A 57671-nucleotide genomic window follows, 5' to 3' on the forward strand; every position below is an offset into this window, starting at 1 on the left:
ACGGGCATGTTTTTAGTTTTATAATATTCACCACGGATTCCTATACCAATATTTTCATTTATATTCACTTTTGGGTATAATGCTACTCCCGAATAGCCACCTTCTCCTTTTCTGCTGTAGTCGGTCGCATTTGCACCTAATGAAAATAATGGAGAGAATGAATAATTTCCTACAAAATCGATCAAAGTTCCTGAGCTATAATTGCTGGCGCCGCCTTGTGAAGATCCTGTCAGAAAATTAAGGAAAAAGCTCGATTTGTCATTTGGTGCAACTGATAATTGTGATCCAAAGTGTGATACACCGTTTAAATCTTGGTAGACATTCCAATCATTAAAGATTCCGACCATAAGCCCTACTTTTTCAGAAAAAGCATATTGTGCTTTTAGTCCTGCATCCTGGAAAGGTCCTGCGCCAAAAAGATATGAGGTTGAGTAGTGGAAATTGAATGATGGACAGATGACTTCATAGCCTACAAAAGTCCCCATAAAACCGGCTGTTAAACTTAATTTTTCTGTCAGTGCATAGGAAATGTAGAGGTTTTGAATGTGGAAGCTATTTTTGTCGTCCCCATTTTGACCGTCTCCATTAATTATTGAGCGGTACTGTCCTCTCGGCCCAAATGATAATTCACCTACAAAAGATGCTTTTCCAGTTTTTTTCTTCAGAGCAAGATCAACCATTCCAATGGATACTGAATTATTGTCTTCAGTAAAATAGGTGTTTATATTCGGTTGTTTTTGGAAATCATATTTCCAATATGTATCCACTGATCCGGATAATTCTAGATCTAATAAATCATATTTTTTTGTTTGTGCATATATTTTGCTGCTTACTATTATTAAAATTAGTGTTGTTAAGATGATTTTTTTCATTTTTTCATGTTTTTAAATGTTTGTTTTTATTTTTTAGCATTCAAAATCACTTAAACATCTAGTTTTTTTTAAGATTTGATGTAAATATTATTTTTTTTACTCTTGTTTTGTTGTTTTATTAGCATTTAATCTAGTTGTTTTTGTGTTTTTAGGTTGATTTATTTAGGATCCTGATGTAAATATATGATTTTATTTAATATTTTATTGATTTTTTAATTAATTGAACTTATATTTGATCTAAATCAAATTTATAATAGTTATTTTTGATTGTTTTTCACTGATAAACACATTTTGTTATGAAATTATTAAACTTAAATCTGGAAATATTATGAAAAAATTCATTCCGCTTATTATTTTGGTTTGTTTAGCGATTATTGGCTTAGTTACACCCTCATTAGAAGTCAGTAATGTTGCAGGTGTGGAGATCGACACCGGAGATACGGCTTGGTTACTCGCTTCCTCGGCTTTGGTTTTGATTATGACTCCAGGTTTGGCATTCTTTTATGGTGGAATGGTGAGCAAGAAGAATGTTATCTCCACGATGATGCAAAGTTTCATCTGTATGTGTATTATTTCTGTCCTTTGGGTTATTTTCGGTTTTAGCTTAGCTTTTGGCGATGATATTGGGGGTATTATTGGAGATCCTCGCACGTTCTATATGATGAAGGGGATGTTGGGGAATGTGAGTTGGTCAGCTCTACCTACTATTCCACTGGTATTATTTGCTATGTTTCAGCTTAAATTTGCAATTATTACTCCTGCTCTTATAACAGGAGCTTTTGCAGAGCGTGTTCGCTTTAATTCATTTATGGTATTTATTATCTTGTTCAGTATTTTTATCTATATGCCACTGGCTCATGCCACTTGGCATCCTGAAGGTATCTTGGCCAAATTCGGTGTTTTAGATTTTGCAGGTGGTACAGTTGTTCATATGTCGGCAGGATGGGCTGCTTTGGCATCAGCTATCTATCTAAAAGGCCGTAAAAAGCCTACGCATTCTCCAGCTCGGATTAGTTACGTGATTTTAGGAACTGCTCTTTTATGGTTCGGATGGTTTGGATTTAATGCAGGTTCTGCAGGTGGGGCTAATAGTCTTGCCGCTTATGCTTTTGCAACCACAACTACTGCGTCAGCTGTAGCTTCAATTGCCTGGATATTTGTTGACCTGATCCGAGGTAAAAAACCATCTGCTATGGGAGCTTGTATCGGAGCTGTTGTTGGACTAGTTGCTATAACACCGGCAGCAGGATTTGTGACGATCTCACATTCGATCGTTATAGGGCTTGTAGCGGCTTTAGTTAGTAATTTAGTTGTATTCTTACGTAGTAAAACCAGTATTGACGATACGTTAGATGTATTTCCTTGTCACGGTGTAGGCGGTATGGTCGGTATGGTGCTTACTGGGGTTTTTGCAAATAGTAGTGTCAACAGTGTTGTTACGACGAATGGTTTATATTTTGGTGAGACAGGTCTATTTGTAGCACATATTGTTGCGTTGATTGCAGTTTCTGTTTTTGCATTCTTTGGATCTTTCCTTTTGATCAAATTAACGGATTTAATTACACCACTTCGTGTTCATGAGGTCGAGGAAGAGCTTGGTTTAGATATTACCCAACACGACGAGGAATTGTAGAATTGATATTTATACTACCAATATTAACCCTTGATAAGGTGTGGCTTTTGCCGCACCTTACTTGTTTTATGGTACTTTTTGCACTAGTTTTTATAAATATATAATTTGTAAAATCCAGTTTATTAGGGTACTTGTCCTCAACTTCTTTTATTGGTTATTTTGCTATTATTATCTCGATCTTCACGCTTTTTTGTACTTTGAATAAAGAGATTATTCTTTTATTCGGTTCAGTATGCATTTAGTCATATTCAGTTACAAAATATGATGGTTGGGACTGAATATCTTGTTTATAGTATTTCATAAAAACGATCTTTGTTAAAAGAAGAAAGAAATGGGCATCTTTGTAAGGACAAAGAGTTTTTTAAACTATGTGGTTTTTATTTTTTTATTCTTGAAGAAACTATTAATGAGTTTGATACCCGGATAGATAAAAAAAATCTATTTGATTACTATTTGTCATATTGCAAATTTATATCTGATAGAAAAAAGCTTGTTGAACTATATAAAGATGGCCAGAATCGTGATGGCAAATATTGAATTAGATTTTATTTAAAGATGGAAAAAATCAAATATATTTCTGATAAAACAAAGCGATTATTACCGACTCGTTTTAAACGAATGTTCTTGGTGATTTTTGCATTTGTTTTGCATTATTTGGTTTCATATATCTTAGATCCTTATTCTGAATTTTGGCAAGATTATTTTGGAAGGAGCTTTTCTGAACTTTTAACGGAATGGGGGATATCATTTTTATTTTGCTTTTTAATTTCTGAAGCAAGTATACTTATACATAGGAGGTTAAATCTGCGGGTTCCTTGGCCACAAAATAAGTCTAAAAGACTTTTTCTTGAGATTACGCTCAATTTTTCGGCGGTTATGATTCTTATTTTGATGAATATGGTCTGTTTCGCGATTTTAGATCCTCAATCTGCGAAGGTAGAATCCGTTCCATCTATTGAAGAAATAAAAGGTATGTTACAGTGGATTGTGGTTAGTTTGGTCATTTCTTTTATGATTATTTCTATCAATACCATGAGTTATCTGATTAATAATTGGATTGAAACAGCTACGGAAATGTCCGAACATAAGATAAAGGCAGCAGAATTGAGGCAAGCATCAGTAGAAGCAGAGCTAAATGCATTGAAGATGCAATTGGATCCTCATTTTATTTTTAATAATTTGAGTGTGCTTTCTGAGTTAATTCTTGAAGATCAGCAGCTTGGTTTTGAGTATTCTGAAAATTTTGCCAAGGTCTATCGTTTTTTATTGGTCAATAGTAAAAAAAATATGATCACGCTTGATAAGGAGATTAAATTTTTAAATGCTTATATATTTTTAATTGAGCACCGTGTTGGTAGCGGTGTTAATTTTACAATTAACATTAATGACCATAGTCGTGGTATGTATATCCCATCACTAACTTTGCAGTTGCTTATTGAAAATGCAATTAAACATAATACCACAAGAAAGAAGCGACCTTTAATGATTACTATTTCCAATGATGAAGTAGGTCGAGTTGTGATTGAAAATACGTTATCACCCATAGACAATCCTGAGATTGTATCGACGGGTATTGGGCTTAATAATATAATCAGTCGTTTTCAGCTCTTAGGAGAGAAGGTGCCTGAAGTTATAAAGGATCAGCATATTTTTAGGGTATGTATTCAATTAGTAGCATATGATAGAGAAAATAGTAATAGTTGAAGATGAAAAATTAAATGCCGATCGTCTTAAACGTTTAATTGGGGATATTTATCCAAATGCTCAGATCGTAGCTGTTTTGGATAGTGTTACTGATACGGTAGACTGGTTTCGAAATCAAGAAATTCCAGATGTAGTTTTAATGGATATCCGACTTTCTGATGGAATCAGTTTTGATATTTTTGAAAAAGTGACGATCGATTGTCCTATTATTTTCACTACGGCGTATGATGAATATGCTGTACAGGCATTTAAATATAATAGTGTCGACTATATCTTGAAACCGGTTGAAAAAGAGGAATTATCAACTGCATTGCGAAAGGTTGAGGGTTTAGGATCAATGATGAATAACCAAATATCTATTGATAAATTACTTCATTATGTAAAACCTAAAGATTATCGGTCCCGCTTCTTAGTTCCTTTTCGTGATGGTTATCAAACTATATTAGTTAATGAAGTGAATTGTATTTATGTCGATTTGAAATTGACAAAAGCACGCCTTAAGAGTGGAAAAGATGTTGTTCTTAATCAAAGTATGGATGATCTAGAGAAGCAATTAGATCCAAGAATTTTTTTTAGGGCAAATCGTCAGTTCATTATTCAGATTGATGCTGTAAGTCAATTGGTTCATTATTTCAATCGTAAATTGAAAGTTGTTCTTTTTAATTCTGAATTTGATATTATTGTCAGTAGAGAAAAATCGGTTTTATTAAAAGAATGGTTAGATTCTTGATTTTTTAGGCATGTTTGCATGATGTTAAATTATAAAGCATATCCTAACTTTTTTTGTTAAAGAAATATGTGTTGACCGTGATCAATACTTTTCATAACGGTCATCCTATATTAACTTTTATAGTTAATACAGGAGGCAAACTTAGTGGCATAAAAACCGAGTCGACGGCCTGATTTTATTTTTAAATGATTGGTTATTAGGTTTGTTTTGATGGCTCTGTCGTACAGTGTGTTAAAGCTAATAAATGTTGTTTATTTTATTTTTCGTACCTTTGTACCGTCATATGACACGGATGCATCGGTTTGTTCCGTTATTTTATAGCTCTTTTTTGAGCTATTTCTGAGTTGTTCGCGATATACTTGTTATAGTATTTTAGAGGTGTTTATTAATGTCTCGTCTTTTAAAAGATTCATTTCTTTTTCATGATTGCTCTTCATCGAACTAAGAGTAAAGTGTGTTAAATATCAAGTTGATTGAACAAGAAGGAGTTCTTCGGTCGAACTAACTCAACTTTAGAAATTGTTTTTTATGTTATTAAAAATAACATGAAGGTTTTTTCTATTGAATATACCATCTGTGCCATGACAATTCGTTTCATACCAAAAAATTAAAAATGGATAAAAACAGAAAAGTTAAAATAAAAGTCGAGGACTTAACGATTGTTTTCGGTAAACAAAAGAAATTGGCGCTTAAATTACTGAATGAAGGTTACCCAAAGAAAGAAATACTAGAAAAAACCGGCTGTACAATCGGTATCAATAAAGCTAATTTTGAAATTTACGAAGGAGAGTTTTTTGTCATTATGGGACTTTCTGGAAGTGGTAAATCTACTTTACTACGTTGCCTGAACCGATTGAATGAACCTACAATGGGTAAAGTCTTTATCAATAATGATGATATCACAAGTAAAAACAATAAAGAGCTTCTGGAAGTGCGTAGAACTGAAATGAGTATGGTGTTTCAGAAATTTGGATTATTACCACATCATACTGTTTTGACTAATGCCGCTTTTGGTTTAGAAATTAGAGGGGAGGACAAAGCATCTCGCGAGGCGAAAGCTCAAAAAGCGCTTGACATAGTTGGTCTTAATGGTTTTGAACAGCAGTTTCCAATTCAGCTGTCAGGGGGTATGCAGCAGCGAGTAGGGTTGGCGCGTGCTTTGGCCAATGATCCGGAAGTCATGTTGATGGATGAGGCTTTTTCAGCATTAGATCCCTTGATCAAAACCGAGATGCAGGATCAGCTATTGGAGCTTCAGGATACCTTGCAAAAAACGATTGTTTTCATTACTCATGATTTGGATGAAGCGATTAAGCTTGGAGATCGTATCGTGATTATGAAAGATGGAATTATTGAGCAGATTGGTACAGCCGAAGATATTCTAACGAATCCAGCGAGTGATTATGTAAAAGCTTTTGTGGATAAGGTGGATAGAAAATCGATTATCACAGCAGGATCATTGATGACCGAGAAACCGACATTGGTTAGGTTCAAAAAAGATGGTCCTGAAGGGGCACTTCGGAAAATGAGAACAACGGGACTTGAAATACTCCCTGTAGTGGATATTCATGATACCTTCTTAGGGTTTGTCAATATCAATGAAGTTATTCAGGCTGCCAAGCGGAAAGATCCTACTGTAGAATCTATTATTCATTTGAATGTTCCTTCGGTATCTAAGGATGTTACTGTTGAAGAAATGTTACCGTTGATTTCGGAAACAAGATCGCCAATTGCAGTGGTCAATGATCAAAATAGATTGTTAGGTATTGTGACGCAAACTTCACTTATTATCGAAGCAACAAAGTTTAACGAAGAGGAAATTAACGAATTAAAAGAAAAAGCAAATAATCAGTAACAATGAGTAAAATAATAGATATAGGTCAATACATTGAAGTTGCAATTAATTGGCTTACAGAAAATTTTAAGCCTTTATTTGATTTTATAAAACATACGGGTAATTCATCCATTATTGGATTAGAGTGGATATTTTTAGCAGTCCCTTTTTTTGTGGTGATCGGACTTTTTACAGGTCTGGCATGGTGGAAGTCAGGTAAAGGCGTTGCGCTAATAACCTTGTTAGGCTTGACACTTATTTACATGATGGGTTTTTGGAAGGAGACGATGGAGACTTTATCATTGGTTTTAGTTGCAACGGCGACAGCTTTGATACTTTCTGTCCCCTTGGGTATTTGGGCGGCAAAAAATAAACTAGCTGCGAAGATTATTCGCCCTATGTTAGACTTGATGCAGACGATGCCTGCTTTTGTTTATCTGATACCGGCAGTGTTGTTTTTTAGTATCGGTAAGGTTCCTGGCGCATTTGCGACTATTATTTTTGCGATGCCACCAGCTGTCCGTTTGACAACTCTGGGTATCGATGCAGTTCCAAAAGATATTGTAGAGGCTGCACGTGCCTTTGGAGCGACTAATCGACAGATTTTGTTTAAGGTTGAGCTACCACTAGCTATGAAAACTATTCTTGCGGGTATAAATCAGACCATATTATTGTCACTTTCTATGGTCGTGATTGCCGGAATGATTGCTGCGGGTGGTTTAGGAGAGAAAGTACTTGAAGGAATTAATAACCTAGATATAGGACTTGGATTTGAAAGTGGCTTATCTGTTGTGATCTTAGCTATTATCTTGGATAGGATAACGCAGGGTTTTGTACAGAATAAAAAATAATATGAAGAACATTAAAATAGCTTTAATCTGTTGCGTTATCATATTTCTTAGCGCTTGTCAACCAGATGGTAATAAAAAATATATCAATGTAGGTATGGTCGATGGTTGGGCCGAAGGGGTCGCTATGACCTATGTTGCTAAAGCAGTTTTGGAGGAGGAGGATTATCATCTGGTCATCCAACGTGCTACACCAGATATGATCTTAGCTTCTATGAATAATGGTGATACGGACCTCTATATGGATGTTTGGCTTCCTTTAACTCATGGTTCTAAAATAGCAAAATTTCCTAATCTTGTTGATATCGGTACGAGTTATGCGCACGCTAAAAATGGTTTAGTTGTACCCGATTATGTTCCAATTAATTCTATTGAAGAGTTAAAAGTGCACGAAGATCAATTTAAGCATCAGATTATGGGGATTGAAAAAGGAGCTGGTATAACAGCTGCGGTAGATCAAACGATAAAAGACTATGATTTAAATTATCGTCAGGTAAATTCGTCTACAGTGGCGATGATTACTGAATTGCAAAATGCGATTAAGGAAAAACGCTGGATCGTTGTCGCAGCTTGGCAACCACACTGGATGTTTGGTAAGATGAAATTAAAATTTCTGGAAGATCCTCGAGAATCTTTAGGAACTGCAGAGCAGATCAAGATTTTTACTCGAAAGGAATTTCCTGCTGACCAACCCGAATTGACCCGCTTCTTTTCTCAGATTCATTTTGATGTAGCCACCATGTCTAACTTGCTGATGAAAATGCAGGAAAGTAAGGATAAAGAAGCTACAGCGAAACAATGGATAGCAGATAATAGATCTTTAGTGGCTTCATGGTTGAAATAATTGGTTTTGCTTAATTTTCTGGATGCAGTTACAGGATCTGTTGTGACCAATTAAAAAAGGAAGAATCTATTTATAGATTCTTCCTTTTTTAATTTAAAAGTGGTAAGCAATACTACCTAAGATATTTCTCGGCATTTGCGGATTAACTGTTGTCCAACCTTTAAAGTAAGTCTGGTTAGTTAGATTATTTGCCTTAACAGCAAACTCCATATTTTTGTAACTGTAAGAAAGACTACCATTAAGTAAAGTATACGAAGGAAGTACAAAAGTTCCTGTCGGGATACTATTTGTAATGATATTTTCACTAGCATGATTGATTCCAAGACCAATACCTACACCTTTTAACGTTCCTTGTTGCAAAGTGTAATTTGCCCAGATATTGGCTAGGTGTTTTGGTCCAGCTTCGGTTGGGCGAAGGTTGTTTACATTAGCGGCCGCTTTTGTTGTTTTACTATCGTTGAAGCTATAGCTTAAGATCATATTTAATCCTTGAATAGGGGCTGCTGTTAAGTCGAAATCAAGACCACGGCTTAGGCGTGTACCATCCTGTACACTGATATTATAGCTTTTACCATCAATTTCTACTGTTTCAGGACGGATCATATTATCAACACTGATATCGTAGTAGCTGGCAGTAAGGCCAATTTTATCTTCAAGCAGATTGAATTTTACTCCTGCTTCCCACTGTGATGCTTGTTGCGGTTTGAAATCGCCGGATACACTGGGGTGAGGCTGTACTACTGGTGAAACATTTTTGAAGCCATTCTGATAGTTAGCAAAGAATGAAACTTGATCTTTTATGGCTTCATACACGAGACCTACGCGCGGTGAGAAGGCTGTTTGGTTGAATTTTCCAGTAGTGGTATCTTTATCAATGTTGTACGTTCCTTTATTATTAAAGTAATCCATGCGCAGGGCAAAGTTTAAATGTAATTGTGAAGTTACATCTAAGACATTGGAAACATATGCTCCAAATACCTGTGTGCGGCTACGGTTGTTGGTCTGTGCGCCGTTGGAAGCAGCAATTGCCGCATCGATGAAAGCTGCGTTAAATTTATAGTAATCTGGATCATCGTATGACGTATTGATTTGATCTGTCTGTACATAAGGAGAGTTGTGTGTTTCCGATTTTTGGGAAAGGAGATCCAGTCCTATAAGTAATCTATTGCGCATATCGCCGATGTGGAAATCTCCAATAAAATTCTGTTGTGCATTGATGCTATTGGCTACATAATTTTGCAGTGCCGCATATCGGTTGATCAATGTGTCATTTGCATTTTGCAAGTACATGATATACTGGAAGTAACCATCAGATTTACGTCTATTATAACTAACAGTTGTATTGGATGTCCATTGCTCGTTGATGCGGTAATTTACATTTCCACGTAAGTTGGTACTTGGGTTTTTAAAAGTAACATCATTGTTGGTATACGACTTTTTAAAATCAAATTGCAATTCATCGGGAGTTCTTGCAAACAATTGACGGGAACGATTGAGAAATACCATCATTGGATTGGTCGCTTTGCTCTGATAAATTTCAGCATCCAATTGGATGTCTAATTTGTCATTCGGTCTGTATAATAATGAAGGAGCAACAAAAATTGATTTGTTAAATCCTGCATCCTGAAAAGTTCCTGTATGCGAATATGCTGTGTTGACACGGCCTAAAAGTTTTTTATTAGCTGTTAGAGGTCCGTAGACATCTGCTGTTACACGGTGCTGTGCATAACTGCCAAAGATATAATTGACCCGTCCACCTATGGTATCCAGCGGTTTTTTAGTGACATTATTTATCAATCCACCAAAACCAACAGCAGCGCCACCATATAAGGAGCCAGAAGGTCCTTTGATAACCTCGATGGTTTCTAAGTTGGCCGGATCTGGACTTGTGCTAGCAATACTCACTACGCCATTGACCATCGCGGCTTGTGTGGTGAATCCTCGTAATGGGTAATAAGTGACTCCATCTCCAGGACGTCCAGTGGATGACCATAATTTGTCTATACCAGAGACGTTTGCCAATGCGTCATCATAATTTGTATTTACCTGGCTTTTAAGTAACTCTTTGGTAACGACAGCATAATATTGTGAATTTTCCATATTACGAAGTGGCATTTTGGAAACGTATAAACTTTGTTTTCGAGTATACTTATTCTTGCTAGCTCCGTTTATTACAATTTCGTCTAAAGTGGACTGGTCTTCGGTGAGATAGATATTGGAAATGATATTTCTTTTTTCTTCTATCTGGATGTCGCGGATTTGAGATTGGACTCCTATAGCTGAGATGTGGATTTGTGCAGGACCTGGTTTCAAGGATTTGAGGAGATAAGAACCATTGGCTTTCGTTGAAACACTGATGTCCTGAGGAAGCAGTTTGACCGTGATACCTTCTACAGGCTTTCCATCGGCGGAGAATATTTTCCCATATATTTCCGTTTTTTGTTGTGCTTGAGCTTGGAGAGAGCATGGAAGCAACAACATAAGGTAGATGATAAATTTATTCATAGTGTTTATTGATTTTATTTAGATTAATTATAAACAGTGCAAATATATTATTCATGTTACACTTTTCAAAACTATATTTTCAATCCTTTAAAAAGAAGTTTGATGTTGATTTTGAACACTATCTGTGTCGCTTCGGGGATAAATGCTCTTGTACTGGTAATAGATTGTTTTTACTATTCTTGAACAATTTCAAATAGACCAATTATTCTATTTTTGTGGTTTATCTCCTTGGAAAAAGGGTTTTTTTTCAAGAAAATAAAAAATAGGATGTTATTGACTAACCTAAAAAAGATATTAGGTTGTACTGCAATTTAGAATTACATTTGATGGCGCTTTAACTAAAAAATAGAATTTACTAATGGTCCATCGCTATCGTGCTACTTTAATTTGTGGACACAGATCTGACTCTATTTTTTAGTTAAATACGGCATGAGAAGAATTGAAATGTCAATCAGTTATCAATTCGCTTGTAATGAAGTTGTGTCAGTCCAGTCTCAAACTGTTTTGTTGAAATAAGTGTTAATTTTTGCTCCGGTCTTCCATCTTTAAAAAGTTTTACTCCGTCGCCTAATAGTATTGGTATAATTGAAATCACAAATTCGTCAATTAAATTTTCTTTTAAAAGTTCATTAACAATTTCTGCACCACCATCAATGAAAATATTTTTGCCGGTTTCACTTTTCAATTTTAAAATAAGGTCTTTTAAATCTTCGGTGTAGAACGTGATATTACCTTCATCTGGTCTAGCAGTTCTGGTTATAATATATGTCTTTTTATCAGCATGATGAAATTCTGGAACATGGGCAATGATCCAGTCATATGTTTTTCTGCCAAGAACTACTGTATCTACTGATTTTATAAATGAAGCATAACCATAGTCTTCTCCTTCTTTTTCTACTATTGATAAAAAATCAAGGTTATCATTTGGTTTGGCAATATAACCATCCAAGCTTGTTGCAATATATAAGATTACTTTTCTATCCATATTTATTTTTAGTGATTATTTTTTGTCAGATTATATTCTCATTTATAAAAGAAACGGATGGTAACTCAAGTTGTAGATGATCCTGTATCAGTTTTTATCGGTCACCGGGGACAGCTAAGTGACTTTTAGCTTCGACAGTACCGACCTGTAAAAGAATATTTATTATTAATTGAGCCTAATTTAATCAAAAAAGACCGTTTTGATCGGGTTTTTCTTAACAAAGTTTAACGTTGTAGCATCGGGAAATATACGTTCTTCTTCATTTTCAATGCCTTTGCAAATCTCATAAGCTATTTCTTCAGGTTCTGATTTATGTGATTTCGTTTCTTCTTTTGTCATTTGCGTATTGACATACCCCATGTAAGCACCGATAACTTTGATTCCTAAAGCTTCGAGTTCTTCACGGATTGTTTCTGTCAAAATATGAGCTGCAGTTTTGGAGGCACAATAGGTACCTAATCTTTTTATAACAGCTAAACTTCCTATTGAAAGAATATTGACGATGCAAGTGTCTTTATTTTTTTGAAGATGTGGGATAAAGTTGTTAATCATTTCGATTACACCTATATAGTTCACTTTCATCTCAAATAAAGCAGTTTTTGCGGCTTCTTCTTTTAGAAAAGGAATTTTAAGTTCTATCCCGGCATTATTAATCAGTATTTCTGTATCGTTGCAATTTAGGGCTGCCGCTTGTATACTTTCCGTACTTGTTACGTCAAGTTCTAAAAGTTCAACTCTGTTGTCATAATTCTGAAACTGATTTTTTAAATTTTGTAATTTTAAGCCTGTTGCATATACTTTCTTAACGTTTCTACTGATGAGTTCTTGTACTAGCGCTGTTCCGAGACCTCCATCGGCTCCTGTTACTAAAACTGTTTTATCTTTTAAAATCATTGTTCTACTCTATTGGTTCTATTATTCTGAATGCTTAAAATGAGCTTAAATTACCTAATTTTCTTTCATATCAACAAGCTTTTTTTATTGATATTATTATCTGTAGAGAAAGATTCTGATCATCGTGCACTATGGGATAGGACTGTAGATGGATACTGGAAATACTTTAGGTTAATAATTTTCTGAAAGCGAACGAATAGTTATAAGTTAATTGATAGCATGATCATAAAATTATCATTAGGTGGCTTATAAGCCACAATTTCCAGGGTTTAATTTGTACAGGAACATGCTTTATTTAATTTTGTGACTTTATCGCTTTACATGATACCTTTGTACAAGATAAACTTTATTGTTTCTTGATGACGGAAATTTGTATTATTGGATCTTCAGTTAGCTTTTTGTTAAATTTTAAATATAAATTATAGATGAAAAAAATAGTAGCCATTATTTTCCTTTTTGTTACTGTGTTTGTTGTGTCCTGTTCAAAGGAAGATAACAATATGGGAGAGTCTAATAGTGTAACTGGGCGCTGGGTTCTCCAAGAGATGATCGAATTAAATACGATGAAGGAAGTTCCTTATACAGATGGTATTGAATATACATTTAAAGCAGACGAAACGTTTACAGGTATTAGTGTCGATATTGATTTTGATGGTAGTGATGTTGTTACTAAAAAGATTGCGATTTCTGGTACATATGTGCTTTCTGATAATGGTCAGAAAATAACAATAAGACAGAATGGAGGGCAGACATTGGTATTTGATATTTATGATCTTACCTCAAAAAAGATGATACTGAGGGGTAAATTTCAAAACTTTCAGGTTGAGTCTACGTTTAGTAAAAAATAATTATTCGAATTTTCTTCATCCAACGCATCCTCCCTTACTATAAGGAGGGTTTGTTGGATTTTATTATTGAATATTGATCTAGTTACTTCCGTTGACTTTACGAATAGCTGTAACTATGGGTTGTTAATAACTACATAAAATAGCTAGGGATCTGTAATTGCATAATGGAGAAATAAGAAATTACCCTATTTCGTGAAATAAAATTCAAGATTTGTGCTATTTTACTAGTGCTTTTTTACAGTAAATTTGTTGGGTTAAAAACAATAAGTTTTTAAATTCGCTATTTATGATGTTGAGACTGGTTATTTTTGTACTGTCAATCTGGTTTTTTCCTTTTCAATCATTAGGATCTACCTCACTTGCTACAGTACGGAATCGTGCTAATTCATCTACATTTCAAAGAAGATTTGATCCTGCTGATCAGCTTATCGAAAACGGCGATTCCCATTTGTCGGATAAAAGAAATTCACTTTTTCAACAGATGTATTTTTGGGATATCGATTTAGATCTTGATAAAGATTTCAAATTGGACACATTATTCGCAATTTACGATCTAACGGTTCATTTGTTATATCCTAATCAAACAGCATATGTGGATTCCTATACATCCTATGCTGATCTACCGGTTCAATCTCGTAAATTTCTCCTTTTCGAGCAGATAAAGATACCTCTTTAATCTCCCTTCCACTCACTTACTTTGTAAGTGGTAGAGTCAGGTATATCCTGTCTGCTACTCACATGAAACAATTCTATATTATCTAAGATTAAACACTATTATGCACGAGCTTAGTATTGTAAAAGATATCTTCGATACTCTGGAGGGCCATTATGGTGCCAAGGTTGAAGATATCCAAAAGATTCAAGTAACTGCGGGTCTGCTTTCAAATGTGCAGCCTGTCTTAATTCAAAATGCCTTTGATGCTTTTATTTTAGATAATAATGGCTATATGGATATGGAACTTGAGGTTGTCGTCAACGAGATCATGGCTTACTGTGAACATTGTCAAAAAAATTTTCCGGTGCTTTATCATCGTTTTGTATGCACCTGTGGTCAACCTTCGTCCACAATCGTTCAGGGAAATGAATTATATATATCAAAAGTAATTTTTAAACAAGAAAAATAAGAAATTATGTCAACTAACACATCTAGTCCAAAAAGTGCTGGAAACCGCGTCGGTTCTGTACAGTGTGATAACACCACATTACATTTATTAAAAGCCAATGATTATGTTGCAAATGCTATCCGTGAACGTTTAAAAGACGTTTGTGTGATCAATGTTTGTTCGTCTCCTGGTTCAGGTAAAACAACTTTAATGCAAGAAACAGGTAAGCTACTTGCAAATGATCTTAATATTTCTGTATTAGTGGGTGATCCTGAAACGGAGCGCGATGCGATCAGAATGCGTGAAGTTGGCATCAACGCGTTGCAGATTGTAACTGGTGGTATGTGTCATATCGAAGCGCAGATGATTTTGCAAGCACTTGATCATATTGATATTACAGGTACAGATCTTTTATTTATTGAGAATGTGGGGAATTTACTATGTCCTTCTGCTTTTGATTTAGGTGAAGATTATCGTGTTACATTATTAGCAACCACTGAGGGTGATGATAAACCTAAAAAGTATCCGCGTATGTTCTTAACGAGTGAGCTGATGCTAGTTTCAAAATCTGATTTATTGCCGTATGTGCCATTTTCAGTAGATGCTGTAACTAAAGATGCCCGTGAAGTAAATCCGAATATTGAAGTGATTACTATCAGTACATTGAAGAATGAGGGTATTGATGAGTGGTGCACCTGGTTGAAAGAAAAGGTTAAGCAAAAAAAAGAATCAAGACTTCAAGCTGAAGTAAAATAGGAGCTATGCAAGCAGAGTTGGTATATATTGATGCTGTGCTGCCGCAGGGAGCGTTTGCTCAGGATACTGTATCGCTACTTCAGCTGGAATGGTTTGAAGTGAATAAAAAAAGATTGACAAGAGCTACTACTACTGGGCAAACTTTATTGATGGAGCTGGAAAAAGGTCGTGAATGGTGCTCTGGAGATGGTCTGTTCCATGAAGGAAAATTGATTGCTACTATTGCAATTAAACCGACATTGACCATTTGTTTTAATCCCGTTAATACAGTACAGGCGGCTGACTTTTCTTATTATTTGGGGAATAGGCATTTACCATTGTTTATGGAGACCGATCGCGCGATGTATCGTGTTCCTTATGATGGTCGTTTATATGAGCAGCTGCTTGCAAAATTTCAATCTCAGGTACAGTTGGAAGATGGGATATTACTGTCAGAAAATCTAGTAAAGCGGTTGATAAAAAAATTAAGAAATGAAAATGAGTTATAAATTATTTTGCTTAGTAGCTTTTTTATCTATAGCCACTTTTAGTGGGTGTAGTCATGTTACTAAGAATGATCTATCGAAACCGATTAGCGCAACCGATAGCCGTGGAAAAGTGATCAAGTTGAACGATGTTGCCAAACGGGTTGTCGTTTTATTTCCTTCGTTGCTTGATGAGGTGTATATGCTTCAAGCCGGTGATCAGGTTGTTAGTATTCCACAACAGGTATATCAAATGGAAGATACTTATGCTTTTTTATCGAAACTTGATTCGAGGATTGCTGCCAAAACATTGCCAACCCCAACTTATGGTGGGCAGTCCAGTAATGTCGAGAGTATTATTGCTTTACAACCTGATTTGGTGATTACCTTCAATACCGATCAAGATAATATAGAACAATTAGAAGGTCTTGATATCCCTGTTTTTACCTGTTCCTCGGCAGATGACAAAAGTATAATGGCGGAATTGCTGGGGATGGGAACGCTTGTTGGAAAACAAGAAAGAGCACAGGAAATTGTTGATTATGTTGATGGGGAGCTCGATCGTATGCAAGTTCCATCGATTGAAAATGCGAAGTCTGTTTATTATGCTTGGTCAAAAGGCCGTGTCATGTCTACTTCTGGAAAAGGAAGTCTTATTGATATGGCGATTCGTCTTTCTGGAGCTGAAAATGCATGTCCTCTACCTATGGAAGCTCCAAATATCAGTGCAGAAACGATGTATAAGTGGAATCCCGATTTAATAATCTTGTGGAACTCTAAATTGTCGGATGTTTATGATCTGAAAGAGTTAGCAGATCTTCCTGCTGTGAAAAATAAACAGGTTTTTGTCATGTCACCATCGTTTCCTTTCGATCCACATACTGTTAAGTTTTTATTGTTTGCTAAACAAGTTCGTCATTGGAGCTTTCCAAGCTATTCGGAAGAGCAATTGAAAAAAGAAATGCAGGGAGCTTTTGAAGTCATGTACGGTAAAAAGGGTTTACTATAATCATGAAAAATATAAAAATCATCGTCCTGTTGATCTTATTTCCACTGTCGCTTTTTGTGTTGTCGCTTACTATTGGTTCTACACAACATGTCGGTCTGGTCGAATTGTTTCAGCGGATGTGTTTGCAATTAGGGTTGATACAAGATCAACATCTGCTTTCGGATGCAAGTTTAAATACCATTTTATGGCAGGTGAGATTGCCACGGGTGTTATTGACTTTTATGGTCGGTGCAGCTTTGGCTTCGTCAGGAGGAGTTCTACAAGCTATTTTCCGTAATCCAATTGTAGATCCGTTTACATTAGGTATCTCTTCGGGATCTGCTTTTGGAGCAGCACTCGCAATGTTGTTTCCGATTATGTCTGTTAATCTCTCTGCTTTTATTTTTGGAGTTTGTGCAGTGGGGCTGACTTATTTGGTTTCTTACTCTGGAGCAAGGACTTCTATTGTAGGGATGGTATTGGCTGGGATGGTGATTTCTGGGGTTTTTACTGCTCTTTTAACTTTATTGCAGTATTTAAGTGATCCTTATAAACTTCAAGCTATTGTTCAATGGACAATGGGCAACTTACATACTGCTTCTTGGTCTAAGGTATATAGCGCTATGGGACCAATTTCAGTTGGTTTATTTGTGATCGTGCTCTATCGATGTAAGCTGAATCTATTGTCTCTCGGTGATCAGGAAGCTTTAGCCATCGGTGTCAATCCCAGAATCATTAAATTGATTCTAATTGGAGTTGCGACGATGATTACGGCATCTGCAGTAGCTGCGGTAGGGGTGATCAGTCTGTTTGGGTTGATTATTCCACATATTAGCCGAATGATATTTGGACCTAATAATAATATTTCGGTGTGGGCTAATATCAGCATCGGCGGTAGTTTCCTACTTTTAATCGATGATTTTTCTCGTGCTGTCATGCCTTTCGAAATTCCGATCGGTGTGTTTACTATGATTGTGGGAGCGCCCTTATTTATTTACTTGATGCGTCGAAACGCGATGAATTGGAACTCATGATAGCTACTATTTCAACAAAGCAATTATCTTTCTCTTATGGAAATGATATCGTATTGCGTGATGTGAACGTCTCTTTTCCAAAGGGAAAATTGTCGATCATCCTAGGGCGCAATGGCAGTGGGAAATCAACGTTGTTTAATGTGATCGCAGGCTTAGAAAAACGCTACGATGGTCAAGTGACTATCGGCGATGTAGAACGTAGAAAGATTAAGATCGGTAGTAGTAGTCAGTTGCGCTTGGGTTTTCTCAATCAATTTCATCAGATGACTTTTCCCTATAAAGTGTTTGATGTGGTTTTGACTGGAAGGGCTTCCTTTTCACGATTCTCACCAAGTAAAGAAGATCATGAAGCTGTACATGCGATTTTAAAAAAGTTTGATCTTGAACATCTTCGTGATAAGCCTTATACCGAATTGTCTGGAGGAGAAAGGCAGTTGATCTTATTATGCCGTGTACTGGTGCAGCAACCTGATGTCCTCATGTTGGATGAACCTACTAATCACTTGGATCTAAACTATCAAATGGCTGTTTTGCGAACAGCGAAAGAGCTGGTTAAGGAGGGGACGACAGTTTTATGTGTTATGCACGATCCTAATCTGGCTTATATGTTTGGTGACCAATTTTACCTAATGCGTGATCAAAGTGTTCTTGATATTAATGGTCTGGAGCGCGAAGAAGTGAAAAATTTGTTGGAAGAAACTTATGAATTGTCTTTGTTGAGTATAGAGAAGCAAGGAAAATGGATGTTTATTCCGATGCTTAATGAAAATCAATAATGAAAAATATTTCGATATATCATGTTGGCTCAGAAGATGTGGTAGAAGTTCTGCCTTATGTTCTGGATTTCAGAAGAAAACTATTTCCGATGTTGGATCCGAATCAGGTGCCTAAAGATTTAAAGGCGTTTGAACAGGTTTATTTACAGAACCGCGCTGGTACTTTTCTACAGGCAAGAACCGCGGATGGCATATTAATCGGAGTGATCGGTATGCTTAATTATGATTACCGGTTCCCTCACTTGGATATTGATGCTAAGAAGACCGTTGAAGTAGCCCGCTTATTTGTGGATCCCAAATATCGTAGGACTGGACTGGGGACAGAGCTGTTTCAAAGTTTACTCGTGGTGGCGCAGGAAAAACAGATTGAAAGACTTTATTTACATACCCATCCATTTTTGGAGGGTGCATATGAATTTTGGTTGCAGCAGGGGTTTCAATTGATAGAATACCGTGATGAATCTGGATTTCTCACTATACACATGGAACTGATGGTTAATGAATCGGAAAGTGCTGTGATATTGGAGAACATTTTGGAGCAGGAAAAACACTCCACAATTTGAGTTTGCAAGCTCTGTAAAATAAAGACTATGCATTTATGCATAACAGATAATTGAACAAACAATAGATAATTGTATTCCAATGAAATATAATATAAAGACCTTGGCTTTTGCAATAGCCTTAGGTACTGTTTTCCCAGTGGCTGTACATGCGCAGAATAGTACAGCAATTTTTGGAAAAACTTATGATGAGGTTGGAGATATCGTCTCTGGCGTAACATTGACAATAAACAGTTCAAAGCAGGTGACAACTTCCAACGAGTCAGGGGAATTTACTTTTTCTGAAGCGATTAATTTTCCAATTGTCATCCATGCTTCTGCAATTGGTTATATCGATCAAAAAATAACACTTTCGGCGAGTAACTGGAATGTAAAAAAAGGATTATCTCTTGTCTTGATTAAAGATAATAAAACTTTGGATGAGGTATTGATCACAGGGAGACGTAACAAATCTTATCTCACCAATGATCTGGAATTGGGGGGTAAGTTTTCTGGGAAATTAAAGAATCTACCGCAATCTGTTTCTGTTTTAAGCCGGGAGTTTATAGAAGATAAGCAAGCTTTTACAACAGGTGCATTGTTTCAAGATCTGGCAGGGGTGACGGAAGCTTCTTCTTATGATGATGTGGTTATCCGTGGTTTTAAAAGTGGATATGAAACGGGTGTGCGTTTGGTCAATGGTTTACGTTCGGGTTATGGTTATGGTAATAGTTACTACAATACACCATTGACATTGAACTTGGAAAGTCTTGAAGTCTTGAAAGGTCCAGGAGCTTCTTTGTTTGGTGATGTGGTGCCAGGTGGTACGGTTAATATGACCACAAAGAAACCGTTGGACAGTTTTAAGGGGAATATCGGTTTTGCATCTGGAAGTTTTCAGACGATGCGTACAACACTGGATCTGGGAGGGCCTTTGGATAGCGCTAAGCGTGTTTTGTACCGTTTCAATGCGGGGTATGAGGATACTAAAACTTTCCGTGATGTCAATCGTCAAAAAAGAATTCTTGTTGCACCATCTTTTACTTTTAAACCTGCAGCTGGTACGCAGGTGGACGTTGATGTGGTTTATAACCAATTTAATGGTTATCTCGATCGGGGGATGGGAATTAAAGCAAATGATTTTTATGCTTTACCTCGATCATTTACGTTAAGTCAACCTTCCGATTTTTATAATTCGAAGACATTTTCACTGAGCGGTAGGTTGTCCCAACAGCTTACGGAGAATTTAAGCTTTCACTTGAGCTATATGAAATCTGTGTATGAAGAAGATGTCAATGAACATCGGACGTTGAATACATTTGCTGATGCTCCTAAAAATACGATCATGAATATGCGTTTTTTTGATCGTCATGGTAAAGATTATACGGATAATGTCGTTGGTTATTTTAAATGGGACCATTATGGTGCTGTTGTAGATCATCACATTGTAGCAGGAGTTGATTTTGCGGAGTATAGAGGTGATCAGGAAAATCAGTTGCGGGAAGCTAGACAAAAGACGGTGAACGGACAGGTTGTACCTCTGACATTTGATTTGAACAATCCAACTTATACGACACATGATCTAACTTCTTACGTCTGGCGAGAGCATGTAGCTTATCCATTTTTAAGTCCTTATAAAACTACAGGAAAATACATACAAGATCAGATGTCGATTGCTGATAAACTTAAAGTTATCGTAGGATTACGTCACGAACATTATGCTTCCGAGACTATCGACGGGCAGAAGCGTTATCAAGCTACACAAAATGCCTGGCTACCTAGAGCTGGATTAACGTACGAATTGAATAAGCAGATCAACTATTTTGCGAGCTATTCTCAGGGTTTCGTCCCGGTAGGTGCAAGTTTTATTCAAAATTACCAAGATTATGGTGCAGATAAACCTTTTATTCCGGAACGCAGTTTTCAATTAGAAACAGGTTTTAAAACTGGTTTTTTTAAAGATCAGTTGCAGATGGATCTTTCCTTATTCCGTATAGAACGTCAAAATATGATGATCGCAACTGGTGTGATATTAGATTCAGGATTTTCTGAATATCGTCAATCTGGAAAAGCAATTTCTGAGGGTGTTGAATTGGATCTCCGTGGGCAGTTGACCAAAGAATTTCAGATTATGGCAAACTATACTTATAATCATACTGATGTGAAAGCATCATCGATCGCTTCTGAGGTTGGGCAATCATTACCGGGAGCTCCTAAAAATATGGCAAGTGCTTGGTTAAAATATGTGTTTTCACAACATGCTTTGAAAGGTCTTGGTTTTGGTGCAGGGGTTTATTACGTGGATAGCCGTCGTATGGATAATAGTATTGGTAAAGATAGTGATGGTCAAGCTATGTGGGGTTACTGGCCTTCTTATACTACTGTGAATGCTGCGGTATATTACCATATCGGTGCATTGAAGATGGCTGTTAATGTCAATAATGTGTTTGATAAGTACTACTTTTTGGGTGGCTTTGATTATACACGTGCATTTCCTGGAGCACCGCGCAACGTGATGGTTTCATTAGGTTATGCTTTTTAATGAAAAAAAACAGCTAAATCTTAGTTTAAGATATAATATAGACTATTTTATTCAAGATTTGTGCTATTTAAAACTTGTTTTAGTTGGTACTTTTGTCTTGGAAATTTAGATGAAAATGAAAGTAATGTTTCGGAATATATTGACACTTTTTGTAATGCTGTTTGCTTTGGTTACGGCCAAAGGGAATACGTATTTACATCAGGAGGCTAGTGTTTCTAAACAGGTAAAGTTTTTATCAACAGACTATTCATCATTTGAGTTACCTGAAATCAGTTCCAATGTCCATCATTTGACGCTGTTTTCAGGTATGCTCGATGCATGGGAGTGTAACGATCCGCACGAACTCAATGAGCCGGATCAATTGCTTTATTTTACTATTATTCCTATTTGGCTATCGGCAATGGGGGTAACGTATGATAGGAAGCAGGATTTTAGTTTCCCAACTGAACACATAGGAGTAATCCTCAATCCGCGATACATACTATTCAAGTGTATCAAAATTCCAATTTAGTTTTAATATAATTTCTTTCTTTTGCCAAAAGTTATGCAGGCCAGTAAGGTTGTGCCATAAACTTTCGGGCATTATCTGCATGTTTTTTTGTTTCTTATAAACATCAAAAGAGTACGTTGTGGATCAAATAATAGTAATATAATTCTTACATATAAGTTAATATAAAATAGTAATTAGATGCATTTATTACCTAGAGAGACTGAGAAGCTGTTGCTTCATGTAGCTGGTGAACTCGCAAAAAAGCGTATGGCCAGAGGTGTCAAATTAAATTATCCAGAGTCTATTGCGTATATCAGCAGTGAGCTTATGGAGGGTGCACGAGATGGTCGGACTGTTGCAGAACTGATGCAATATGGGGCGACTTTGTTGACCCGTGAAGATGTGATGCAGGGTGTGCCTGAGATGATTCACGATATACAGATCGAGGCAACTTTTCCTGATGGTACCAAATTGGTAACGGTACATAATCCTATTCGTTAATTTAATAAGAACATTGAAAATATGATTCCTGGAGAATATTTCATTCAAGATGGCGATATCATCTGTAATGAAGGTAGAGAAGTAACAACATTGACAGTTGTCAATACGGGAGATAGACCGATTCAGGTGGGCTCTCATTATCATTTTTTTGAGGTCAATAAAATGATGGAATTTGATCGTGCATTAGCCTTTGGGAAACGATTGAATATTATCGCGAGTACTGCTGTTCGTTTTGAACCTGGGGAATCCAAGATTGTAGAATTGGTTCCATATGCTGGAGCGAGAAGAGTATATGGTCACAACGATCTGGTGAATGGCGATACTGAAACAGAGGTAGGAAAAATGAACGCTTTGAAAAAAGCAGATGCAAATGGCTTTAAAAATAAAAAATCATGAGCTTAAAGGTTAGTAGATTAAATTACGCGGCGATATTTGGACCTACAGGGGGAGATAAAGTTCGCTTAGGAGATACAGAAATCATCATAGAAGTTGAAAAAGATTATGCTTACTATGGTGATGAGGCAAAGTTTGGAGGCGGTAAAACTATTCGTGATGGTATGTGTCAATCTTCGGTGCATACGCGTGATGAAGGTACATTGGATTTAGTGATCACAGATGCGATTATCATTGATCACTGGGGTATTGTAAAAGGTGATATCGGGATCAAAGACGGAAAAATTGTTGGTGTAGGTCGCGCGGGTAATCCGGATACGATGGATAATATAACACCAAATATGATTATTGGTGCTTCGACCGAAGTTCATGGTGGTGCTGGATTTATTGTTACTCCAGGAGGTATTGATACGCATATTCACTACATCAGTCCTACACAGACGGAAACTGCTTTATACAGTGGTATTACGACTATGATCGGTGGTGGTACTGGTCCTGCTGATGGTACGAATGCGACAACGGTAACACCAGGGAAATGGAATATCCGTAAAATGATGCAGGCTGTTGAAGCTTTACCTATGAATTTTGGTTTTTTCGGTAAAGGTAATGTGGGGACAGAACAACCGATCGTGGAGCAGATCGAGGCTGGTGTACTGGGGGTGAAAATTCATGAGGATTGGGGCGCTACTCCTGCGACTATCGACCGTGCACTTTCTGTGGCTGATCAATATGATGTACAAGTCGCAATTCATACGGATACGTTGAATGAAGCTGGATTTTTAGAAGATACTATGGCAGCGATCAATGGTCGCGTCATTCATACCTTCCATACTGAAGGTGCTGGTGGTGGTCATGCCCCAGATATCATTAAATCGGCGATGTACCCGAACGTATTGCCTGCGTCTACAAACCCGACTCGTCCGTTTACTAAAAATACGATTGATGAACATCTGGATATGTTGATGGTCTGTCACCATTTAAGTAAAGATATTCCTGAAGATGTTGCTTTTGCGGATTCCCGTATTCGTCCTGAAACGATTGCTGCGGAAGATATTCTACAAGATCGAGGTGTTTTCAGTATCATGAGTTCGGATTCTCAAGCAATGGGCCGTGTAGGCGAGGTTATTACCAGAACATGGCAAACTGCTGATAAGATGAAGAAACAGACTGGTGCGCTCCCTGAAGATGAAGGTACTGGAAATGATAACTTTAGAGCTAGACGTTATGTTGCTAAATATACGATCAATCCTGCGATAGCACACGGTATCTCTAAATACGTTGGTTCTATAGAACAGGGTAAAATAGCGGATATGGTGATCTGGCGTCCTGCTTTGTTTGGTGCTAAGCCTGAAATGATTATTAAGGGCGGAATGATTATCGCTTCGAAAATGGGAGATGCCAATGCATCTATTCCTACGCCTCAACCGATCATCTTGCGTACGATGTATGGTGGTTATGGTAAAGCATTGACAGAGACTTGTTTCAACTTTGTTTCTAAAATTTCGATTGAAAAAGGAATCAAAGAGGAGTACGGATTGAGTAAAACATTACTACCTGTGGAAAACTGCCGTAATATCTCCAAAAAAGATATGATTCACAATGATGCTACTCCAGAAATCATCGTTAATCCAGAAAACTATGAAGTGAGTGTCGATGGTGAGGTGATCAAATGTGAACCGATTGATAAGGTTGCTTTGGGACAATTGTATTTCTTGTTTTAATATGATCGCTAATTTTTATGGTGTGACACTAGGTCACACCATAAATTGTGAATAAATAATAATGAAAAATTTGAAACTATTTTTAGCAAGCTGTTTAGCAATAGCATGCTTTTCGATACAATCTGCCAACGCACAAAAAGGTGGTGTTATGCTTTATGGTTCATTTAATTACCATGAAACTGAAGCAGGTCATCAGCTAAGTGCGGCACCACTGGGGGTCGGTTATTTTTTTAATGATAATATGAATGTGGGGCTGAACTATGGTTTCAATACTTCGAAAAATAAGGCATTGGATTTTACTGATCATTTTCATGAGGTCGGGCCATTTTACAGCAATACTTGGTCTTTAGGTAAACATTTTAATTTAATTGGTCAGGTTGAGGCTCATTATATATGGGGAAATGAACATGTTGTCAATGCTGCTAATGTGATGGCTGATGGTAGCTATAACGGTTATTTACTGAGAGCCTATCCTCTGGTTGGTATTAGCTTAGGTAAAGGTTGGGCACTTAAAGCAAAAGTTGCAGAGCTTTCTTATAAGAAAAAACACAGTAAAGATGCTTCTATCGCAAATGATCATGAAATTATCACTGGAATCAATGGTTCTACGGTTGGTCTAGGGATATCAAAAAATTTATTTATTAAGGGATAATAATGATTATTACAGAAATCACAAGGAATATCAAAAATGAGGTGGTCAGTAAGCGTTGTGATCTGCTCATTATTGAGTGGTACGAATCTACGAAACGTATTCAACGTTTGCGTACGGAGGAGGGCATGGATATCGCCTTTAAATTATTGGGGAATACTTCTCAATTGCATAATGGGGATATTCTATATGAGGATGCTGACAAAATTGTTGTAATTGCTATTCGTAGTTGTGATGTAATCTGTATAGAATCGTTGAATTTTTTGGAGATTGCTTTTATTAGTTGTGAAATAGGAAATAAGCATTTGCCTCTATTTATTGAGGGGAATGAATTGCTTATCCCTTTTGAGCGAACGATGCAAAGCTGGCTGAATAAGCAGGGGATTCCCTACACGCTTGCTTCTCGTCAGTTATTAAGTCAGTTGAATGCTAATGTCGATGCAAATTATCATCGTGAGCTCAAATTTTCGACAAAGAGTATCCCTTTATTTATTAAAGCATAAAATATATGGAAAATAAATTTCTAGGCAAGCTTCTTCATTTGTCAGATCCGACGTTACCAATCGGTGGGTTTACCCATTCGAATGGATTAGAGACCTATGTGCAGAAGGAGATCGTACATAATAAAGCTACTGCAGAGTCGTATGTGAGACACAATTTGTGGTACAACTTGAAGTTTAATGATGCAGCTTTGATGCGTCTTGCTTATGATGCTACTCGAAATGATGATTTGGATTTGTTGCGGTCTTTGGATGAGGAATGTACGGCATTGAAGAGTCCGAAGGAAATCCGTGAAGCGAGTAAGAAATTGGGTGTACGCTTGTATAAGATTTTTTCGCGTTATCAGGAGCAACCGATATTGATTTCTTGGGGTGAGTTGATTAAACAGAAGAGAGTGGATAGTCATTATTGTTTGGTGTATGGTATGTTGGCTGCTTTATTAGACATCCCGATTCGGGAAGCTTTGCATGGTTACTATTACAATGCTGCTATCACGATGGTGACTAATGCTGTAAAATTGGTTCCTCTCGGACAGTTGGATGGGCAGGATATCTTGTTTTATCTGCATGATGACCTGATGACTTTATGTGATGAGACTCTGGAGGTGGATCGTGATCTGATCGGTCTATGTAATGTTGGATTTGATATCCGGTGTATGCAGCATGAACGGTTGTACACACGGGTTTACATTTCTTAATTAAATACGAACAAATGGAAAATAGAAAATATGTTAAGATTGGTGTGGGTGGTCCGGTTGGATCTGGAAAAACTGCACTGTTGGAGTGTTTATGTAAACGTTTGAAACATGAATTGAATCTAGCGGTTATTACCAATGATATTTATACGAAGGAGGATGCGGAATACATGGCTAAAAACAGTACGTTGTCTCCTGATCGTATTATTGGAGTAGAGACAGGTGGCTGTCCGCATACGGCTATCCGTGAGGATGCGAGCATGAATCTAGAGGCTGTGGAAGAACTTGCTGAACGCTTTCCAGATCTTGAATTGATCTTGATTGAGAGTGGCGGTGATAATTTGACTTCAACTTATAGTCCTGATCTCGCGGATATTACCATTTTTGTGATCGATGTGGGTGAGGGGGAAAAGATGCCCCGTAAAGGTGGACCGGCGATTACCCGATCAGATTTATTGTTGATCAATAAAATGGATCTAGCTCCTTATGTTGGTGCTAGTCTGGAGGTGATGGAGCATGATGCTCGGAAAATGCGAAAAGGGGCACCGTTTTTATTTTCGAATTTGAAGACAGGAACGGGATTGGATGAAATCATTGGATGGATCAAAAAATATGCATTGCTGCATGATGTAGCTGAACCTAATTTATTGCGTTAATATGATCTGTTCTTTAAATATCAACGTTGCCCATCGTGAAGGAAAGTCTTATCTCAAGGATGCTTATGTCACACAGCCTTTTCGTATTGTTCCAGTAGGACAATACAGGAGGGATAAAGGGGCATACTTGATGATTATGAGCTCATCACCGGGGTTATTGGATGGTGATGATCATCGTATCCAAATTACGATAGATCCTGGTGCTAAATTGCAATTGCAGACTCAAGCGTATCAGCGTCTTTTTCATATGAAAGGTAAATCGGTACAAAAAACGGAAGTGACGCTCGGCGAAGGTGCGGTGTTTTCTTTTGTTCCGCACCCTATTGTTCCTCAAAATTCTTCTCATTTTCTCAGCCATAATATTATCCACATGCAAAAGAACTGTCACCTCATCTTGAGTGATATTGTGACTTGTGGACGGAAACTGTCGGGAGAGGTTTTTGAGTATAATCATTTTCAGAATCTGACTCAATGTTATGTGGATGGTCGATTGATATTGAAAGATAATGTGCTGTTGCAACCCGACAAAATGCCGATACAGGATATCGGGATATTGGAAGGTTTTACCCATCAGGGAACATTTATTTATCTCAATACTGCTGGGAAAGCTGTTGGGGATTGGATTGAAAAATTCCATCAACAGTATGAACATGTCACGGATATCGAATTTGGAATCAGTGCGCTTCAGCATGATGGGTTTATGATCCGAATATTGGGTTATGGTGCCGAGCAGTTGTTTACTATTTTTCAGGAGATCCAGCAGGAACTGTGGGATGCTGAACTCCTTATTTAATCATTTTAATGGGACTATATTTTAGTCTTATCTTATCAATTTATCTCAAAATGAGGGATCAAGTTTTAGCTTATATAAAAGCTTTTTTTAGAGGTTTCGGACAGATCATGTTGCAAGGTAATGCTTGGACAGGCATATTATTTATTGGTGCTATTTTATATGACTCGACCTTAATGGGCTTTGCGGGTATATTGGCTAATGTTGTAGGGGTTGCAACAGCTAGAATACTGAAATATGATGAAGATCATATTGATAATGGATTATTTGGTTTTAATGCTTCTTTGTTTGGTGTAGCGCTTGTTTTTTACTTTGAAGCGAATATCTGGATCTGGATGACATTGATTCTTGGTTCCATGTTAACCACTCTTATGATGGGTTTTGCGCTCAAAAGAAATTTACCTGCTTTTACTTTTCCTTTCATAGCTGTTACCTGGATTTCACTGTATATCCTGAGTATCCCACAGCTTGCAATGCCTACTGTATCGCAACATTTTGTGGATATCCAAGAAATGGATGATTTCTTGATCGAGGGACATGCTTTCGGGCAAGTGATCTTTCAAGGAAGCCTGATTGCGGGATTGATCTTTTTCCTTGGAGTATTTATGAGCAATCCGATGGCTGCACTTTATGCTTTCGCCGCTGTGATCATCAGCATTTACCTATCTCATTATGGTCATGAATCGGAAACTATGATCAGCAACGGAACGTTTAGCTTTAATGCTGTACTCTGTGGCATTGCTTTAAGCGGTACTCGTGTGCGGGATGGATTATATGTCCTTATTGCTGTCGTGATTGCGACTTATTGTGATCATGTGCTTGTGCACTATGGGTGGACGACATTGACTTTTCCGTTTGTAGTGGCTATGTGGGCAATGGAACCTGTTAAACGTCTGGATAAATGGATCGTGGGGCGGTTTGAAGAAACTTTTAAAAGCCGATTGTCCTAAAACAATAAAACTTAGCTGCTATACAAACTGATCAATGGTTGAGTGGCCATTGATCAGTTTGTACTGGTATATAACAGACTAGTGGTCATAAAAAACTATATAATCGATGAAAAATACTCTTTATAAAATATTATCCTTACTCTTTCTTGTTATCAGTCCATTTTTATTACTTCATGCTCAGATTAGTCCTCCTGGATTGGGAAAAGCAAAAACGGCCTCCTGGTCTGCCATTGGTCTTAAAAGACAACTGGATAGTACTGGTACGAAAGAAGCTTTAACTTACCTCGGCCTAGGAACCAAAAGTACACCTGATGATTCAAATCCTTTTCATAAACAAGCTATTTTTGTCCTCAATCACGAGGTATATCATAAGTTTGCTAAGAACCAGCAATATAGTTATGCTTTGAGCTATCGTCGTCAAAATGTATATGATGCAGATGCTCCTTATCATGGTGAAGGGATAGAGCAGGAGTTTCGCTTGTATGGGCGCTATGCTTATAGTTTCAGATTCGGTGATCGCTGGAAATGGAAAAATACAGTCAGACAGGAATTTCGTAAATTTTTTACAGCAGATTTTAATAAAGCAGAGGAGAATTTTCAATTGCGGACTAGGATTAAAACACAGATCAATCTGAAACTCTCGGATAGAAATAAACAGGAACTTGCATTTAGTGCTGAGGGGCTGTTTGCAGTAAGCAAAATGTATGAGCCGAAAGATGAGTGGTCAAAATTTGCTTATAAGGAAGCGCGTTTCGCTTTATATTACATGACGGATATTGCGCATACTCCCTTGCACCTTGATGTTGGATATATGAATGATTTAATTAAAGGCTATAGTCAAGCGGACTTTGGTGTTCACTATCTTGCTGTTGATCTGATTTGGAATCTGCCTTATAAAAAGAAGCATTAATCGGAAAGAAATTTGTGTTTGCGATAATCACTGGGTGAATAACCGGTGACTTTCTTGAATAAACGTGTAAAGTAGGATGGGGATTTATATTTCATTTCGAATGCAATGCCTGCAATATCTCTTGTAGCATCCTGTAATAAGATTTGACTATGTAGTATACTGATTTCGTTGATCCACTGTTTAGGAGGCTTATTGGTTGCTTCCTTCACACATTTGTTAAGGTAGTTTTCGGATATATGTAATAAGTTGGCATAGAATAAAACATTCTTGTGATCTGTGTGAAATTTTTGTACGAATTCTCTAAATCGAAATGCAATATCCAATTGTCTACTCATCGGTGCTTTTACTTCGTAATCTGTTTTAATTATTTTTAACAGTATACATTGTAGCATTGATACACAGATCTCCATAACTTTTCCTTCGGTAAATAGCTCTTCTTCCAAGAGTTCAAGCATTTTTTGAATCCATACAGAGACGTGCTCTGACAAGGGGGTAAAGGGATGTGAATTGAAAAACCGGATATCATTGATGCCTAATTCAATATCTGTAACGATTTCGTTTTCATAAACGACAAAAAAACCTTCGGCATCATCTGAAATCGCTAAAGTAGCAGTAATATTTCCCTGTTTGACATTAATCACTTGATTTTCAGCTAAGGTGTATGCCCCTGATTCCAGATGTTGTGTTAAAGTTCCTTTAGTAACAAAGATTAGGAAATTGAAGGTAGTACGGTAAGGAATGACAGGCATGAGAATACTTCGTAGGTAATTTTCGATGCGGTATACCTGTATTTTGCTTTCATTGAATAGATTATGATCTGTTACATCAGGCAAAAAAAGCTTTTTGTATTCGTAATTGTTGATAATCTTAATCGACGATTTCATAGTGCTATTTCTCTAAAAAACCTTTTCATGTGATGTTAATGAAAGAGATTGTGTATGTACAAATATACGATTTAGGGACCTAATTTACAGTGTAATCCTATCGATAAAATTTGTTTTTAACTGGAATTTTTATTCATATTATCACATAAAAAAAGCTCCAATCCGGAGCTTTTTTATGTTTAGTTTTAATCTTTTATTGTTTTTATTTTTTTTGGAATCGCATCATCGCAATATCGCCCATAATCAGAGTCAATGTATTTCCGTTGACATCGAAGGAAGTGATTTTCTCCAGCGTGCTGAAGTATACACTTTCTCCTGAACCTTCGCAGGCCATTTTAGTAGATGCTAGTGGACCAAAACTAATGTGGTTGTTTTCGGTTTTGAAAGTTCCATTGTAATTATTGCAACTACTGTTTCCAGATACTTTTTTTGCTGTCAAATCAAAGGTGATCGTAGGCTTTTTATTTGGATATAGACCTTCAAATGCAATACGTGGTCCAGATACATAATCTAATTCCCATGTACCTGCTAGTGCTTGCTCACCTTTTTCTGCTTTGATAAGCGTAAATTTAGCTAATGTTTTTCCACCTTTTTTTAAACTCAATACTTCTCCTTCTATTGTGTAGGTATCTACTGCTATAATGTTTTTTGATAACGCCTGTTCTATCTCGAACTCAGGACAAGCCATCATTGTGGAAATACCTTGTTCAAATTTAATTTTGTTTTTTCCTGTGATATTTACTGCTCCACCTAAAGTATTACAACCTGCATTTGCAGCATATCTATCGTCTTCAAACTGTAAGAAGGGGACACGTCCGTTTACCTGTGCTGGTACTGTTTTTCCATCTACTTCGATCAGTTGCCACTTGTTTCCTTTTAGCTGCATAGTTTCTGTAGTCGAATGCTCTTTGTTCGTATTTTTTTTGAAAACTGAACAACTGCTTAATCCTACGATCAGCGTTGCCATGATTAAAATCTGATTAAATTTCATCTTTTATCTTTTTGATATGATTGTTTAACAATAATTAGAACGTTTGGTTTGAGTGAATGCTACATTTTATACAAAAAAAGAGGAAACCTTTTCGGGTTTCCTCTTTTAATCAGCACTATAGAATTGCTGTTATTTTTTATTTTGTTGTGCTTGACGCATCGCTTCTTCCATTCTTGATTGGAATGACGATTTCTTTTGCACCTTTGGATTCTTTTTATTGTCTTCTAATTTCGCTAAAATCTTATCATCATTAACCATTGAACGGATGATCAACTGTGTTAAGAATGTTAGGATTGCACTTAAGAAGTAATAATAGTTTAATCCTGCAGGGAAACTATTCAAGACGAAAAAGAAAATTAAAGGCATAATGTAACCAATGTATTTCATTTGTCCTGTCGCACCCGAAGTCGCATTGTTGTACCAAGTGGTCAATAATGTTGTTAAAGTCATCAATACGCACATTAATGATACGTGATTCACGCCGAAAATCGGTGCGAATGAGAATAAGGTATCGTATGTTGACATATCTTTCATAAACAAGAAACTTTCACCTCTCAGCTCGAATAAATTCGGGAAGAAGTAGAAGAAAGCAATCGTAAATGGCATTTGTAATACCAATGGAAGACAACCTCCCAATGGGTTTACTCCAGCTGTTTTATACAATTTCATCTGTTCTTGCTGCAACAATACTGCATTGTCTTCACCTACTTTAGCTTTGATTTCATCTAATTGCGGTTTTAATACACGCATTTTAGCCATTGATAGGTAAGATTTGTATGTTAATGGTGATAATACCAGTTTTAACAATAATGTTAGAACAAGGATAACTATACCATAACTCAAATGGAAATTGTCTAAGAAATCAAATACAGGTACTGTAATAAATTGGTTAATCCAACGCATTGGTCCCCATCCCATATTAATGATTTTATGAAAATCATGACCTTCTGCTTTAAGCGTTTTGTATTGATTAGGGCCAAAAAAGAAGTTTAACGAATAACTGTTGTCTTTTTGAGTTGCATAATCAAGACGTGCTGTAGCCGCATAAAGTTTAACAACATCGGATTCGATTGTTGTTTTTACATTTACATCTGCTGTTGTAAATCCTGTTTTGCTTGAAAGAATGTTTGAGAAATAGTGTTGCTTGAATGCAATCCATTCTACTTTTTCTTTTAGCTCTTTTTCTTCATCTTTTGCTTCTGACAAATGGTCTACATTACCTGCTTCTTTATAATAGATGGTAGATTTTTGACGTTCAGAATCAATATTTTGTTCTTTCTGTAGTAAAATTGTTTCCCAATCTAAAGCAATCGTTTTTTGATCGATCTTGTTTTGAATACCTTTTGTGTTGATATCAAGACCTAAATTGAAACCATTACCTTTGATGGTATATACGTATTCAATATACTGATCAGCTCCATAAGCTAATTGTAATTTAATCGATTTTGAATCTTCGCCTGTTATCTTTACATCAGCATCTTCAGAAGTAAAGAACAAATCGTTGGTATTGATGTTTTCACCGGCGACATTAAATTTCAATCCAAATCTATTGTGGTCACCTTCAAACAATACTAATGGTTTACCATTAAAATTTGTTTCACCTTTTAATTGTACAGATTTTACACGACCGCCTTTAGAGCTTATTTTAGCAATGATTTTATCATTTTCTACTGTAATGATTTTTTCTGTGCCAAATTTCGCAGCTCCAAAAGGAAGTTTTAATGCTGCAGAGTCAAGAGGCTTGGCCTCTTGTGTTGCTCCTAGTTGTGTATTCGCTTTTGTCGAGTCTGTTAAAGGTGCTAGACCTTTTTTAACACGTGCTAACGAATCTTGTAGAACTTGTTCTTTTTTTATTTCTACGTCGGACGGTTTCATTAAGTAAAATGAACCGGCTATAATTCCGAACATCAGAAGTAAACCAATAAGGGTATTTCTATCCATTTTTTTAAATTAAACTTACTTAATTGTTTCCTGCTTTTGTATCTTATTTTTCTTATTCGACAAAGCAGCGGCTACAAAGCTAACAAAAAGTGGGTGAGGATTTGCAACAGTTGACTTTAATTCTGGATGAAATTGTCCCGCTACGAAAAAAGGATGGTTTTTCAACTCAACAATTTCTACTAATCCTGAAGTTGGGTTGATTCCTGAAGTAATCATTCCAGCTGCTTCATATTGCTCTAAATAAGCATTATTGAACTCATAACGGTGACGGTGACGTTCGGAGATTCTTGTTTTTCCGTATATATTGAATGCTTTTGTACCTTTTTTGATATCACAATCGTACGCACCTAATCGCATTGTACCGCCCATGTTAGTGATGTTTTTTTGATCTTCCATTAAGTTGATCACTGGATGTGGTGTATCTGGATTCATTTCCGTACTATTTGCATCTTTTAATCCCAATACATTACGGCCAAATTCAATTACTGAACACTGCATACCTAAACAAATTCCAAAGAAAGGAATATTGTTTTCACGTATATATTTAATAGCGGCTAACTTACCGTCTAATCCACGTTCACCAAAACCAGGAGCAACAAGTACGCCATCCATTTCGCTCAACTTGTCTTGGACATTTTGATCATTTACACTTTCCGCGGCAATATATTGTAATTTTACTTTACATTCATTGGCCGCTCCGGCGTGGATAAAACTTTCGACTATAGATTTATATGCATCTGGTAATTCAACATATTTACCGACTAATCCGATATTTACTTCATTAGTAGGATTTTTTAATTTTCCTAAAAATGCTTTCCAGCTATCTAAATCTGGTTCATTCTTATTCGAAAGTTTCAATTTAGCAAGGACAGTCTTGTCTAATTGTTCTTTCAACATATTTAAAGGAACGTCATAAATAGTAGGAGCATCAATCGATTCTACAACAGCATTAATATTGACATTACAAAATAATGCTAATTTTTTGCGAATTTCTTGCGTCAATTTATGTTCTGTACGACAAACTAAAATATCAGGTTGGATACCGTATTCTAATAATGTTTTAACAGAATGTTGTGTTGGTTTTGTTTTTAATTCACCAGCTGCTGCTAAGTAAGGTACTAATGTTAAGTGAATAACTACAGAATCATGAGTGCCTAATTCCCATCTTAACTGACGAACTGCTTCGATAAAAGGTAAAGATTCGATATCACCTACTGTACCACCTAATTCTGTTATGACAATATCATATTTTCCTGTTTCACCTAATAAACGCATACGGTTTTTGATCTCATCTGTGATATGAGGAACAACTTGAACTGTTTTTCCTAAATATTCACCTGCGCGTTCTTTTTGAATAACAGATTGATAAATACGACCTGTCGTCACGTTATTAGCTTGTGAAGTAGGTACGTTTAAGAAACGTTCGTAATAGCCTAAATCAAGGTCTGTTTCAGCACCATCTTCCGTTACGTAACACTCACCATGCTCATATGGATTTAATGTTCCTGGATCAATGTTAATGTAAGGGTCAAATTTTTGAATCGTAACCTTGTAGCCACGTGCTTGGAGAAGTTTAGCAAGAGAGGATGCAATAATACCCTTCCCTAACGACGAAGTAACGCCGCCCGTAACAAAAATATATTTAGTCATATCAATAATGGATTTCAAAATATAAGGCCTAAAATGGCCTAAATATCTGCTTTATGTACGGGATACAAAGATAAGAATATTTGTGGAAGACGGCGTTTTTTTTTGTCTTTAATTTTAAAATGCTAATTTTTTGACATGACGCTTGCACGGGGTTTGACCTTTGCTAATTCAATTTAGATCTAAACTTCATGAAAAAATCTTCAAAGTATTTTTTTGATAAATGTGCTGTTATAAATGTACCTGCTATAACTAAACTGTAGAAAATCAGAAAACTTAAGTAGGGATCAAGTGTTAGTAAATGTTTTTTCGCTAAATGAATAACGGCAAAGATCACGATCATATGATACATGTAAATTCCATAGGAGATTTTGCCTCCGTAGTCTAAAAAAGTATTGTTGAAAAATGATTTTGTATTTAATCTGATACCGATAAAAAGAATGAGATTGAGAAAGAGTGCATTTAGGATGATGTATGAAAAGATCCAATGATCAAAAATATTTGATCCAATAAATGCTATACATGTACTTCGGAAGAATAAGGTTGAAAATAATACGGCTAATAAAAGGTAATTGACCGTTGCATATTTTTTGTACCAAGCCAGTAAGTTTATGTTGGTGTGGTATAGAAAATAAGCTCCCAGTGCACCGATTGCCATTGATTCGAAAGCAAAAGTTTTGATAAGATGCACAACAAGTACGTTTGTAATGATGTTGTTAAAACATAGTATCAGTAATAGGATTTTGAGTAAAAATATACCTATAATAAGTGCAAATTTGTTGTCTATCCATTTAAATAGGGGTGCCCAAATGATGTAAAACCATTCTTCAACGCCGATAGACCATAGGGGCTCTAGGAGATGTGAGCCATAGGTAAAGGTGACGATACTGGGTGAAAATAAAACAAATAACAACCAGACCTGTCCTATGGTATATGGGAATGAATAGTTAATATGTAAGACTTGAAATAGAAAAGGGAAGATAACTATGCCTATGGCGACTAATAAAAAATATAAAGGCCAGATGCGAATGACTCTTTTCAGGTAGAAATTTTTAATGGATATTGTCTTTTTCTGATCTTGTTCTTTCAGCAACAAATAACTGATGAGGAAACCACTTAAGACAAAGAAAAATTTGACAGCAGTAGTTCCATTTTGAAAAAAACTAAAATGTTCATAGGTGATGAAATCATTTTTTGTGCGAATCACTTCTCCATGGTGAAATAGAACGAGGAGTGCGGCAAAAAAACGGAACGCATTTAGATTTGGAAAAAAAGATATGTTCTTATACATTGTTGCTGTAAAAATAGCAATATTAGTTTATTTTTCTGCGTTATTTTGTTTCTACAAATTATTGTTATAGTATTAAAATATTATTTATTTGAGCCGGATTACTCTATCGGCTCAAATAAATGTTGTATGAATAGTATTTTTTTTGGATTGATGCAAACGTTCAGATAAGCTATGGTGGAGTTACTGGTTGTAAAGATCAAAATTACCTCTATGATCTAAGGATACTTGAATTTTTTTTGACTGTTTATCCCTGATCTTCATACTATAACTTTGTTTGTCTTTATTTAGTTCCAAAGTGACCTGATAATTTTTCAAAGCGGGTAATAGGTATTGATTATATAATGAAAGTTTCGTTAATTGATCGCTATATCGACGATTTTCCTTTTTAAACAATTGTTGTAAATAATGAATATTCCAAGCTAGTTTAGTTACGGCATAACTATTTGGAAGCGTTGGTTCCTGCCTTTTCGCTTGTTCTACAAATTGTATATATCCCCATCTTTCTGGATAATGCATATTAATTAAACCGATCGGTGACCATACCCAATTGTCTTCAGCTAAAGGCTTATTATTTTCTTTTTTTCTACTGTAATGATTATTTGTGATATCATGTTGCCATTGTACACGTGAAAAATTACATAACCAGTAATCATTTGCTTTAGGCATTGATGATTTACCGAAAGCATATAATGATTGATGTGGAATTGCAAATTCAACAGACCAGTATGCGTCTATATCCTGGGGATTATTAAGGGTGCCGTTGATATGTACTGCAGATTTTAGATTTTTAACATCCCAATGTGTAATGGCCTGTCCTCCGAATCGATATGGTTTTGGTAACATAAGATCGAAAATGGTATGTAATGGATTGACCTCTATTTCGTAATATTCTGCTTGATATAAATTGGGTTTTAAAAATATTTCAAAGTCATTGTTTAGATAAACAATTTCATCGTGCTTGTAGATATCTGCCCAAATATGAGGTTCATACAGTTTTGCGTACACATATAGGTAGGTGGAATCCCAAAGCATTTTTACTTCGGTTTTATACAAAGGTTTTTTGTACTCGGCACCTTGAATATCTTCAAAATTATTAATTGTTTTTGCTTTTGTCCAGCTAATTTCATCGTCCTTACCGTCAATTATTAACGGTTCACTGATTTTAAGTACCGGGTATGTTTTTGGAATGGACTGGAGTGCTAAAAAATCTTGAATTGAATTTTGGGCATAGCTGTTCAGGAAACAGCACAGGAATACGAGGGTAAAAATAGACTTGTTCATATAATACTTTTCAGGTCATAAGATAAACTAAAAAGATTTAGCATGGAAGAAGTTTTTGACTTGTAAAGAAAATGTTGCTATATTGGGGATTTATGGCAATAAAAAAAGGCATCGAAACTGAATTCAATGCCTTTTTTTATACTTGTGTAGTCGTAATTAGATTCTTTTAGACTTAATACGAGCAGCTTTACCAGTAAGACCACGTAAATAAAATAATTTAGCGCGACGTACTTTACCGTAGCTGTTTACTACAATTTTTTCAATGTTTGGCGAATTTATAGGGAAGATACGTTCCACACCAATGCCATTTGAAATTTTGCGTACAGTGAAAGTTGAATTAACACCTTCGCTGTTCAATTGGATAACCACACCTTGGTAAATTTGGATACGCTCTTTATTTCCCTCGCGAATTTTATAATGAACGCTTATGGTGTCTCCTGCTTTAAATGCGGGAACTTCATTTCTGATTACCGCTTGTTCTTCTACAAATTTTACTAAATCCATGATTATGAGTAATTAAATACGATTATTAGCCTGTAAAAATCGGAATGCAATATTACAGCTTTTTTTTTACTTTAAGAAATACTTTTTTCAAAAAATATTGAGCTGCCTTAGTTTGTTGCAAAGATAGAAAAACACTTTTAATATTTAGACCCTTGCTCACGATATATTTTAAAAAGTTTTACACATCGAGGTTAGGATGTGAATTTAAATGCTATCGAATTGAATGCTGATATTTTATTTCTCAATAAATCAGGCTTTTATTTAATAATGTTAAAATTATATTTGACAGATTGAAAAAACGCTGTATATTTGCATCACAGTAAACAAAAGGGGATACCTTTTCGGGGTGTAGCGTAGCCCGGTATCGCGCCACATTTGGGATGTGGAGGTCGTAGGTTCGAATCCTGCCACCCCGACCAAGAAAATAAAAGCTCTAACGAAAGTTAGGGCTTTTTTTGTTTACGTGCAGATTCGAATCGCAGGATCTTTTGGAATAAGCTTGTGACCAACTGGTTTAAAGTATTCTAGCCTCCCGATCGAGAAACTTCAAACCTATAGAAAATGACCAATTCGGTTACTCATTTTCTATACTAATCTATGATTTTTGAAATATGCTCAACAATTAACATTCGTTTTTATGCTGTTTGTCACAAAGTGATCTCTTTCCCTTGATCTGTCTTCTTGGCTCCATTATTGTGTCAGTTCAGTTGCCGATAGCAATCAAAGAAATTGGAAATCGCGGAAACGAGATGGTGATGATCTATAAATTGACTTTTAGGATTCAATTTTTTCCATGACGATTTACTCAATATGGTTGGAATTATTTAGTTTTGGCTTGTTAGCTAAGGAAGATTACACTATTGCCTCCTCGGCAAAGGAACGTTTGGAAAAACTCAGAAATACGGACGAATAATGATATTAAAAAAAATAATTGGCTTCAAATACCTGTTTACCGGGATGCTTTCCGCTCTGGTGGTTACGGGTTATGGGCAGGAAGTAGAGAAGCAACAATTTAATAAGCAACTAAATGCAGAGCAAGTGCAAACGATGGATTCCATTGATGTCGTACGCGACTACCGACCTGTTCTGGCCGATGCCGTAAAGGTTCGCAGGAGCCCAGATATGAGTCATATCAATCGGGAAGCCATTGAGACGGAGCTACGTCAAATAGCCACAGCTACCTATTTTGCAAATAAGACGTTCAAACAAGCTTATTACACGATATTGCTTAAACAGTATCCAAACGCTTCGCGCAGCAATATTGATAAGTACCGTATCAGCTATTTGGCTTACCAGGCACGTGAATATCCAAGAGCGGCCTCTATTTTGGAGTCGCTGGAAGCTTCGGATGCCTTTTATCAGGGTTCGATCATAACTTTGGGTCATATTGCACTGGAAACCGGCGATAAGCAACGCGCACGAAATGCATTTGTCAAAGCGATGAGACTAGATTTCGACCCCCAATTGAAAGCAGATGCGCAATTTAACTATGCCAAAATCTTGTATGCAATGGACTCCATCCAAGCCGCTCAGCAAGTTCTGGAAAAATATATAGTTCAACAATATGGGGGTCGTGAACCAGGCGCTCAAGCACAGGAAAGTGCGGAAATATTATCGGCTCAAATCCTGTTGGGGACGAGTAACTTCCATACTGGAGTAAGTCTGTTGGAGTCGTTGAAAGATAGAGGGCGGGAAGTCGATGCTACTTATCAAAAAGCAACTTACTATCGCGGATTGGAGTTTTATAACGAGCGCGCTTTCGAAAATAGCATATCGACATTCATGAGATCTGAAAAATTTCCGATCGATGCAAAAATGGCCGCGCTGGCTACTTATTGGAAAGCGGAAGCGATGTATGAAGTGCGCAAATATGGGGAGGCGGTAGAGAACTTCTCCCGGTTTTTACGGTTGCCTGTTGCAAAAAATACCGACGTATATAATTATGCAAATTATGGGCTGGCTTATGCCGCGTTCAGAAATAACAGTTTTAGTATGTCGGCCGATTATTTTGAGCGCTTTTTGGCTGTCGAGGGAAGTTCGTTAGATGAAAATATACGTCATGACGTAATCGCACGTTTGGGCGATTCGTATTTGTCCATGCGCAATTACGACCGTGCCAACCAATATTATGATCAGCTGATCAACAGCAAAACTTCCAATCAGGACTATGCGTTGTTCCAACGAGGTGTTATCTTTGGATTGCAGGGAGACCATGAAACCAAGCTAAAGATCCTGCAGTCTGTTTTGAAACAATTTCCGGCTTCGAACTATGCAGATGACGCCGCCTTTGAGATCCCCTATACCTCTTTCACTACGGGAGATTATGATCGCGCTATCGATGGTTTGCAACGGATGATCGAAAAGTACCCGCGCAGCAGCTATGTGCCCCGCGCATTGATGACCATAGGGCTCGTGCAGTATAATAAAGATGATTCCGAAGCGGCGAAAGCCACTTTCAAAAGTGTTGTGGAGAAATATTCCAAAACCAATGAGGCACAGCAAGCGATGCGTTTTATTGAAAACATCTACCTAGACCAAGGGGACGCTACGAGCTATATTCATTACGCAATCGGCACCAATGTCAGTAATCTGAGTCCTGCGGAGCAAGATAATATGGCTTTTCAGGCAGCCCAATCTCTGTTTGCTAAGCAGCAATACGCAGCTTCCGTGGAAGCCATCAATGCGTATTTTGATAAATTTCCGAAGCCCAAACAAGAAAAATATGCCCGTTACATCCGCGGGGTGAGTTCGTACCGTACCGGGCATCCAAAGGAAGCGTTGCACGATCTGAATATTATCCTGAACGACTGGACAAGTAAGTATACGGAAAACACCTTGCTGACAGTGGCTGCGCTCTATCTGGACCTGAAAGAATACAACGAGGCAATTGTGCACCTCAAAAAATTGGAACTCAATTCAGAGTATAAAAAGAACTATGGTTACGCAATAAGTAACCTGATGATTTGTTATTTTGAACTCGGCGACATGGAGCAGATGGCCAAGTATGCGAAGTTGATAAAGGATTACGATGGCGCATCGCAGGAGGAAATTGCTAAAGCTCATTTATACAGTGGAAGGGTATTGCTACAACAAAAGAACATCGTGTCTGCCATGAAGGAACTCAATCTGGCTGCTCTGAAGAGCCAAAAGGCGGTTGGCGCAGAAGCGCGATACCGTGTTGGGCAACTACAGTATGATAACAAGGAATACGACAAAGCCATTGAAACTGCCTTTGAGGTGATTAATAGTGAGGAAGAAAATGCATACTGGGAAGCCAAGAGTTTCCTATTGCTTGCTGATAGCTATGCGCGTAAAGGCAATGCTTTGCAGGCTAAGAGTACGTTGGAAAGTGTAATTGAAAATTATGAAGAAAAAGATGATATCATCCCGTCAGCAAAAGAACGTTTACAGAAATTGAACAATAAGTAACCTTCGCTTGTGAAACAAAAAAAATCATTTCGTTTCTAAAGGTAGACGTAACAAGTATAGTTATGTTTCCCAAAGGACCAATAGCAGTAGGACTGAAAATAGTGTCCGGTGTGAATAGCATTCAGGTGCCGAGTTATTTTTATATCCTGACATAACAGAAGAGAGTCAAATTGAAAGTGCGATGAGGACTTATAAAGTGAATAGCAAGTGAATAGTAGGTTTACAAATGCCACTGTATAGCAACATCACTGTTTTTTTTTAGCTTCATTTTGGCAAGAAAACAAAAATAGAAACAAAAATAAACAAGGTATTAAAGTTATCTTTTTCATATAGCTAAGTTAGCATATTGTTATAACATTGCTATCCAATTACGCTTACCTTCATTAAATGTGTGATCAGTTCATGATAAGGCTTAATTATGCTAAATCTTTCGATGGATTCAAAACCAGAATCTTGACCAAGATTATAGCTATAACATCATTTAATACATAGGCAAAAATATATTCATCAGAAATATCAATAATTTAAAAATCAGTATTATTTAAAATGCACAACGGGTTATTACTAAATTTCTATACCAAGTAAAAGTATTAAGTGTTTCGTTCAAATGATAAGACATCGCCACATCATATGCCCGCTTAGGATAGCTGTATGCCTTATAACCAATATTGATAATGGGATTTAACATACTAATATGCGACCTCACAATTTTGAAGCGTGTTCTACTCAGTAGTTACTCAGGTGTAGGTGCTCATTTTTTAACGCGACGAAGAGAACGCAAATAATTTCCTGTTTTCTTTAAGACAAACACAACAGAACCTGCTTTCCCGGAAACAGTCCCCTTAACGCCATTTTTGATGATTGCCATAATTACCTGATTAGTTTATAGATAATCAAGATAAACATTAAAACGGGAACATCCTAATACCAAATTTTAGCTAATAGCAATTTTTAATCAATTTTTAGACAGTAATCAGTCAATATTGATACAGTCTACACTGAGTAATCACTGAGCAAGCACTGAACAAACACTGAACAAGTAATGTTAAAAAGTATAATTTCGTAATCATCTGATCTTCGTTTGCTGCACCTAAAAATTAAAGAGAGGAACCTACGTTTGTGTAACAAAAATAAGCACAGAGGTTGATAGTGTTGGACCGGTTATATAGCAGCAAGTGGTTCGACAAGTTACTATACCAAAGCGTCTACTATTTTAAATACTTTTAGTATATCAAGAAATTGATTTTAAAAATAAAACTGGACTGTTATGATTAACGTGCAATATTTGATGTATGTCGTTACCTTGGGATTTATGGCTTGTCAAAATCCCGGAGGAGCAAACAAAGGTGACTCCCTGAAACAGGAAGTTTTAACAAGTAATAGTATGGAATCAAATGGTAGATCGCGCGAAATAAAACTATTGGGATCTCCCAATGTATTTAAGCTAGATGACGCAAATAAAATGTTGAAATATATAGTAGATAATCCTCTAGATAGTGAACTTATTATTGATAGCTTCTATAGTTTCGAAAGACTTGCTGGAGATAAGTGGCAAGTAGTTCCCTTTGTTAAAAACCTGGTTTTTGAGGATATTACCTATGTTGCACCTTCACAAGGGTCAAAGATTGCTCAAGTAACTATTCGATAGATTATCCATCTTTTCTCCACATAAGCTTAAAGTAACAATATGGAATCCATCAAAAAGATTAATGTAGCCCTACAGAAATCTTATGTGGCTATTTGTGACATTAAAAGAACCATATTTAGTATGTCATCAATCTACCTGTTGTGAAATGAAAATGGGTAATTCTCTATAAAAACATGCTTCTACTTTCGTTGATTAGCCCTTTTTAACAAATTGCTTTTACTTTTTTATTGTCAGTCAGGATAGTGCAGGATGCTTAAGCTATATCGGATTTTTATATTTGAGGTAGCTAAAAAAAGCAACCCTTATACTTTTGATTATAAACAACTTATAGGTGCCTTTTATCCTGGGTCCTAATATCTTTAATAGAATATAGAATGAAAAACTTTAATAAAAAAGGAGGTTTAGGTATGGGAGAACAATCGTACTAAGAACGAGCTTGAATAAAAAACCGATAGTGTTCTAGCACCATCGGTATGCATTTAAGGCCTTATTTTAAATTAATAGAGAGCGTCTAAACTCTTAATCTTAAAACCATCAAACCTTGCAAAGTTATGCAATATGATCAATTTAACAAAAAAATAACTAAGAATTTTACAGTCCAAAATTTATGTAGAACGCAGACTGAAAAATTTTCAAATCCGCTACTAGGACGATCTAGTCTTTTGAAAGCATCATTATTATTGTCTGGAATATTTTTTATTCAACTGTCTCACATTCAAGCTTCAGTGGTGAGTTCTTCGGGTCGTGTCTTTGATTTTGAGGAAAATCATGGAAAACTTCTTACTCATAGCAATATCCAAGAGCAAATCACTGTTAGCGGTATCGTACGTGATGCAAAAGGACTTCCTATCCCAGGTGTTACTATACAGGTCAAAGGTACAGATGTTGCCACATCTACTGCTGAGGATGGTCGCTATGTTATGACTTTAAAGAAAGGCCAAAGTTTGTCTTTTCGGAATATAGGTTATTCTAGCCAAGAAATTGTGATTACAAAAGCAGGTGAGCAGCACATTACACTGATCAGTATGTCACAAGATATAGATGAAGTGGTGGTCGTGGGATATGGTAGTCAACAGAAAAAGGATGTTACTGGATCTATCGCATCGGTATCGATGAGTAATGTTCGGGGGCAAGCTATTGCTAGTCCTGATCAAGCCTTAACTGGCCAAATTTCAGGTGTGCAGGTAAGTACCTCCAATGGAACACCAGGAGGTGGTCCTAGGATTCGTATACGTGGAATTGGTGCTATCGGAGCAGGAGGATCGCCATTATATGTTATTGATGGATTTCCGGTTCCGTCTTCTTCAAGCGAACGCTCAAATCCTTTGACGGCGATAAATCCGAGTGATATTGAATCTATGACCGTATTAAAAGATGCATCTGCAACAGCAATTTATGGATCGAGAGGTTCTAATGGTGTTATCTTGATCAATACGAAAAAGGGTACAGTTGGAAAATTGAAGATCAATGTTGCGGCGAGTTCAGGTATTCAGGAAGTACCAAAAAAAGGTCGTCCCAATATGATGAATGCTATGGAATTTGCTCAGTTTCGTAAAGAGGCTATAGAAGATAAAATTCGATATGAGGAAGGTAGGGAACCTACATTAAATGATATTCCGGAAGAATATCGTCATCCTGAAACTTTAGGAGCTGGTGTAGATTGGTATGATGCAGTTACCCGAATTGCACCAATGTCTGATTTTAATGTGAGTTTTAGTGGAGGGAATGAACAGATACGCTCTTTTGTTTCGGCAGGTTACCTGAATCAATCGGGGGTGATGTTAAACACTGGTTTTGAAAGGTTTTCCGTCCGGGCTAATGTAGATGCCAATATCTCTAATAAATTAAAATTGGGGATGAATATTGCACCTACATTATCTTACCTCAAAGGAGGTGTTAGTGGGCAGGGTAGGGATGAATTTTTCGAAATTTCCACACCCGTTTCTACTATTTATAATGCAGATGGTACTTACAATCCATATATCGTTTCACCGGGTACTTTTGGAAATCCTAATCCAGTTATGTTCTTGAATGAACGTGTTGATAAAAGCAGCAAAATGAAAATGTTGATGAGTGCCTATGCGGAGTATAGCATTCTTCCTAAACTAAAATTTAAGACAACTTTTAATGTTGATTATCAGGATGAAAGTGGTGAATACTTTCGACCTTCAACTCTAGCAAATCAAAATGCTCCAGGACCGTCGATTCCCAGTGGAAATTATACACGTGGTCAATATATCAATTGGGCAAATGAGAATACATTAACCTATGATTACAGTTCGGATAATGGTCATGCAATAAGTGCGCTGGCGGGTTACTCCATTCAGTCCCAAAAAGATAAGTCAGCAGGGTTCAATGGGTCGCAATTCCCGGATGACGATATTCAGACCTTAAATGCAGCGGCTAGGATCACAGGTGGTACGGGCATTGAAGATTGGGCATTAATCTCTTACTTGGCTCGTGTAAATTACACTTTTAAAGATAGATACATCCTGACCGCATCTTTCCGTTCGGATGGTTCGTCGAGATTTGGTAAAGATAATCGATGGGGATCGTTTCCATCTGTCGCACTGGGCTGGCGGCTGTCAGAAGAAAAATTCTTAAAAGATGCGACTTGGGTTGATGAATTGAAACTTAGAGCATCATACGGTAGAAGTGGTAATTTCAATATTTCTAATTATGCGCCATTAAGTAGTATTGGAACGGGTAATTATGTCTTTGGTGGTAGTTTGGCACCGGGTCGTATTATGAACAGCTTAGGTAATAGTTTCTTAGGTTGGGAAAAGATGAAGGAGTTAAATATAGGTTTAGATTTTGCGACTTTAAATAACCGTCTGACAATTGCAGCAAACTACTACAAGCGTAATACTTTAGACTTATTGTTAAATACACCGATTCCCCAGTCTTCTGGTTTTTCATCTGTAACAGAAAACCGAGGTGATGTTGAAAATACCGGTTTTGAATTTTCTGTTAGTTCCGTCAATATTACCAATGATAACTTTAAATGGAATACCGATTTCAACATTTCCTTCAATAGGAATAAAGTGATTGCTTTAGGAAGAAGCACTGACCCGATTTTCTCTGGGGCAAGTTCGGAAGGAAATTTTACTAATGTTACCCGAATCGGACAGCCTGTTGGTATGATCATCGGCTATGTGGTTGATGGAATTTATCAAAATCAAGCTGACCTGGAGAAATACGCTGCATTTCCAGGGGCTATTCCAGGAAATCTGCGGATGCGCGATGTTAATGGTGATGGTGAAATCACACCGAATGATGATTTTGACGTCATAGGCAACCCATATCCGGATTTTACATGGGGCATGACCAATACATTTTCTTTTAAAAATTTCGACCTGCGTGTGCTGATGGTCGGATCAATGGGACAAGAGATGTTGCATGCCACCCGGTTTTACACGGATAATATTGATGGAGTTTTTAATGTGCGTAAAGAGATTGCGGATCGTTGGAGATCGGAAGCGAATCCCGGTAGTGGATTAGTCCCGACTACAAATGGTACAGGCAGGGGTCGTGTTATGTATCGCGATACGCACTCCTTGTTTATAGAGAAAACGGATTATGTATGGATCCGTAATATCAATTTAGGTTATACATTTCCTAAAAGTATAAAGGGAGTTATCAAGGACATTCGAGTCTATGGAAATATTCAAAATCCTTTCTTGATCACGGATTATGATGGTAATCCAGAAGGAACCAACATAAATAGAGGTGATATTAGTCCATTGGTGCAAGGACTTGACTACTCTGCTTATCCAGTTCCAAGAATCTATACGCTCGGATTAAATTTCAATTTTTAAGTCTACTGTTATGAACATAAAATATATTTTATTGAGTTTGGGACTACTTAGCCTCTCCTCATGTAATCACCTATTAGATGTTAAACCATATACATTTTCCAGCGGTGATAATTATTATGAAAATGAAGGACAAGTCCTTCGTGCTGTGAACGGGGTTTATGGCCGCTTACAAGGTTTGTACACCAGTGATTTTTGGGCGATGACCGAAATGGTTGCCGATAACACCAACTATCAATATGATGAAACCGATAGAGGGGCGCAACAACGGGAAGAGATAGATGAATTTTTGATAACCTCTTCAAATAATTATATCAATACTGTATGGGCAACATTATACAGTGTTATACAAGAGTCTAATGTTATCCTTAGCCGAATCGATCAGGTTTCTTTTGCCGACGAAGGTTTGAAAAAGCGATATGTAGGTGAAGTGAAGTTTTTACAGGCTTTCACCTACTTTCATTTGGTACGCTTATTTGGAGAAATTCCATTACATACGAAGGAAGTTGCGAATCCAACGGATGCTTTTACCAAGGGTAAGGCACCGGTTGAAGAAGTGTACGCTGTAATTATACAACATGCTAAGGATGCAGTTGCAAATCTACCAAATAGCTATGATAAGAATAATGCCGGACGTATTACTAAGGGCGCTGCTTTAACGCTATTGGGTGAGGTATACTTAACAAGAAAGCAATTTGCTGAAGCTGCTTCTGCTTTTCAGGAAGTTACGCAATTGGGCTATGCTTTATTGCCTGATTATGCGAACTGTTTCAATCCGAATAATAAAAATAATGAGGAGTCGGTATTTGAAGTGCAGTATGACCAATCTGTTGAAGGTGAGAACAGTAATTTTATTTATATGTTCGGCCCAAGAAACGCAAAATTGAAACTGGTGGGGTATTCTGGAAATCTTGGTGGATCTAATATCCCGACACCAAGTATCTATAATTTATATGAAGCGGGGGATTTGCGGAAGGATAAATCAATAGCCTTGTTCGATGATCCTTCAAATGCGTCCTATCAAGAGGCAATCGCTTTTGGTGGAAAAATGCCCTTCATCAAGAAATTTTATCATGCACCTTATATTGAAGATGGACGGTCCAATGAGAACTGGCCAGTATACCGATATGGGTATGTCTTATTGATGTTGGCAGAGGCGCAAAACGAGTCCGGAGTCGGAAATCCTTATCTAAACTTAAACTTGGTACGTAAGCGGGCAGGACTGGAACCTTTATCAGGTTTGACTAAGGAAGGCTTGCGAAATGCTATCGCCACTGAACAACGTGTTGAAGTTGCTTTTGAGAGCCATAGATGGTACCAGTTGTTGCGTACGGGAAAGGCAGAGGAAGTCTTAAATGCTCACGGAGCGGCAGAGAAAAAACGTCTTTCTCGTTTAAGTTCGGCTTCCTATAATGTGCAACCCTTTAAGTTATTATTTCCTATTCCACAGCGTGAAGTGCTAACCAATGGGATTTCGCAAAACACGGGATATTAATCCATGATTTAAATCAAACAATATATCAGCTTAACGAATAACAATGAGAAAAATTAATAACATGCAACTCGTGTTGTTTGCCATTTTCCTGCTCACTTTGGCAGGGGCATGTCATGAACAGATTAAAGATGAAGGTGCTAAGGATGAGAATCCGAAGACTAAAAAAATTGTTTTACCTGAGGGTTTTGCAGTAGATCATATCTACAGTCCGTCGGATAATAAACAGGGATCGTGGGTTGCGATGACCTTTGATGATAAAGGGAGGATGATTACCTCGGATCAGTATGGAGCATTGTTCCGTATCGAACTGCCACCGATAGGATCGGATACTACGATGAAGCCTAAGATTGAAAAGTTGGATTTTCCATTAGATAATCCCGCTGATACCAGTTCAACGAAAGTAGGAATTGGATTTGCTCAAGGTTTGTTGTGGGCGCACAATAGTCTTTATGTCGTCGTAAACCATAATCCTGACGAGCAGTTTTCGAAAGGTAGTGGCTTGTACCGATTACAGGATACAAATCAGGATGATAAATTGGATAAGATAACACAATTATTGGCCTTAAATGGTGAAGGTGAGCATGGGCCGCATAGTGTTGTACTTGGGCCAGATTCTGCTATATATTTAATTGCGGGTAATCATACTGATTTGCCCAAGATGGATGCCTATCGTTTACCTTCAAACTGGCATCACGATAATTTGTTACCTCATATCGTAGATCCACAGGGTCATGCCACCGATCGTAAAGAACCGGGTGGCTGGATTGCTAAAACCGATCCTGAGGGTAAACACTGGGAGATGATTAGTGGTGGGTATCGAAATCCATTTGATATTACTTTTAATGATGATGGCGAAATGTTTACCTACGATTCGGATATGGAATGGGATTTTGGAATGCCTTGGTATCGTCCAACACGGATCTGTCATGTAACAAGTGGTGCTGAGTACGGATGGAGGACTGGTAATGCCAAATGGGATCCCAGTTACCCAGATAACCTACCTGGTACGCTGAATATCGGACAGGGCTCGCCAACGAATCTACTCTATGCAAGCAAAGCGAAATTTCCTGATAAGTATAGAAATAGTCTTCTGGCATTTGACTGGAGTTTTGGTATTATCTATTCTGTTCAGTTAACACCAAAAGGAGCGACTTATGAGGCAAAAGCGGAAGAATTTATATCGGGATCTCCACTTGCATTGACATCTGGAGAGATTGGGCCTGATGGTGCTTTATACTTTTTGACAGGGGGGAGAAAGTTGGAGTCTGATCTTTATCGCGTGTATTATAAGGGACATGCTGATATTGAGGCTAAGAAAACAAAAAATGAAATTCCTAAGGGGATTGCCTTGCGTCGCGAGATTGAACAATTTCATAAACCTTCTGCACCAGGCACAGCTGAGAAAGTGTGGAAATACCTTGGTGATCCAGATCGTTTTATCCGTTATGCTGCACGTATTGCAGTGGAGCATCAACCCGTGGATACATGGAAGCATCTTGTTTTTCAGGAAAAAAATGTACTCCGTCTTACCGAAGCGATGTTGGCTCTAGCCAGAAATGGAGATAAATCATTACAAGCAGATATGTTTAATAAGCTGGCAACTATTGACATCAGGAAGCTTCCGCAACAGATGCTTTTAAATCTGTTGCGTGTTTATGAGGTCAGTATAGCTCGAATGGGGACACCTGTTGAATCGCAACGTATTCTACTTTCGGAGCGATTAGCGGGTTTATATCCTTCGAAGATAAACCTTGTCAATCGTGAACTGGGAAAAGTATTGGTAGCTATTGGTGATTCGAGTGTCGTACCTAAGACTGTACCACTATTATACTCAGCAAAGGATGATTCGACCAATACCAGTTTTATGAGTTCTTCCAATCTTATTTTGCGAAATCCACAGTATGGTCTGGATATCGCCGACATGTTGGCCAATATTCCTCCTGCGCAACAGATATTTTTAGCAACGATGTTGAGTTCTGCACATAAGGGTTGGACCCCAGAATTGCAAGATGAATATTTCAAGTGGTTCTATAAAGGTTTTGGTTACAAAGGAGGCAATAGCTACATCGGATTTATTGATAAAGCCCGAAAAATTGCATTGAGTCATGTAAATAAGGACAAATTGGCCTATTACAGTAAGATTTCTGGTGATTCATTGGTTAATCAATCGGGTAACAGACTAGCAGAAAAAGTTCAGAATGCCAAGGGTCCCGGAAGAGATTGGAAGATCGATACAGCTCTCAAATATATTAATGGTCATACTGCGATACGTGATTTCAAACGAGGGGGTGAACTTTTTGTAGCCTTGCGCTGTGCTTCTTGCCATACTATGAAAGGTTCGGGTGGTTCGGTTGGACCTGATCTTACTCAACTGGGAACACGTTTCTCTCCTAAGGATATGTTGGAAGCGATGATTGAACCAAGCAAAGTGATTTCTGATCAATATGAATCTAAAGTTTTTCATCTGAAAGATGGAACTAAGCAAATGGGACGACTGATGGGCGAAGGAGAGAAGACTTATATTATTTCACAAAATCCTTATGCACCGCAGTTAACTAAGGAAATTGCAAAAAAAGATGTTCAGGATATCAAAGTTTCCGAAGTTTCCATTATGCCTCCTGGAACATTAAATGTCTTGAATCCAGAGGAACTGCGTGATTTAATGGCCTACCTCATGTCGGGTGGGAATGAGAATAATGACGTTTATAAAAAGAAAAATAAATAAAAGTGGATTTTTCAAAGAAAGATTGGTTGGAAAAAGTGTCGCATGTGGCACAGGTCGGTGGTATCGAGACTTCGGTTTTGGATAATGGACGGGGACGTGGTACCCGTATTGCCTGGATAAATACAGGTACAGGATTGCGTTTTAAAGTTGTTATAGATCGAGCCATGGATATTGCGGATGCTTATTTCAACCAATTTAACTTGAGCTGGATTAGCAGGCTTGGGGTAGCAAGACCACAGCCTTTGTCAGATAAAGGTGCAGATTGGTTAAGCACTTTTGGAGGAGGATTGTTGGTTACTTGTGGACTTACACATGTTGGTGGTCCTGAAGTGGATGCTTTTGGAAGTAGAGGGTTGCATGATCAAATTAGTAATATCCCAGCGGAAATAATTTATATAAAACAACCCGATTTGTTAAGTGGAGATCTTGAAATGTCGATCTCTGGAAAGATATTACAAGGACATCCTCTTGGACATTATATTGAGTTGACACGTACGATTCGATGTTACTTAGGGGATCCTACAATATATATTGAAGATGTGGTCCAAAATGTTGGTAATATGGATGTGCCACATATGCTGCTTTATCACTTTAACTTTGGTTGGCCTCTTGTGGATGCTGGTACTGAATTACTGTGGAATGGAAAATGGCAACCTCGGGAATCTGGTGAGTCTAATAAAATATTTAAAGCAGGTCTTGATTTTAAAACCTGTCAAGAACCTCGTGAAGATCATCGGGGGGCAGGAGAAGAAGCTGTCTTTATAGCTCCGGAAAGCGATCAGAGCGGAAATAGCTCTTGTGGTCTATTTAATGAAAAATTGGATTTTGCGGTTGCGCTAACTTTTAAAAAGGAACAACTTCCTTGGTTGACCAATTGGCAACACTGGGGTCCGGGAGAATATGTGACAGGATTAGAGCCCGGTACAAATCCACCGTTGGGGCAAAAGGTGATGCGTGAACGAAAAGAACTGATTTTTCTTAAACCCAAGGAAAAAAAAGTATATCAACTTTCTTTGGGAATATTAGATACAATTGAAGGAATTCAGGTTTTTAAGGATAAAATGTAGATTATAAACATAAATACGAAGGAATGGAAAATATAGAAAAAGCTTTTGAACAAGGTAAAGGGATATTTAGATTGGCGCCAAACTGGGTGCCTAGATCATTTTGTGTACCCGGAAGAAGGATAAAACTTCATCCAGACGATTATTATGTGCTGGGTGGTGAACGTGGTGGTATCGATGAGCGGTGGTTGTCTTCTACTACTCCTGCGAAAAATGGTCCTTTGACGGGCGAATTTGAAGGTCTTAGTTTCGTGGTATATGAACATGAAGGAGAGATTAAACAACTTTTGTTATCGGATTGCGTTTCCCATCTCAAAGAAAGATTGATCGGAAATCGTATCTGGTCTGATTATCAAAGCTGGCCAATGTATTCCAAATTTTTTGATAACATGGGACCATTGCCACATCATATTCACCATAATGATGAAAAAGCGGCTTTGATTGAGCAAGCGGGAAAGCCGGAAGCTTACTATTTTCCTCCACAGCTGAATAATCATGGTGGCGACTTTCCTTATACTTTTATGGGGATAGCTCCAGGAACTTCAAAAGCACAGATCAAAGAATGCTTAGAAAATTTTAGTAAAGGGGATAATAAGATAACGAATTATTCACAGGCCTACCGTTTAGAACCGGGAACAGGCTGGGATGTTCCTCCTGGATTATTACATGCTCCAGGTAGTATGTGTACCTATGAGCCGCAAAAAGCTTCCGATGTTTTTGCGATGTATCAATCCTTGGTCAATGAAGCGATCATTCCAGAAGAATTGTTGTGGAAGGGAGTGCCTGATGATAAACATGGTGATTATAATGCATTAATGGATATTATTGATTGGGATCTGAATGTGGATCCCAATATGATGCAGAACCGATTTATGTATCCTAAACCGGTGAAATCTCAAGCTGAAATGGAGCATGCTGGCTACAGTGAAAAATGGATATGCTATAAATCTACAGCTTTTAGTGCAAAAGAATTGACCGTTTTTCCGGGTCAAACTGTTACGATCACCGATAGTGCGGCTTATGGATTAATTATGATGCAGGGTCACGGGAAGTTGAATGATTGGACTTTGGAAACACCCGCTCTGATCCGTTATGGGCAGTTGACATACGACGAATACTTTGTTTCAGAAATGGCGGCGATGAAAGGTGTCATTATTACAAATGATTCGAAGACAGATCCGATCGTGATGTTGAAACACTTTGGACCAGATAATCCGGATTTGATTGTTGAACCTTAATTATTGAAGTTAAAAAAACGTAGATATGAGCAAAAATAATTTTCCAAAATTGCATAATGCGACCTGGCCGGGTATTGTGGGTAAAGGTGATCATGAACCAATTATTTCTTTAGATGAGCTTTTAGAGAAAACAGCTCATGCTAACGTCGATGGTGTCAAGTTTGATGGCATTGATCTAGGTCTTTTCAATGCACATGTAAAATTAGATCCTACAGATGACAATGTCAATTTTGTTGTGGACAAAGTGGGTGGTTATGATTTAGAAATCGGTACTTTGATTGCACCAATCTGGCCACCTGATGGTGGTTCTGCAATGGGTAGTCAAGTAGATCGAGATCGCTTTGTTGATGTTGTACAAAAGGCTAGTGAGTTTGGATACAAATTAAGAAAGCTAGGTATTCGAACTAATAATGTTATCCGTATTGATTCGGCTACCAGTGTAGCTGAATGGGCTAAAAATCCGACTGAAAATACAAAAAGAATTGCAGAAACATTTAGACGTGCATGTGACGTGGCAGCTGGATATGGAGAACGACTTGCTGCGGAAGGAGAAATCTGCTGGGGTGGCATGCAAAGTTGGAGAACGATGCTGGAAACCTTGGAGATGGTGGATAGGGATAATATGGGGTTTCAGGCAGATATGTCTCACACATTCTTGTATCTATTGGGGTATAATGAACCTGAGGACCGGATTCTGAAAAGTGATTTTCAATGGGGAGATAGCGTAGAGCTGGAGCGTGGCTTTCAATTTTTAACAGATAAGCTTCGTCCATGGACGATAGATTTTCATGTTGCTCAGAATGATGGAACTGTGTTTGGCTCTGGTTCGCATGATAAAACTGGAAGGCATTGCTTGCCAAGCGATCCGAATGGTAAGCTGGATATTGTGAAGGATGCCGGATACTGGTTGCGCGATGAGAATGGTAACCCTAACAAAGTTTTCGACCATATCTGCTGGGATGGCTGTATGTTTCCAAATGAAGTGATGCATCAGCAAGAGACCTGGAATTCAATCCTGGAAACAATGATTAAAGTGCGAAACGCACATGGATGGTCGGTATAAATAGCTTATAGATTATTTGTTATGAAGAAAAAAGAATTAAGAATTGGATTAATCGGTTGTGGATTTATGGGAAGAACTCATTCTAATGGGTACAAACGGGTTGGGGATTTTTTTCCTGATTTAGCTTATAAGCCTATTTTGAAGGCGGTATGTTCTAGAAGTGAGGATAAAGTCATCGCTTTTGCCACGCAATGGGGATATGAATCTTATGAAACGGATTGGAAAAAATTAATCAGTCGTGATGATATTGATGCTGTTGATATTTGTACTCCGAATAATATGCATATGGAAATTGCTGTTGCGGCGGCGGCGGCAGGAAAAATGGTTTTATGTGAAAAACCTTTGTCTAGAAATCTGGAGGAAGGAGATCAGATGGTCCAGGCGGTGGAAAGAAGTCAAGTTAAGAATACGGTATGGTACAATTATCGCAGATTGCCGGCTGTTACGTTGGCTAAAAAACTGGTGGAAAGTGGGAAGTTGGGTAAGATTTTTCATTATCGAACGAATTTCTTGCAGGATTGGACTATAAATGAAAATTTACCACAAGGAGGTCGAGCTTTTTGGCGTATGGACGCCGAAGCTGCAGGTTCTGGTGTAACAGGAGATCTATTGGCACATTGTATTGATTTAGCTATGTGGCTAAATGGTGGTATTAAAGATGTTTCTGCAATGACAGAAATTTTTGTGAAGCAACGTTTACGTGAGGAGACTGGGAAAATGGAAGATGTCAAAATTGATGATGCTTGTATATTTCACTGTCATTTTGTTAATGGTTCCTTGGGGTTATTTGAATCTACGCGCTATGCCCGAGGGCATAAAGCACTTTTTACATTTGAAATTAATGGAGAGAAAGGTTCATTACGTTGGGATCTGCATGATCTTAATAAATTGGAATATTTTAATAATGCAGACGAGTCAATCGTTAAAGGCTGGCGCTCGATTCATGTGACCGATGGTGATCAACCTTATATGGATAAATGGTGGGTACCGGGATTATCCATCGGTTATGAACACTCATTTGTTCATCAAGTAGCAGATTTTCTAAAAAGTGTAGAAACTGGTGAAGAATGTCATCCTACTTTTCGAGATGCCTATGAGACCCAAAAGGTGTGTGAAGCCGTTTTATTGTCTGCTAAAAACAAATGTTGGGCGGACACTGATGTAGATTGGAACAATTAATGTTAAATTAACTTTTAGCTCATAACAATGAACAAGATGATAAAATATGGATATCTGACTGCTACAGCTTCGCTTTTGATGCTGGCCTGCAATGCCGGAAATACGAAACATGATCAGGGGCAGCATGCCGTTCTTGATAGTTCAGTACAAGAAGGGTTTGTCGCAATGCTTGATTCTAATACATTGAAAGGATGGGAGGGAGATAGTAGCTATTGGCGTATGGAGAGTGGTATATTGGTTGGTGAAATTAAAGCTGATGCAGAACCTTTAAAGAATAATACTTTTTTAATTTGGAAAGGTGGAGAACCGGGTGATTTTGTATTGAAGTCCGGATTTAGGATCTCCGCAGATGGTAACAGTGGTATTAATTATCGGAGTGAACGTTTTGGGAACTTACCGTATGCTCTGAAAGGATATCAGGCTGATATTGATGGTCGGCATCTCTATACCGGCCAAAATTATGAGGAACGTAATCGTACTACTTTAGCTTATCGCGGGCAACAGACAGAGATACCGAATCCAACTGCAGGTGAATCTGGCGCTTCGAAAGGTAATGCCTGGAGTACCCTGATCGTGCGAGACACTTTGGCGACGGCAACGCAACTTGCTGATGCGGTTAAAGTTGGCGACTGGAACGAAATTGAAATTGTTGCAAAAGGTAATAAGTTATCTCACTATATCAATGGAAAGTTGATTTCGGAAGTCGTGGATAATGATAAGCAACATCGGAAGCAGAGTGGATTGATCGGTGTGCAGGTCCATGTGGGACCACCGATGAAAATCGAATATAAGGATATGAAAATTAAAATACTGGACTAACTTAACATAATCATTTTAAATATTTTTTTTAAAATGATTATATGGTCATTATGATCTGTGTTATATGCCGCATATTTAAATAGATTTTATGCATAACAATCTTTTGGTTAATTTACCTTAATTGCCAATGGATTTGAAATTAGGTTTTAGAACAAAAAGCGCAACTCCATGCTGTGCTTTTTGTTTATTTCTGTTTCTCATTTTTTAGGCTCCTCTCATAGGCCATTGAAATAGGACTGGTTCTCTCAATCTCTTAGTACGAAGTGTTTTTGTTGAATTTTAGTTCAGTTATAAAAAGTTGGAAAGACCTTATAAATTTTGCTAGTTTTGTTTCGTAAATTCTGAATCTCGTTTACTTTCTCCATTCAAATGAAGAGATCATACCGGAAAGTATTTCATTAGTTTAGTAGATGTTCTATTTGAATGAATTCAGATAATGAAGTTCTCTTATAATGGCGGAGTATTTCATATCTATTTTAATGAAGCAGGAAAGCACCTAAATA

General features: G+C 37.3%; 47 protein-coding genes, 1 tRNA gene and 2 pseudogenes (1 of these 50 cut by a window edge). 39 read left to right on the forward strand and 11 right to left on the reverse strand.

Annotation, left to right across the window (positions count from 1 at the left end; translation table 11 throughout):
• Positions 1-872, reverse strand: partial view of an outer membrane beta-barrel protein gene (locus JAZ75_RS12340; RefSeq protein WP_208702169.1) — the 5' portion only. The gene continues 184 nt to the left of window position 1, outside the view; 872 of the gene's 1056 nt are visible here — the first part of the coding sequence; its start codon is at positions 870-872; its stop codon lies off the left edge, out of view.
• 328 nt (positions 873-1200) lie between these two features.
• Here JAZ75_RS12340 and JAZ75_RS12345 point away from each other — a divergent pair, with 328 nt between their 5' ends.
• The 6 genes from JAZ75_RS12345 to JAZ75_RS12370 all read left to right on the forward strand — a co-directional run bounded on the left by JAZ75_RS12345 (position 1201) and on the right by JAZ75_RS12370 (position 8465).
• Positions 1201-2505, forward strand: coding sequence for an ammonium transporter (locus JAZ75_RS12345; RefSeq protein WP_132770943.1), 1305 nt, complete (start codon positions 1201-1203; stop codon positions 2503-2505).
• Between the two features lie 555 nt (positions 2506-3060).
• A complete protein-coding gene (locus JAZ75_RS12350; RefSeq protein ID WP_208702171.1) occupies positions 3061-4209 on the forward strand; it encodes a sensor histidine kinase in 1149 nt (382 codons plus the stop codon).
• Entirely contained in the window at positions 4184-4939 is a 756-nt protein-coding gene (locus tag JAZ75_RS12355; protein WP_183917121.1) for a LytR/AlgR family response regulator transcription factor, read from the forward strand. Before JAZ75_RS12350 ends, JAZ75_RS12355 begins: the two co-directional genes overlap by 26 nt.
• Positions 4940-5552: 613 nt before the next feature.
• Complete coding sequence (locus JAZ75_RS12360; RefSeq protein ID WP_021192466.1) at positions 5553-6794, forward strand: glycine betaine/L-proline ABC transporter ATP-binding protein; 1242 nt, start codon at positions 5553-5555, stop codon at positions 6792-6794.
• Between the two features lie 2 nt (positions 6795-6796).
• Positions 6797-7624: an ABC transporter permease gene (locus tag JAZ75_RS12365; RefSeq protein ID WP_132770939.1), complete on the forward strand. Its 828-nt coding sequence runs from the start codon at positions 6797-6799 to the stop codon at positions 7622-7624.
• Between the two features lies 1 nt (position 7625).
• Positions 7626-8465, forward strand: coding sequence for a glycine betaine ABC transporter substrate-binding protein (locus tag JAZ75_RS12370; protein ID WP_232789429.1), 840 nt, complete (start codon positions 7626-7628; stop codon positions 8463-8465).
• A 93-nt stretch (positions 8466-8558) separates the two neighbouring features.
• Here the strand turns inward: JAZ75_RS12370 and JAZ75_RS12375 are convergent, their stop codons facing one another.
• The 3 genes from JAZ75_RS12375 to JAZ75_RS12385 all read right to left on the reverse strand — a co-directional run bounded on the left by JAZ75_RS12375 (position 8559) and on the right by JAZ75_RS12385 (position 12849).
• On the reverse strand, positions 8559-10970 hold the full coding sequence (locus JAZ75_RS12375; RefSeq protein ID WP_208702173.1) for a TonB-dependent receptor: 2412 nt from the start codon (positions 10968-10970) through the stop codon (positions 8559-8561).
• Positions 10971-11421: 451 nt separating this feature from the next.
• Entirely contained in the window at positions 11422-11955 is a 534-nt protein-coding gene (locus tag JAZ75_RS12380) for a dihydrofolate reductase family protein (RefSeq protein ID WP_021192462.1), read from the reverse strand.
• 180 nt (positions 11956-12135) lie between these two features.
• Positions 12136-12849: an SDR family NAD(P)-dependent oxidoreductase gene (locus JAZ75_RS12385; protein ID WP_021192461.1), complete on the reverse strand. Its 714-nt coding sequence runs from the start codon at positions 12847-12849 to the stop codon at positions 12136-12138.
• Positions 12850-13274: 425 nt separating this feature from the next.
• On the opposite strand from JAZ75_RS12385, the gene JAZ75_RS12390 reads away from it, so the two are divergent.
• The 21 genes and pseudogenes from JAZ75_RS12390 (at position 13275) to JAZ75_RS12490 (ending at position 30154) form a co-directional block, all read left to right on the forward strand.
• Entirely contained in the window at positions 13275-13697 is a 423-nt protein-coding gene (locus JAZ75_RS12390; RefSeq protein ID WP_021192460.1) for a lipocalin family protein, read from the forward strand.
• 286 nt (positions 13698-13983) lie between these two features.
• Entirely contained in the window at positions 13984-14373 is a 390-nt protein-coding gene (locus JAZ75_RS12395) for a hypothetical protein (RefSeq protein WP_208702175.1), read from the forward strand.
• A 100-nt stretch (positions 14374-14473) separates the two neighbouring features.
• Positions 14474-14821: a hydrogenase maturation nickel metallochaperone HypA gene (locus JAZ75_RS12400; protein WP_021192458.1), complete on the forward strand. Its 348-nt coding sequence runs from the start codon at positions 14474-14476 to the stop codon at positions 14819-14821.
• Positions 14822-14827: 6 nt separating this feature from the next.
• A complete protein-coding gene (hypB, locus tag JAZ75_RS12405) occupies positions 14828-15556 on the forward strand; it encodes a hydrogenase nickel incorporation protein HypB (RefSeq protein WP_208702177.1) in 729 nt (242 codons plus the stop codon).
• A 5-nt stretch (positions 15557-15561) separates the two neighbouring features.
• A complete protein-coding gene (locus JAZ75_RS12410) occupies positions 15562-16044 on the forward strand; it encodes a hypothetical protein (RefSeq protein WP_021192456.1) in 483 nt (160 codons plus the stop codon).
• The gene (locus tag JAZ75_RS12415; protein WP_208702179.1) at positions 16034-17029 is read left to right on the forward strand and encodes an ABC transporter substrate-binding protein; all 996 of its coding nucleotides are present in this window, start codon (positions 16034-16036) and stop codon (positions 17027-17029) included. Before JAZ75_RS12410 ends, JAZ75_RS12415 begins: the two co-directional genes overlap by 11 nt.
• A gap of 2 nt (positions 17030-17031) precedes the next feature.
• A complete protein-coding gene (locus JAZ75_RS12420; RefSeq protein ID WP_208702181.1) occupies positions 17032-18042 on the forward strand; it encodes a FecCD family ABC transporter permease in 1011 nt (336 codons plus the stop codon).
• On the forward strand, positions 18039-18818 hold the full coding sequence (locus JAZ75_RS12425) for an ABC transporter ATP-binding protein (protein WP_153196387.1): 780 nt from the start codon (positions 18039-18041) through the stop codon (positions 18816-18818). Before JAZ75_RS12420 ends, JAZ75_RS12425 begins: the two co-directional genes overlap by 4 nt.
• A complete protein-coding gene (locus JAZ75_RS12430; protein ID WP_021192453.1) occupies positions 18818-19381 on the forward strand; it encodes a GNAT family N-acetyltransferase in 564 nt (187 codons plus the stop codon). Before JAZ75_RS12425 ends, JAZ75_RS12430 begins: the two co-directional genes overlap by 1 nt.
• A gap of 79 nt (positions 19382-19460) precedes the next feature.
• A complete protein-coding gene (locus tag JAZ75_RS12435) occupies positions 19461-21899 on the forward strand; it encodes a TonB-dependent receptor (RefSeq protein WP_021192452.1) in 2439 nt (812 codons plus the stop codon).
• Between the two features lie 124 nt (positions 21900-22023).
• The gene (locus JAZ75_RS12440) at positions 22024-22410 is read left to right on the forward strand and encodes a hypothetical protein (protein WP_132770926.1); all 387 of its coding nucleotides are present in this window, start codon (positions 22024-22026) and stop codon (positions 22408-22410) included.
• Positions 22411-22587: 177 nt separating this feature from the next.
• On the forward strand, positions 22588-22890 hold the full coding sequence (gene ureA, locus JAZ75_RS12445) for an urease subunit gamma (protein WP_021192450.1): 303 nt from the start codon (positions 22588-22590) through the stop codon (positions 22888-22890).
• Positions 22891-22911: 21 nt separating this feature from the next.
• Positions 22912-23217, forward strand: a pseudogene (locus JAZ75_RS12450) (urease subunit beta); the annotation flags it as partial.
• A gap of 65 nt (positions 23218-23282) precedes the next feature.
• The gene (gene ureC, locus JAZ75_RS12455; RefSeq protein WP_021192448.1) at positions 23283-25004 is read left to right on the forward strand and encodes an urease subunit alpha; all 1722 of its coding nucleotides are present in this window, start codon (positions 23283-23285) and stop codon (positions 25002-25004) included.
• 61 nt (positions 25005-25065) lie between these two features.
• Entirely contained in the window at positions 25066-25656 is a 591-nt protein-coding gene (locus JAZ75_RS12460) for a hypothetical protein (protein WP_208702183.1), read from the forward strand.
• A 2-nt stretch (positions 25657-25658) separates the two neighbouring features.
• On the forward strand, positions 25659-26156 hold the full coding sequence (locus tag JAZ75_RS12465; protein ID WP_208702185.1) for an urease accessory protein UreE: 498 nt from the start codon (positions 25659-25661) through the stop codon (positions 26154-26156).
• A gap of 5 nt (positions 26157-26161) precedes the next feature.
• Positions 26162-26851 carry an urease accessory protein UreF gene (locus JAZ75_RS12470; RefSeq protein WP_208702187.1) on the forward strand — a complete coding sequence of 230 codons (690 nt, stop codon included), beginning with the start codon at positions 26162-26164 and terminating at the stop codon, positions 26849-26851.
• A gap of 14 nt (positions 26852-26865) precedes the next feature.
• Positions 26866-27504, forward strand: coding sequence for an urease accessory protein UreG (ureG, locus tag JAZ75_RS12475; protein ID WP_045755017.1), 639 nt, complete (start codon positions 26866-26868; stop codon positions 27502-27504).
• 1 nt (position 27505) lies between these two features.
• Positions 27506-28297 (forward strand): urease accessory protein UreD, encoded by a 792-nt coding sequence (locus tag JAZ75_RS12480; RefSeq protein ID WP_183917095.1) that lies wholly within the window; start codon positions 27506-27508, stop codon positions 28295-28297.
• A gap of 50 nt (positions 28298-28347) precedes the next feature.
• A complete protein-coding gene (locus JAZ75_RS12485; RefSeq protein WP_208702189.1) occupies positions 28348-29244 on the forward strand; it encodes an urea transporter in 897 nt (298 codons plus the stop codon).
• A gap of 106 nt (positions 29245-29350) precedes the next feature.
• The gene (locus tag JAZ75_RS12490; protein WP_208702191.1) at positions 29351-30154 is read left to right on the forward strand and encodes a DUF2490 domain-containing protein; all 804 of its coding nucleotides are present in this window, start codon (positions 29351-29353) and stop codon (positions 30152-30154) included.
• Here the strand turns inward: JAZ75_RS12490 and JAZ75_RS12495 are convergent.
• The 7 genes from JAZ75_RS12495 to rplS form a co-directional block, all read right to left on the reverse strand.
• Positions 30151-31038 (reverse strand): helix-turn-helix domain-containing protein, encoded by an 888-nt coding sequence (locus tag JAZ75_RS12495; RefSeq protein ID WP_132770919.1) that lies wholly within the window; start codon positions 31036-31038, stop codon positions 30151-30153. The genes JAZ75_RS12490 and JAZ75_RS12495 overlap by 4 nt on opposite strands.
• A 202-nt stretch (positions 31039-31240) precedes the next feature.
• Positions 31241-32029: an META domain-containing protein gene (locus JAZ75_RS12500; RefSeq protein ID WP_132770918.1), complete on the reverse strand. Its 789-nt coding sequence runs from the start codon at positions 32027-32029 to the stop codon at positions 31241-31243.
• A gap of 129 nt (positions 32030-32158) precedes the next feature.
• Positions 32159-33970: a membrane protein insertase YidC gene (gene yidC / locus JAZ75_RS12505; protein ID WP_021189531.1), complete on the reverse strand. Its 1812-nt coding sequence runs from the start codon at positions 33968-33970 to the stop codon at positions 32159-32161.
• Between the two features lie 15 nt (positions 33971-33985).
• A complete protein-coding gene (locus JAZ75_RS12510) occupies positions 33986-35620 on the reverse strand; it encodes a CTP synthase (RefSeq protein ID WP_132770917.1) in 1635 nt (544 codons plus the stop codon).
• 163 nt (positions 35621-35783) lie between these two features.
• On the reverse strand, positions 35784-36908 hold the full coding sequence (locus JAZ75_RS12515) for an acyltransferase family protein (protein WP_208702193.1): 1125 nt from the start codon (positions 36906-36908) through the stop codon (positions 35784-35786).
• A gap of 180 nt (positions 36909-37088) precedes the next feature.
• Positions 37089-38189 carry a carbohydrate-binding family 9-like protein gene (locus JAZ75_RS12520; RefSeq protein WP_208702195.1) on the reverse strand — a complete coding sequence of 367 codons (1101 nt, stop codon included), beginning with the start codon at positions 38187-38189 and terminating at the stop codon, positions 37089-37091.
• Between the two features lie 156 nt (positions 38190-38345).
• Positions 38346-38693: a 50S ribosomal protein L19 gene (rplS, locus tag JAZ75_RS12525; RefSeq protein ID WP_021189535.1), complete on the reverse strand. Its 348-nt coding sequence runs from the start codon at positions 38691-38693 to the stop codon at positions 38346-38348.
• 342 nt (positions 38694-39035) lie between these two features.
• Between rplS and JAZ75_RS12530 the strand changes: the two genes are divergently transcribed.
• From JAZ75_RS12530 to JAZ75_RS12580, 12 genes and pseudogenes are all read left to right on the forward strand, one after another.
• A tRNA-Pro gene (locus tag JAZ75_RS12530) sits at positions 39036-39112 on the forward strand.
• Between the two features lie 703 nt (positions 39113-39815).
• Positions 39816-42122: a tetratricopeptide repeat protein gene (locus JAZ75_RS12535; RefSeq protein WP_410528628.1), complete on the forward strand. Its 2307-nt coding sequence runs from the start codon at positions 39816-39818 to the stop codon at positions 42120-42122.
• A gap of 387 nt (positions 42123-42509) precedes the next feature.
• Positions 42510-42667 (forward strand): annotated as a pseudogene (locus JAZ75_RS26200) (IS982 family transposase); the annotation flags it as partial.
• A 722-nt stretch (positions 42668-43389) separates the two neighbouring features.
• The gene (locus tag JAZ75_RS12540; RefSeq protein WP_208702199.1) at positions 43390-43770 is read left to right on the forward strand and encodes an immunoglobulin-like domain-containing protein; all 381 of its coding nucleotides are present in this window, start codon (positions 43390-43392) and stop codon (positions 43768-43770) included.
• 551 nt (positions 43771-44321) lie between these two features.
• Entirely contained in the window at positions 44322-47588 is a 3267-nt protein-coding gene (locus tag JAZ75_RS12545; RefSeq protein WP_208702201.1) for a SusC/RagA family TonB-linked outer membrane protein, read from the forward strand.
• Between the two features lie 10 nt (positions 47589-47598).
• Entirely contained in the window at positions 47599-49080 is a 1482-nt protein-coding gene (locus JAZ75_RS12550; RefSeq protein WP_183917078.1) for a RagB/SusD family nutrient uptake outer membrane protein, read from the forward strand.
• Between the two features lie 43 nt (positions 49081-49123).
• Positions 49124-51805 (forward strand): c-type cytochrome, encoded by a 2682-nt coding sequence (locus JAZ75_RS12555; protein WP_232789431.1) that lies wholly within the window; start codon positions 49124-49126, stop codon positions 51803-51805.
• A gap of 2 nt (positions 51806-51807) precedes the next feature.
• The gene (locus JAZ75_RS12560) at positions 51808-52872 is read left to right on the forward strand and encodes an aldose 1-epimerase family protein (protein WP_208702203.1); all 1065 of its coding nucleotides are present in this window, start codon (positions 51808-51810) and stop codon (positions 52870-52872) included.
• A 23-nt stretch (positions 52873-52895) separates the two neighbouring features.
• Positions 52896-54107, forward strand: a complete 1212-nt coding sequence (locus tag JAZ75_RS12565) for a hypothetical protein (RefSeq protein WP_208702205.1) — start codon at positions 52896-52898, stop codon at positions 54105-54107.
• A 25-nt stretch (positions 54108-54132) separates the two neighbouring features.
• On the forward strand, positions 54133-55170 hold the full coding sequence (locus tag JAZ75_RS12570) for a TIM barrel protein (protein ID WP_208702207.1): 1038 nt from the start codon (positions 54133-54135) through the stop codon (positions 55168-55170).
• 21 nt (positions 55171-55191) lie between these two features.
• Positions 55192-56349, forward strand: a complete 1158-nt coding sequence (locus JAZ75_RS12575) for a Gfo/Idh/MocA family protein (protein ID WP_208702209.1) — start codon at positions 55192-55194, stop codon at positions 56347-56349.
• A gap of 27 nt (positions 56350-56376) precedes the next feature.
• Positions 56377-57168, forward strand: a complete 792-nt coding sequence (locus JAZ75_RS12580) for a DUF1080 domain-containing protein (protein ID WP_208702211.1) — start codon at positions 56377-56379, stop codon at positions 57166-57168.
• Positions 57169-57671 lie beyond the last annotated feature (503 nt).

The sequence above is a fragment of the Sphingobacterium sp. UDSM-2020 genome (assembly GCF_016132525.1).
Taxonomy (GTDB): Bacteria; Bacteroidota; Bacteroidia; order Sphingobacteriales; family Sphingobacteriaceae; genus Sphingobacterium; species Sphingobacterium anhuiense.

What these genes read in the sequence shown, in the direction of transcription:
- JAZ75_RS12490 (WP_208702191.1), top strand. Translation starts at nt 29,351, where the DNA reads ATGAAAAATACTCTTTATAAAATATTATCCTTACTCTTTCTTGTTATC.
- JAZ75_RS12430 (WP_021192453.1), top strand. Translation starts at nt 18,818, where the DNA reads ATGAAAAATATTTCGATATATCATGTTGGCTCAGAAGATGTGGTAGAA.
- JAZ75_RS12510 (WP_132770917.1), bottom strand. Translation starts at nt 35,620, where the DNA reads ATGACTAAATATATTTTTGTTACGGGCGGCGTTACTTCGTCGTTAGGG.
- JAZ75_RS12420 (WP_208702181.1), top strand. Translation starts at nt 17,032, where the DNA reads ATGAAAAATATAAAAATCATCGTCCTGTTGATCTTATTTCCACTGTCG.
- JAZ75_RS12400 (WP_021192458.1), top strand. Translation starts at nt 14,474, where the DNA reads ATGCACGAGCTTAGTATTGTAAAAGATATCTTCGATACTCTGGAGGGC.
- JAZ75_RS12480 (WP_183917095.1), top strand. Translation starts at nt 27,506, where the DNA reads ATGATCTGTTCTTTAAATATCAACGTTGCCCATCGTGAAGGAAAGTCT.
- JAZ75_RS12575 (WP_208702209.1), top strand. Translation starts at nt 55,192, where the DNA reads ATGAAGAAAAAAGAATTAAGAATTGGATTAATCGGTTGTGGATTTATG.
- JAZ75_RS12380 (WP_021192462.1), bottom strand. Translation starts at nt 11,955, where the DNA reads ATGGATAGAAAAGTAATCTTATATATTGCAACAAGCTTGGATGGTTAT.
- JAZ75_RS12375 (WP_208702173.1), bottom strand. Translation starts at nt 10,970, where the DNA reads ATGAATAAATTTATCATCTACCTTATGTTGTTGCTTCCATGCTCTCTC.
- JAZ75_RS12555 (WP_232789431.1), top strand. Translation starts at nt 49,124, where the DNA reads ATGAGAAAAATTAATAACATGCAACTCGTGTTGTTTGCCATTTTCCTG.
- hypB (WP_208702177.1), top strand. Translation starts at nt 14,828, where the DNA reads ATGTCAACTAACACATCTAGTCCAAAAAGTGCTGGAAACCGCGTCGGT.
- JAZ75_RS12425 (WP_153196387.1), top strand. Translation starts at nt 18,039, where the DNA reads ATGATAGCTACTATTTCAACAAAGCAATTATCTTTCTCTTATGGAAAT.
- JAZ75_RS12435 (WP_021192452.1), top strand. Translation starts at nt 19,461, where the DNA reads ATGAAATATAATATAAAGACCTTGGCTTTTGCAATAGCCTTAGGTACT.
- JAZ75_RS12395 (WP_208702175.1), top strand. Translation starts at nt 13,984, where the DNA reads ATGATGTTGAGACTGGTTATTTTTGTACTGTCAATCTGGTTTTTTCCT.
- ureG (WP_045755017.1), top strand. Translation starts at nt 26,866, where the DNA reads ATGGAAAATAGAAAATATGTTAAGATTGGTGTGGGTGGTCCGGTTGGA.
- JAZ75_RS12485 (WP_208702189.1), top strand. Translation starts at nt 28,348, where the DNA reads ATGAGGGATCAAGTTTTAGCTTATATAAAAGCTTTTTTTAGAGGTTTC.
- yidC (WP_021189531.1), bottom strand. Translation starts at nt 33,970, where the DNA reads ATGGATAGAAATACCCTTATTGGTTTACTTCTGATGTTCGGAATTATA.
- rplS (WP_021189535.1), bottom strand. Translation starts at nt 38,693, where the DNA reads ATGGATTTAGTAAAATTTGTAGAAGAACAAGCGGTAATCAGAAATGAA.
- JAZ75_RS12415 (WP_208702179.1), top strand. Translation starts at nt 16,034, where the DNA reads ATGAGTTATAAATTATTTTGCTTAGTAGCTTTTTTATCTATAGCCACT.
- JAZ75_RS12360 (WP_021192466.1), top strand. Translation starts at nt 5,553, where the DNA reads ATGGATAAAAACAGAAAAGTTAAAATAAAAGTCGAGGACTTAACGATT.
- JAZ75_RS12390 (WP_021192460.1), top strand. Translation starts at nt 13,275, where the DNA reads ATGAAAAAAATAGTAGCCATTATTTTCCTTTTTGTTACTGTGTTTGTT.
- JAZ75_RS12465 (WP_208702185.1), top strand. Translation starts at nt 25,659, where the DNA reads ATGATTATTACAGAAATCACAAGGAATATCAAAAATGAGGTGGTCAGT.
- JAZ75_RS12440 (WP_132770926.1), top strand. Translation starts at nt 22,024, where the DNA reads ATGTTTCGGAATATATTGACACTTTTTGTAATGCTGTTTGCTTTGGTT.
- JAZ75_RS12370 (WP_232789429.1), top strand. Translation starts at nt 7,626, where the DNA reads ATGAAGAACATTAAAATAGCTTTAATCTGTTGCGTTATCATATTTCTT.
- JAZ75_RS12410 (WP_021192456.1), top strand. Translation starts at nt 15,562, where the DNA reads ATGCAAGCAGAGTTGGTATATATTGATGCTGTGCTGCCGCAGGGAGCG.
- JAZ75_RS12355 (WP_183917121.1), top strand. Translation starts at nt 4,184, where the DNA reads ATGATAGAGAAAATAGTAATAGTTGAAGATGAAAAATTAAATGCCGAT.
- JAZ75_RS12540 (WP_208702199.1), top strand. Translation starts at nt 43,390, where the DNA reads ATGATTAACGTGCAATATTTGATGTATGTCGTTACCTTGGGATTTATG.
- JAZ75_RS12535 (WP_410528628.1), top strand. Translation starts at nt 39,816, where the DNA reads ATGAGTCATATCAATCGGGAAGCCATTGAGACGGAGCTACGTCAAATA.
- ureA (WP_021192450.1), top strand. Translation starts at nt 22,588, where the DNA reads ATGCATTTATTACCTAGAGAGACTGAGAAGCTGTTGCTTCATGTAGCT.
- JAZ75_RS12350 (WP_208702171.1), top strand. Translation starts at nt 3,061, where the DNA reads ATGGAAAAAATCAAATATATTTCTGATAAAACAAAGCGATTATTACCG.
- JAZ75_RS12365 (WP_132770939.1), top strand. Translation starts at nt 6,797, where the DNA reads ATGAGTAAAATAATAGATATAGGTCAATACATTGAAGTTGCAATTAAT.
- JAZ75_RS12470 (WP_208702187.1), top strand. Translation starts at nt 26,162, where the DNA reads ATGGAAAATAAATTTCTAGGCAAGCTTCTTCATTTGTCAGATCCGACG.
- JAZ75_RS12570 (WP_208702207.1), top strand. Translation starts at nt 54,133, where the DNA reads ATGAGCAAAAATAATTTTCCAAAATTGCATAATGCGACCTGGCCGGGT.
- JAZ75_RS12550 (WP_183917078.1), top strand. Translation starts at nt 47,599, where the DNA reads ATGAACATAAAATATATTTTATTGAGTTTGGGACTACTTAGCCTCTCC.
- ureC (WP_021192448.1), top strand. Translation starts at nt 23,283, where the DNA reads ATGAGCTTAAAGGTTAGTAGATTAAATTACGCGGCGATATTTGGACCT.
- JAZ75_RS12385 (WP_021192461.1), bottom strand. Translation starts at nt 12,849, where the DNA reads ATGATTTTAAAAGATAAAACAGTTTTAGTAACAGGAGCCGATGGAGGT.
- JAZ75_RS12520 (WP_208702195.1), bottom strand. Translation starts at nt 38,189, where the DNA reads ATGAACAAGTCTATTTTTACCCTCGTATTCCTGTGCTGTTTCCTGAAC.
- JAZ75_RS12515 (WP_208702193.1), bottom strand. Translation starts at nt 36,908, where the DNA reads ATGTATAAGAACATATCTTTTTTTCCAAATCTAAATGCGTTCCGTTTT.
- JAZ75_RS12545 (WP_208702201.1), top strand. Translation starts at nt 44,322, where the DNA reads ATGCAATATGATCAATTTAACAAAAAAATAACTAAGAATTTTACAGTC.
- JAZ75_RS12580 (WP_208702211.1), top strand. Translation starts at nt 56,377, where the DNA reads ATGAACAAGATGATAAAATATGGATATCTGACTGCTACAGCTTCGCTT.
- JAZ75_RS12460 (WP_208702183.1), top strand. Translation starts at nt 25,066, where the DNA reads ATGAAAAATTTGAAACTATTTTTAGCAAGCTGTTTAGCAATAGCATGC.
- JAZ75_RS12565 (WP_208702205.1), top strand. Translation starts at nt 52,896, where the DNA reads ATGGAAAATATAGAAAAAGCTTTTGAACAAGGTAAAGGGATATTTAGA.
- JAZ75_RS12495 (WP_132770919.1), bottom strand. Translation starts at nt 31,038, where the DNA reads ATGAAATCGTCGATTAAGATTATCAACAATTACGAATACAAAAAGCTT.
- JAZ75_RS12500 (WP_132770918.1), bottom strand. Translation starts at nt 32,029, where the DNA reads ATGAAATTTAATCAGATTTTAATCATGGCAACGCTGATCGTAGGATTA.
- JAZ75_RS12345 (WP_132770943.1), top strand. Translation starts at nt 1,201, where the DNA reads ATGAAAAAATTCATTCCGCTTATTATTTTGGTTTGTTTAGCGATTATT.